The sequence below is a fragment of the Pseudoduganella buxea genome (genome assembly GCF_009720835.1).
Taxonomy (GTDB): domain Bacteria; phylum Pseudomonadota; class Gammaproteobacteria; order Burkholderiales; family Burkholderiaceae_D; genus Rugamonas; species Rugamonas buxea.
The window spans coordinates 1-56,321 of sequence record NZ_WNKZ01000002.1 but is presented as its reverse complement, the minus strand read 5'-3'; the positions used below and the strand labels follow the sequence as shown (position 1 = coordinate 56,321).

54 protein-coding genes (1 of these 54 running past the window's edge) are annotated in these 56,321 nt (G+C 63.6%); 17 read left to right on the top strand and 37 right to left on the bottom strand.

The genetic code is table 11. The annotated features are described in order from the left end of the window. Positions 1–104 carry the final stretch of a hypothetical protein gene (locus tag GM672_RS01190; RefSeq protein ID WP_155468704.1) on the top strand. 658 nt of this gene lie to the left of the window's left edge, so 104 of the gene's 762 nt are visible here — the last part of the coding sequence; its start codon lies off the left edge, out of view; the stop codon is at positions 102–104. 9 nt (positions 105–113) lie between these two features. On the opposite strand, the gene GM672_RS01185 is transcribed toward GM672_RS01190, so the two are convergent. Continuing rightward, positions 114–998: a LysR family transcriptional regulator gene (locus GM672_RS01185; RefSeq protein WP_155468703.1), complete on the bottom strand. Its 885-nt coding sequence runs from the start codon at positions 996–998 to the stop codon at positions 114–116. Between the two features lie 98 nt (positions 999–1,096). Between GM672_RS01185 and GM672_RS01180 the strand changes: the two genes are divergently transcribed. Both GM672_RS01180 and GM672_RS01175 read left to right on the top strand, forming a co-directional pair. Beyond that, the gene (locus tag GM672_RS01180; protein ID WP_155468702.1) at positions 1,097–1,720 is read left to right on the top strand and encodes a glutathione S-transferase family protein; all 624 of its coding nucleotides are present in this window, start codon (positions 1,097–1,099) and stop codon (positions 1,718–1,720) included. Further along, positions 1,713–2,045, top strand: coding sequence for a DMT family transporter (locus GM672_RS01175; protein ID WP_188916010.1), 333 nt, complete (start codon positions 1,713–1,715; stop codon positions 2,043–2,045). Before GM672_RS01180 ends, GM672_RS01175 begins: the two co-directional genes overlap by 8 nt. A 28-nt stretch (positions 2,046–2,073) precedes the next feature. Here GM672_RS01175 and GM672_RS01170 read toward each other — a convergent pair whose 3' ends face one another. Beyond that, a complete protein-coding gene (locus GM672_RS01170) occupies positions 2,074–3,690 on the bottom strand; it encodes an FAD-dependent oxidoreductase (protein ID WP_155468701.1) in 1,617 nt (538 codons plus the stop codon). Then, positions 3,690–5,210 carry a polyamine aminopropyltransferase gene (locus GM672_RS01165; protein WP_155468700.1) on the bottom strand — a complete coding sequence of 507 codons (1,521 nt, stop codon included), beginning with the start codon at positions 5,208–5,210 and terminating at the stop codon, positions 3,690–3,692. Before GM672_RS01165 ends, GM672_RS01170 begins: the two co-directional genes overlap by 1 nt. A 104-nt stretch (positions 5,211–5,314) precedes the next feature. Here GM672_RS01165 and GM672_RS29080 point away from each other — a divergent pair, with 104 nt between their 5' ends. The 6 genes from GM672_RS29080 to rsgA all read left to right on the top strand — a co-directional run bounded on the left by GM672_RS29080 (position 5,315) and on the right by rsgA (position 10,434). Further along, positions 5,315–5,701 carry a DUF350 domain-containing protein gene (locus GM672_RS29080; RefSeq protein ID WP_229427734.1) on the top strand — a complete coding sequence of 129 codons (387 nt, stop codon included), beginning with the start codon at positions 5,315–5,317 and terminating at the stop codon, positions 5,699–5,701. A 28-nt stretch (positions 5,702–5,729) separates the two neighbouring features. Then, positions 5,730–6,773, top strand: a complete 1,044-nt coding sequence (locus tag GM672_RS01155) for an SPFH domain-containing protein (protein ID WP_155468698.1) — start codon at positions 5,730–5,732, stop codon at positions 6,771–6,773. A 48-nt stretch (positions 6,774–6,821) separates the two neighbouring features. Beyond that, entirely contained in the window at positions 6,822–8,252 is a 1,431-nt protein-coding gene (locus GM672_RS01150) for a DUF4178 domain-containing protein (RefSeq protein ID WP_229427733.1), read from the top strand. A gap of 6 nt (positions 8,253–8,258) precedes the next feature. Further along, positions 8,259–8,429: a hypothetical protein gene (locus GM672_RS28205; protein WP_170299884.1), complete on the top strand. Its 171-nt coding sequence runs from the start codon at positions 8,259–8,261 to the stop codon at positions 8,427–8,429. Beyond that, positions 8,426–8,806: an adenosylmethionine decarboxylase gene (gene speD / locus GM672_RS01145; RefSeq protein WP_155468696.1), complete on the top strand. Its 381-nt coding sequence runs from the start codon at positions 8,426–8,428 to the stop codon at positions 8,804–8,806. The genes GM672_RS28205 and speD overlap by 4 nt, the downstream gene beginning before the upstream one ends. A gap of 572 nt (positions 8,807–9,378) precedes the next feature. After that, complete coding sequence (gene rsgA, locus GM672_RS01140; RefSeq protein WP_155468695.1) at positions 9,379–10,434, top strand: ribosome small subunit-dependent GTPase A; 1,056 nt, start codon at positions 9,379–9,381, stop codon at positions 10,432–10,434. Between the two features lie 135 nt (positions 10,435–10,569). Here the strand turns inward: rsgA and GM672_RS01135 are convergent, their stop codons facing one another. Further along, a complete protein-coding gene (locus GM672_RS01135; protein WP_155468694.1) occupies positions 10,570–10,959 on the bottom strand; it encodes a VOC family protein in 390 nt (129 codons plus the stop codon). 468 nt (positions 10,960–11,427) lie between these two features. Between GM672_RS01135 and GM672_RS01130 the strand changes: the two genes are divergently transcribed. Beyond that, positions 11,428–11,988, top strand: coding sequence for a hypothetical protein (locus GM672_RS01130; RefSeq protein ID WP_155468693.1), 561 nt, complete (start codon positions 11,428–11,430; stop codon positions 11,986–11,988). 67 nt (positions 11,989–12,055) lie between these two features. Here GM672_RS01130 and GM672_RS29515 read toward each other — a convergent pair whose 3' ends face one another. The 16 genes from GM672_RS29515 to GM672_RS01055 all read right to left on the bottom strand — a co-directional run bounded on the left by GM672_RS29515 (position 12,056) and on the right by GM672_RS01055 (position 26,232). Then, positions 12,056–12,181: a hypothetical protein gene (locus GM672_RS29515; protein ID WP_260099009.1), complete on the bottom strand. Its 126-nt coding sequence runs from the start codon at positions 12,179–12,181 to the stop codon at positions 12,056–12,058. A gap of 63 nt (positions 12,182–12,244) precedes the next feature. After that, the gene (locus GM672_RS01125) at positions 12,245–13,189 is read right to left on the bottom strand and encodes a hypothetical protein (protein WP_155468692.1); all 945 of its coding nucleotides are present in this window, start codon (positions 13,187–13,189) and stop codon (positions 12,245–12,247) included. A 74-nt stretch (positions 13,190–13,263) separates the two neighbouring features. Next, the gene (locus GM672_RS01120) at positions 13,264–13,689 is read right to left on the bottom strand and encodes a F0F1 ATP synthase subunit epsilon (RefSeq protein WP_155468691.1); all 426 of its coding nucleotides are present in this window, start codon (positions 13,687–13,689) and stop codon (positions 13,264–13,266) included. A gap of 48 nt (positions 13,690–13,737) precedes the next feature. Further along, complete coding sequence (gene atpD / locus GM672_RS01115) at positions 13,738–15,138, bottom strand: F0F1 ATP synthase subunit beta (RefSeq protein ID WP_155468690.1); 1,401 nt, start codon at positions 15,136–15,138, stop codon at positions 13,738–13,740. A 32-nt stretch (positions 15,139–15,170) separates the two neighbouring features. Next, the gene (gene atpG, locus GM672_RS01110) at positions 15,171–16,046 is read right to left on the bottom strand and encodes a F0F1 ATP synthase subunit gamma (protein WP_155468689.1); all 876 of its coding nucleotides are present in this window, start codon (positions 16,044–16,046) and stop codon (positions 15,171–15,173) included. 61 nt (positions 16,047–16,107) lie between these two features. Next, positions 16,108–17,649, bottom strand: coding sequence for a F0F1 ATP synthase subunit alpha (gene atpA / locus GM672_RS01105; protein ID WP_155468688.1), 1,542 nt, complete (start codon positions 17,647–17,649; stop codon positions 16,108–16,110). Positions 17,650–17,725: 76 nt separating this feature from the next. Then, on the bottom strand, positions 17,726–18,259 hold the full coding sequence (locus tag GM672_RS01100; protein WP_155468687.1) for a F0F1 ATP synthase subunit delta: 534 nt from the start codon (positions 18,257–18,259) through the stop codon (positions 17,726–17,728). A 2-nt stretch (positions 18,260–18,261) separates the two neighbouring features. After that, positions 18,262–18,732, bottom strand: coding sequence for a F0F1 ATP synthase subunit B (locus tag GM672_RS01095; RefSeq protein WP_155468686.1), 471 nt, complete (start codon positions 18,730–18,732; stop codon positions 18,262–18,264). 37 nt (positions 18,733–18,769) lie between these two features. Further along, entirely contained in the window at positions 18,770–19,051 is a 282-nt protein-coding gene (gene atpE / locus GM672_RS01090; RefSeq protein ID WP_155468685.1) for a F0F1 ATP synthase subunit C, read from the bottom strand. A 63-nt stretch (positions 19,052–19,114) separates the two neighbouring features. Continuing rightward, positions 19,115–19,912 (bottom strand): F0F1 ATP synthase subunit A, encoded by a 798-nt coding sequence (gene atpB, locus GM672_RS01085; RefSeq protein ID WP_155468684.1) that lies wholly within the window; start codon positions 19,910–19,912, stop codon positions 19,115–19,117. Positions 19,913–19,979: 67 nt separating this feature from the next. Continuing rightward, positions 19,980–20,348: an ATP synthase subunit I gene (locus GM672_RS01080; protein WP_170299883.1), complete on the bottom strand. Its 369-nt coding sequence runs from the start codon at positions 20,346–20,348 to the stop codon at positions 19,980–19,982. A gap of 396 nt (positions 20,349–20,744) precedes the next feature. Beyond that, positions 20,745–21,629, bottom strand: coding sequence for a ParB/RepB/Spo0J family partition protein (locus tag GM672_RS01075; protein WP_155468683.1), 885 nt, complete (start codon positions 21,627–21,629; stop codon positions 20,745–20,747). A gap of 173 nt (positions 21,630–21,802) precedes the next feature. Further along, on the bottom strand, positions 21,803–22,573 hold the full coding sequence (locus GM672_RS01070; protein ID WP_155468682.1) for a ParA family protein: 771 nt from the start codon (positions 22,571–22,573) through the stop codon (positions 21,803–21,805). Between the two features lie 106 nt (positions 22,574–22,679). Beyond that, a complete protein-coding gene (gene rsmG / locus GM672_RS01065; RefSeq protein WP_155468681.1) occupies positions 22,680–23,333 on the bottom strand; it encodes a 16S rRNA (guanine(527)-N(7))-methyltransferase RsmG in 654 nt (217 codons plus the stop codon). Further along, positions 23,333–25,261 (bottom strand): tRNA uridine-5-carboxymethylaminomethyl(34) synthesis enzyme MnmG, encoded by a 1,929-nt coding sequence (gene mnmG / locus GM672_RS01060; RefSeq protein WP_155468680.1) that lies wholly within the window; start codon positions 25,259–25,261, stop codon positions 23,333–23,335. Before mnmG ends, rsmG begins: the two co-directional genes overlap by 1 nt. Positions 25,262–25,467: 206 nt before the next feature. Then, a complete protein-coding gene (locus tag GM672_RS01055) occupies positions 25,468–26,232 on the bottom strand; it encodes a TSUP family transporter (protein WP_155468679.1) in 765 nt (254 codons plus the stop codon). A 102-nt stretch (positions 26,233–26,334) separates the two neighbouring features. Between GM672_RS01055 and GM672_RS01050 the strand changes: the two genes are divergently transcribed. Beyond that, on the top strand, positions 26,335–27,492 hold the full coding sequence (locus tag GM672_RS01050) for an iron-containing alcohol dehydrogenase (RefSeq protein ID WP_155468678.1): 1,158 nt from the start codon (positions 26,335–26,337) through the stop codon (positions 27,490–27,492). Positions 27,493–27,525: 33 nt separating this feature from the next. Here the strand turns inward: GM672_RS01050 and GM672_RS01045 are convergent, their stop codons facing one another. The 8 genes from GM672_RS01045 to GM672_RS01010 form a co-directional block, all read right to left on the bottom strand. Further along, on the bottom strand, positions 27,526–29,589 hold the full coding sequence (locus GM672_RS01045) for a 3-hydroxybutyrate oligomer hydrolase family protein (RefSeq protein ID WP_155468677.1): 2,064 nt from the start codon (positions 29,587–29,589) through the stop codon (positions 27,526–27,528). Between the two features lie 79 nt (positions 29,590–29,668). Continuing rightward, complete coding sequence (locus GM672_RS01040; RefSeq protein ID WP_155468676.1) at positions 29,669–30,643, bottom strand: branched-chain amino acid ABC transporter permease; 975 nt, start codon at positions 30,641–30,643, stop codon at positions 29,669–29,671. A 10-nt stretch (positions 30,644–30,653) separates the two neighbouring features. After that, entirely contained in the window at positions 30,654–31,538 is an 885-nt protein-coding gene (locus GM672_RS01035; protein ID WP_155468675.1) for a branched-chain amino acid ABC transporter permease, read from the bottom strand. 398 nt (positions 31,539–31,936) lie between these two features. Continuing rightward, entirely contained in the window at positions 31,937–33,145 is a 1,209-nt protein-coding gene (locus GM672_RS01030; RefSeq protein WP_155468674.1) for an ABC transporter substrate-binding protein, read from the bottom strand. Positions 33,146–33,313: 168 nt separating this feature from the next. Further along, positions 33,314–34,081 carry an ABC transporter ATP-binding protein gene (locus GM672_RS01025; RefSeq protein WP_155468673.1) on the bottom strand — a complete coding sequence of 256 codons (768 nt, stop codon included), beginning with the start codon at positions 34,079–34,081 and terminating at the stop codon, positions 33,314–33,316. Beyond that, the gene (locus tag GM672_RS01020) at positions 34,081–34,851 is read right to left on the bottom strand and encodes an ABC transporter ATP-binding protein (RefSeq protein WP_155468672.1); all 771 of its coding nucleotides are present in this window, start codon (positions 34,849–34,851) and stop codon (positions 34,081–34,083) included. Before GM672_RS01020 ends, GM672_RS01025 begins: the two co-directional genes overlap by 1 nt. A 197-nt stretch (positions 34,852–35,048) precedes the next feature. Beyond that, complete coding sequence (locus GM672_RS01015; protein ID WP_155468671.1) at positions 35,049–36,674, bottom strand: GMC family oxidoreductase; 1,626 nt, start codon at positions 36,672–36,674, stop codon at positions 35,049–35,051. 11 nt (positions 36,675–36,685) lie between these two features. Beyond that, positions 36,686–37,723, bottom strand: coding sequence for an NAD(P)H-dependent flavin oxidoreductase (locus tag GM672_RS01010; protein WP_155468670.1), 1,038 nt, complete (start codon positions 37,721–37,723; stop codon positions 36,686–36,688). A 790-nt stretch (positions 37,724–38,513) separates the two neighbouring features. On the opposite strand from GM672_RS01010, the gene GM672_RS01005 reads away from it, so the two are divergent. After that, positions 38,514–39,221 carry a 5'-methylthioadenosine/adenosylhomocysteine nucleosidase gene (locus GM672_RS01005; RefSeq protein ID WP_155468799.1) on the top strand — a complete coding sequence of 236 codons (708 nt, stop codon included), beginning with the start codon at positions 38,514–38,516 and terminating at the stop codon, positions 39,219–39,221. Positions 39,222–40,067: 846 nt separating this feature from the next. On the opposite strand, the gene putA is transcribed toward GM672_RS01005, so the two are convergent. Then, the gene (gene putA, locus GM672_RS01000) at positions 40,068–43,706 is read right to left on the bottom strand and encodes a trifunctional transcriptional regulator/proline dehydrogenase/L-glutamate gamma-semialdehyde dehydrogenase (protein ID WP_155468669.1); all 3,639 of its coding nucleotides are present in this window, start codon (positions 43,704–43,706) and stop codon (positions 40,068–40,070) included. Positions 43,707–43,914: 208 nt separating this feature from the next. Between putA and GM672_RS00995 the strand changes: the two genes are divergently transcribed. After that, positions 43,915–44,370: an Lrp/AsnC ligand binding domain-containing protein gene (locus GM672_RS00995; protein ID WP_155468668.1), complete on the top strand. Its 456-nt coding sequence runs from the start codon at positions 43,915–43,917 to the stop codon at positions 44,368–44,370. A gap of 52 nt (positions 44,371–44,422) precedes the next feature. Next, positions 44,423–45,964 carry a methyl-accepting chemotaxis protein gene (locus GM672_RS00990; protein WP_229417496.1) on the top strand — a complete coding sequence of 514 codons (1,542 nt, stop codon included), beginning with the start codon at positions 44,423–44,425 and terminating at the stop codon, positions 45,962–45,964. Between the two features lie 147 nt (positions 45,965–46,111). Here the strand turns inward: GM672_RS00990 and GM672_RS00985 are convergent, their stop codons facing one another. Beyond that, positions 46,112–47,080 (bottom strand): LysR family transcriptional regulator, encoded by a 969-nt coding sequence (locus tag GM672_RS00985; protein ID WP_155468666.1) that lies wholly within the window; start codon positions 47,078–47,080, stop codon positions 46,112–46,114. Positions 47,081–47,185: 105 nt separating this feature from the next. Between GM672_RS00985 and GM672_RS00980 the strand changes: the two genes are divergently transcribed. Further along, complete coding sequence (locus GM672_RS00980) at positions 47,186–47,476, top strand: hypothetical protein (protein WP_229417495.1); 291 nt, start codon at positions 47,186–47,188, stop codon at positions 47,474–47,476. Positions 47,477–47,510: 34 nt separating this feature from the next. Here the strand turns inward: GM672_RS00980 and GM672_RS00975 are convergent, their stop codons facing one another. From GM672_RS00975 to GM672_RS00955, 5 genes are all read right to left on the bottom strand, one after another. After that, a complete protein-coding gene (locus GM672_RS00975) occupies positions 47,511–48,101 on the bottom strand; it encodes a chalcone isomerase family protein (RefSeq protein WP_155468665.1) in 591 nt (196 codons plus the stop codon). A gap of 140 nt (positions 48,102–48,241) precedes the next feature. Beyond that, complete coding sequence (locus GM672_RS00970) at positions 48,242–48,499, bottom strand: YfhL family 4Fe-4S dicluster ferredoxin (RefSeq protein ID WP_155468664.1); 258 nt, start codon at positions 48,497–48,499, stop codon at positions 48,242–48,244. Positions 48,500–48,508: 9 nt separating this feature from the next. Continuing rightward, entirely contained in the window at positions 48,509–49,000 is a 492-nt protein-coding gene (coaD, locus tag GM672_RS00965) for a pantetheine-phosphate adenylyltransferase (protein WP_155468663.1), read from the bottom strand. Positions 49,001–49,091: 91 nt separating this feature from the next. Continuing rightward, entirely contained in the window at positions 49,092–49,742 is a 651-nt protein-coding gene (rsmD, locus tag GM672_RS00960) for a 16S rRNA (guanine(966)-N(2))-methyltransferase RsmD (protein ID WP_155468662.1), read from the bottom strand. A 120-nt stretch (positions 49,743–49,862) separates the two neighbouring features. Further along, the gene (locus tag GM672_RS00955) at positions 49,863–50,744 is read right to left on the bottom strand and encodes a DUF6279 family lipoprotein (protein ID WP_155468661.1); all 882 of its coding nucleotides are present in this window, start codon (positions 50,742–50,744) and stop codon (positions 49,863–49,865) included. A gap of 24 nt (positions 50,745–50,768) precedes the next feature. Here GM672_RS00955 and glmU point away from each other — a divergent pair, with 24 nt between their 5' ends. Next, positions 50,769–52,145, top strand: a complete 1,377-nt coding sequence (gene glmU, locus GM672_RS00950) for a bifunctional UDP-N-acetylglucosamine diphosphorylase/glucosamine-1-phosphate N-acetyltransferase GlmU (protein ID WP_155468660.1) — start codon at positions 50,769–50,771, stop codon at positions 52,143–52,145. Here the strand turns inward: glmU and GM672_RS00945 are convergent, their stop codons facing one another. Continuing rightward, positions 52,146–52,748 (bottom strand): acyl carrier protein phosphodiesterase, encoded by a 603-nt coding sequence (locus GM672_RS00945; protein WP_155468659.1) that lies wholly within the window; start codon positions 52,746–52,748, stop codon positions 52,146–52,148. 695 nt (positions 52,749–53,443) lie between these two features. Continuing rightward, on the bottom strand, positions 53,444–53,914 hold the full coding sequence (locus tag GM672_RS00940) for an Lrp/AsnC family transcriptional regulator (protein WP_155468658.1): 471 nt from the start codon (positions 53,912–53,914) through the stop codon (positions 53,444–53,446). Between the two features lie 143 nt (positions 53,915–54,057). On the opposite strand from GM672_RS00940, the gene glmS reads away from it, so the two are divergent. Next, on the top strand, positions 54,058–55,887 hold the full coding sequence (glmS, locus tag GM672_RS00935; protein ID WP_155468657.1) for a glutamine--fructose-6-phosphate transaminase (isomerizing): 1,830 nt from the start codon (positions 54,058–54,060) through the stop codon (positions 55,885–55,887). Positions 55,888–56,321 lie beyond the last annotated feature (434 nt).

The following is a 56,321-nucleotide window of genomic DNA, read 5'->3' as shown; positions in this document are numbered from 1 at the left end:
CGCAAGGCCTGCTGCTGAAGGACGCCACCCTGGAAGACATCGTGCGCCACCTGCACGCGCAAAATATCGAGCCGACGTTCCGGCATGTGCTCGTGCCGCGATAACGCTCACGCTCACGCCAACGGCCCCTGCCCGGCCAGGCGGGTGTACAGGAACTCCGTGAACGTGCGGATGCGGTTGACCCGGCGCAGGTCGGGATGGGTCAGGACCCACACGTCCGTGTCCAGCGCGGGCACGGGTGGCGCCAGTTGCACGAGATCGGGCCGGGTGTCCGCCAGCAGGCAAAGCAGCATGCCGGCGCCGAGGCCCGCCGCCACCGCAGCGGTCATGCCGACCAGCGAATCGACGCTCAAGGCCGTGCGTTCCGGTGGCACGTGCTCGCGCAGCCAGCGCGCCTGGGCCAGGTGGGCCAATGCATCGTCCGGCGCGACCCAGTCGTGCTTCGCCCAATCGCCACCGTGCGGGCCTCCGCCTTCGACCCTCTCCAGATAAGCCCTCGACGCATAGGGCGCCGTGCGCACGGTGCCCAGCTTGCGGCCCGCCAGCCGGTCCGGCGGCGTGTTCGACGGGCGGATGGCGACGTCCGCCTCGCGCCGCGTCAAATTCAAAAAACTGTTGTCGACCGTGACCTGCAGCGCGATGCCGGGATGGTGGCGCCGAAACTCGGCCAGCGCCGGCAGCAGCAGCGCTTCCAGCAAGGTGTCGGTGGTAGTGACGCGGATCGTGCCCTGCAGCGCGGCATTGCGACCGCTCATCTGCCGGGCGACGTCGTTCATGCCGTCGTCCAGCGGCGCCAGCAGCGCCAGCAGTTCGTCGCCGGCAGCCGTCAGCACGTAGCCGTTCTGGAAGCGCTCGAACAGCCGGGCGTCCAGCACGGTTTCCAGCTTGTCCAGCCGGCGCAGCACAGTGGAATGGCTCTGGCCCAGCCGGCGCGCGGCGGCCGACAGCGATCCGGTCGCGGCGACAGCAAGGAAATAGCGGTAATCGTCCCAGTTCATGGCTGTGCAAAAATGGACAAACGTTATGCGGCGACAGGGAATTGTTCGTCATTGTTGCACAGGCTACGCTGGACCCTTCTCAATGAAGGAGCTCACTCATGTACACCGCCTACCTTGCCGACACCCCCAATGGCCGGAAGATTCCCATCGCGCTCGAGGAGCTGGACCTGGAATACCGCATCCGCGCGGTCGACCTGGCGGCCGGCGAGCAGCACGCACCGGCTTTCCAGGGCCTGAACCCGAACGGCAAGATCCCCGTGCTGGTCGACGAGGCCAGCGGGTGCGCGCTGTTCGAATCGGGCGCCATCCTGTTCCACCTGGCCGAAGCGACGGGCCGGCTGATGCCCACCGATGCGCCAGGACGCGACACGGTGCTGCAATGGCTGTTCCTGCAGGCCGCCAGCGTGGGGCCCATGCTGGGACAACTGTGGTGGTTCCGGCATGCCACGCCCGAACGCGATGCCCTGGCGCTGGCCCGCTACACGCGCGAGACGCAGCGCCTCTACGGCGTCATCGACAGCCGGTTGGCCGCATCGCGCCATATCGCTGGCGACGGCTACACGGTGGCCGACATCGCCTTCTACCCGTGGCTCGCGACCCACGAAGAGCTGGGCATCGCCATCGGCGACTACCCCCGCGTGCAAGACTGGCTGCAACGGCTGGGCGCGCGCGAGGCAGTGCGGCGCGGCTTGCAGAAGACAACGGAGGCGACCCGTGTCTAGCCTGGCCGCGTGGGCGCTGGTGCTGGCGGCCGGCGTGCTGGAAATCGCCATGGCCTTTGCGTTGAAATCCTCCGACGGCTGGACCCGCCCCACACCCAGCGTGCTGGCGGTGCTGGCCGCCTTCGCCAGCATCTACCTGCTTGCCACGGCCGTGCGCGCGCTGCCCCTGGGCCTGGCCTATGCCGTGTGGACGGGCATCGGGGCCGTCGGCGTCACGCTGGTCGGCATCGTCTGCTTCGCCGAGCACGTGTCGGCGCCGCGCCTGCTGTTCATGGCCTTGATCTTTGTCGGCATCGTCGGGCTGAAGGCGTCGCCCGCGTCGTGAACCGGCGAGGCCGCCGTTACCGCCTTCGCTAGCCCATGGCCCGCAGCGCCGCCTGCACGCCCCACCACGACGCCTCCTCGAACACGGAAAAACCGGACAAGTCGGCATGCGCGAACAGGACCGGGCCATCGGCGTCGCGCAAGGCCGCCAGCCCGGCATTGGTGCGAAAGCCCGGCAGGGGGATCGCCATGGCGTGCGCGCGCAAGGTGATGTCGGCCCGCTCGATATGGCGGTCGATCCCGCTGCCGTAGGCAGCGTGCAGGTCGGCGCCGGCCAGCGCCAGCAGCTCGTCCGGACTGGCCGTCTGCAGCCAGCGGCGTCCGTCCAGCGGCGTGCGGTCGGACAGCGCCGCATACGTCGTGAAGACGGTGCGGGCGGGCGGGGCGACGCGGATGTCCTGGTGGGTCGAGACGACATAGCCCAGGTTCGGGCCGCCGCCGTCCCGGTAGACCATGTTGTCCCACGATAGGGGCGCTTCCGGCAGCTCGGCCGGGAAGCCCCGCAGCAGGTAGTTCGTCACCAGCCACGGCGCGGTCGCGGGCAGGTGGCTGGCCGGGTCGAAGCCGAAGCGGCCGATGTTCTCCACCACGCGGCTGGCGACGAAGAGGGGCATCGCGCAGATGACCTTGCGCGCCCGCACCAGAGTGCTGCGCGGCTTGCCGCCCTCCAGCGTGCAGCACAGCGCCTCGACCCGGTCGCCGACGGTGCGTACGGAGACGGCGGCGCCGGCCAGGCGGCGGGCCCGCGCCCGTTCCAGCAGGCCTTCGGCCAGCGGTTGCAGGCCGCCCGGCCACGTCAGCCAGGCGCCGTCGGCCGCATTCGCCGCCTCGCCGCCGCGCGCGCAGAAGTAATGCAGGCCGGCCCAGGCGGAAACCCGCTCCGCCGTGGCGCCGTAGTCGTCGCGGCAGCAGTAATCCACGTACCAGTACAAGGTGGGCGAGCGATAACCCTGCTGCCCGAGCCACTGGCGCATGGTCAGCGTGTCCAGCGCCAGCCAGGCCGGGTCGCGCGAGCACAGGCTGCTGGGCAAGGTGAACACGCGCCGGCCGTCGGCGCCGCGCAGGGTGCGCAGCTGCGCCATCTCGGCGAAGAAGCGCCGGTGCTCGGCCAGCTCCGGCGCCGGCACGCCTGCGTGCGGCACGATGCCCTCGTGCCAGCGGCCGTCGCGCAGCAGGCGTTCTTCCGGCGCGTGCAGGATGAAGCGCTCGTCGTAGGTGGGCCGCTCGCCGTGCGGATCGCGCAGCAGGATGCCCAGGTCGGCCAGGATGTCGCGCACGTGCGCGCAGTCGCGCGACGGCAACGGCAGGTAGTGCGCGCCGGTGGGGTAGGCCAGGTCGCCATGCCGGCCGCCGGCGGCATTGCCGAACGGTTCGGGGCCGTCCACCAGCAGGAAGTCGTCATGGCCGGCGCGGCGCAACTGCCATGCCGCCGTCAGCCCCGCCATGCCGGCGCCGAGGATGGCGATATCGGTCTCGATGATTTGTACCGGCGCCGGCACCAGGCTGCGGTCGCGCAGGTAGTGGCCCAGCTCCCGCCCCGGCGCGTGGATGGCGGGCGTGACTTCGTGCAGGTGGCGCCAGCCCGCCACGCTGGCGGCAGCGGCCGTGCCGGCGGCGGCGCCGAAGAGGAAGGTGCGGCGCTGCATCAGCGGATCGTGCGGCGCCAGTCCTGCTCGAACTCGTGCACCAGCGACTGGGTGTTCAGCCGGTTCGGCGCCATCGGCAGCGGCTGCATGTCCGGCGGGAAGACGAACATTTCGCGCGTGGTCTGCCCGTTCAGGAAGCGCAGCGGCAGCGGGTAGGACGCGGGCGGCTGGTAGTTCAGCTGCGGCGACGCGAGGATGAAACCCCACTCGCCGAACGACGGCACGTAGGCGTGGTAGGGCCAGGTGCGCATGCCCACATCGCGCAGGGTGGCGTTGACGGTCCAGTAGGCGTGCGGCGCAAAGAACGGCGACGTCGATTGCACCACGACGATGCCCTTGGCGGCCAGGTGTTTTTTCAATATGCCGTAGAACGGCACCGAGTACAGCTTGCCCAGCGCGAAGCTGGACGGGTCGGGGAAGTCGACGATGACGGCATCGAACATGGCGTCGGCCTGCTCCGGCTGCTGCAGCCAGATCGCCGCATCGGCATTGACGACCTTCACGCGCCGGTCGTGGAAGCTGTCGTGGTTCAGGCGGCGCAGTTCCTCGCGCTGGGTGAAGGCGGCCGTCATGGCCGGGTCCAGGTCGACGACAGTGACATGTTCGATATGGCGGTAGCGCAGCACTTCGCGCAGCGCCAGGCCATCGCCGCCGCCCAGCACCAGCACCCGCTTGGCCCACGGCAGCGCCGCCAGCGCCGGGTGCACCAGGGCCTCGTGGTAACGGTACTCGTCGCGCGAGGAGAACTGCAGGTTGCCGTTGATGTACAGGCGCAGGTCGTCCTTCCAGCGCGTGATGACGAGGCGCTGGTAGGGCGTGCTGGTGGCATACACGATCTCGTCGCCGAACAGGCCATGCTCGCCCCAGTGCGTCAGCCGGTCGGCGCCGGCGAAGCCGAACATCAATACCGCCAGCACGGCGCAGGCGCGCAAGGTGCGGCCGGTCAGTTCCGTCAGCTCGGCGCGGAAGACGTAGATGGTCCACAAGGCCACTCCGATATTGAGCATGCCGAACAGGAAGCCCGAACGCACCAGGCCCAGGTGCGGCGCCAGCACCAGCGGGAACAGCAGCGACACGGCCAGCGCGCCCAGGTAGTCGAAGGTCAGCACGCGGCTGACCAGTTCCGAGAACGCCGTCTGGCGCGCGTTCAGCGCCCGCATCACCAGCGGCACTTCCATGCCGACGCAGACGCCGACGAGGAAGACGATCACGTACAGCATCAGCCGGAATGGTGCGGCGGCCCAGGAGAAGGTGAGGAACAGCAGCGCGGCCGAGACGCCGCCGATCAGGCCGACGGCCAGTTCGATGTCGACGAAGCGCGACAGCACGTCTTCATCCTTCACGTACTGCGCCAGGTGGGCGCCGACGCCCATGGCGAACAGGTAGCAGCCGATAATGGTGGAGAACTGCAGGATCGAATCGCCCAGCAGGTAGCTGGCCAAGGCGCCGGCTATCAGTTCATAAGCCAGTCCGCACGATGCGACGACGAATACGGAGAGGATCAGAATCTTTTTGTTCATCGCGGGCTTTATCGCTTAATATCTTTCGCTTAATATGCTGCGTAATATCTTTTTACCGGCAAGCCAGCTACTATAATTCATTGCGAGATAAAAACGGGATCATCGTGTACGCCGTCGCCAATTACCTGATTCACCTGTTTCTGGCCGCCGCGCTGCTGGCCGTATTCTTTCGCGCCTACACGTGGATGACGCCGTACGATGAAGTGCTGCTGATCCGCCAGGGCAACCACGCGGCCATGCTGTCGCTGGGCGGCGCCCTGCTGGGCTTCTCGCTGACGATTGCGTCGAGCCTGCTGCACACCCGCAATTACCAGGAATTCTTCGCCTGGGCCTTCGGCGCCATGATCGTGCAGGCACTGGCCTATGCCATCGCTTCGCGCACCTTGAAAAATGCGAAGGACCAGATCGAATCCGGCAACAGCGCCTTCGGCGGCCTGCTCGGCGCCATCGCCCTGGCCATCGGCGGCATCAATGCCGCCTGCGTTTCATAAAACACCCCAATTCGTCCGGAGGCACCCCATGAGTATCGGCAGCTTTATCAAGAAGCAGTTTATCGACGTCCTGCAATGGAACGAGGACGAGGAAGGCGTGCTGGCCTGGCGCTACCCGATGCAGGACTTCGAGATCCAGAACGGCGGCGTGCTGGTGGTGCGTGAATCGCAGGTGGCCGTGTTCGTCAACGAAGGCCAGATCGCCGACGTGTTCGGCCCCGGCACCCACAAGCTGACGACGCAGACGCTGCCGGTGCTGACCAACCTGAAAAACTGGGACAAGCTGTTCGACGCGCCGTTCAAGTCCGACGTCTACTTCTTCAGCACGCGCGTGCAGACGGGCCGCAAGTGGGGTACGCCGCAGCCGATCACGATCCGCGACAAGGATTTCGACATGATCCGCGTGCGCGCCTTCGGCATGTATTCGTATCGCGTGGCCGACGCCCGCAAGTTCTTCACGGAGATCAGCGGCACGCGCGCGGCCTATACGCGCGACGAGGTCGAGGACCAGCTGCGCGGCATCCTGCTGGCGACGATGGCCAGCTCGCTGGGCGGCTCGAACGTGGCCTTCCTCGACATGGCGGCCAACCAGGCCCTGATGGCGCAGGAGGTCAAGGGCGACCTGGCCGACGCCTTCGCCCGCTACGGCATCGCGCTGGACGAATTCAACGTGGCCAGCGTCAGCCTGCCCGAGGAACTGCAGGCCGCGCTGGACGAGCGCATCGCCGCCGGCATGAAGGGCAGCCTGTCCTCGGACAAGATGACGGGCTTCACCCGCTACCAGACGGCGACGGCCATTCCGCTGGCGGCCCAGAACGAAGGCGGCATCGCCGGCATCGGCGCCGGCCTGGGCGCGGGCGTGACGATCGGCCAGGCCATGGGCCAGGCGGTCGGTGCTTCCCTGACGCCCGCCGCGCCGCAAGCCGCCGTGGCGCCAGTCGCTGCCGCGCCGGCCGAGGACTCGATCGAGGCACGCCTGGAAAAACTCAAGGGCCTGCTGGACAAGGGCCTGATCTCCGCGGCCGACTACGACGGCACCAAGGCCGAGCTGCTGAAAAAGCTGATCGGCTAAGACTGGCCTGATTTGCTGACCGTTTCCTGTCCCAGCTGCGGCGCCGGCGTGCGCTTTCGCTCCCACGCGTCCGTCATGGCCGTGTGCGAATTCTGCCGCACCGGCGTCGTCAAGGACCCGGCGGCCGTGCGCGAGCTGGGCAAGGTCGCCGAGGTGCTGGAGGATTACTCGCCGATCCAGCTGGGCACGAGCGGCACCTGGGGCCAGCGCGGCTTCACGGTTGTCGGCCGGCTGCAGCTGCGCTACGACGCCGGCATGTGGAACGAGTGGCATATCCTGTTCGACGACGGCAGCAGCGGCTGGCTGGCCGATGCGTCGGGCCAGTACACCGTCACGACGGCGCGCGACACCCCTGCCTCCCTGCCCGCCTTCGAGACCCTGCGCCCGGGCCAGGAATACCAGATCGGCACGGAGCGCTACACCGCCGCCGACGTGCGCACGGCCGAATGCGTCGGCGGCCAGGGCGAGCTGCCTTTCATCGTCGGTGCCGGCTGGCAGGCCCGCGTGGCCGACCTGCGCCAGGGCACGGCCTTCGTCACCCTGGACTACTCCGACGGCGCCGCGCCGCAACTGTATGGCGGCAAAGCCGCCACCCTGGAAGGCCTGAAGTGCCAGCTGCTGCGCGACGACGACACCATCCTGCAAACGGCGGGCCGTTACCGGGGCAAGCTTGCGGCGCTGTCCTGCCCATCGTGCGGCAACGCCATCCAGTATCTGCCCGGCCTGACGGCAAGCCTGGTCTGCAAGGCCTGCCGCGCCCAGCTCGATGCAGCCAGTCCCCAGGCCCAGGTGCTGCAGGCGGGCGAAAAGGTGAAGGCCGTTCGCACCACGCTGGAACTGGGTGCGGAGGGCAAGCTGGGCAACCAGAAGATCACCGTTATCGGCGTGATGCGCCGGATGGACGACGAGGGCTCGACGTGGACCGAGTACCTGCTGTACGGCGCGCGCGGCGGCTTCACGTGGCTGGAAGAGACGGACGACGGCTGGTTCAAGTCGCAGGTGATGGACGACTGGCCCCGCTGGCAGGGCGAGAAGGCGCAACTGGGCAGCGTGCGTTTCGAACAGCAGTACGACTACCGCGCCACGGTGACGTTCGCCGCCGGCGCCTTCAACTGGCGCGTGCAGGTGGGCGACGCCACGCGCATCGTCGAATTCGAGCGCAACGGCGTGCACCTGGCGGCCGAGCTGACGGCGCATGAGCTGACGTGGTCGAAGTCGACGCCGGTGGCCCATGACCAGGTGCAGGCGTGGTTCGATCCGAAGGCGAAGGCGAAGAAGGCGGCGCCCCGCACCAAGGGGGGCAACGCGCCGGACCGGACCTACCGCGACGTGGCCGTCATGTTCATCATCGGCATGTTGCTGATCAACGCCATTCCCCTGGTGTTCGGTTTCCGCGCCACTTACCTGTACACGGTGCTGGGGTCGGCGGCGGTGTACCTGCCCGCCCGTTTCCTCGACTGGCTGAACGAACGACGGTGAGCGACAATGAATAAATTCATGATGTACGCCTTCGCCGTCGCGGTGCTGTCGGCCATTGCCAGCTGGGCCAATCTCATCGACGGCTCGGGCGGCAGCAGCAGCCGCGGTGGCAGCAGCTGGTCGTCCAGCACCGGCAGCAGCGGCGGCAGCTGGGGCGGCGGCGGCGGCCACAAATGACGACGACCTCCTACCGCGCCGAAGGCACGCATTTGCTGGCCGACCTGTCCGGCATCGCGCCCGCCCTGCTGACCGACTGCGCCGCCATCGAGGCGTTGCTGCGCGCGGCGGCGCTGGCCGCCGGCGCCACCATCCTGCACAGCCACTTCCATGCCTTCGGCCCCGGCCAGGGCGTCACGGGCGTCGTGCTGCTGGCCGAATCACATATCTCGATCCACACGTGGCCGGAACAGCACTTCGCCGCCGCCGACGTCTTCATGTGCGGCGCATCGCAACCGGCGCTGGCGCTGGCCGTGCTGCAGGCGGCACTGGCGCCGGCACGCTGCGACGTGCGCACGGTGCGGCGGCAGGCCAGCGCCGACGCAGTACCGGCTTAAGCAAACAGCCGCGTTTTTATGGATGAGACTGTGTTCACCTTGGGGTCAGACCCCGACAAAGACACGAGCTCAACAGTCCTCCCGAATTTTACGGATGAGGCTGTGTCCATGTCGGGGTCTGACCCCACTGTTCACCTTGGGGTCAGACCCCGACAAAGACACGAGCTCAACAGTCCTCCCGAATTTTACGGATGAGGCTGTGTCCATGTCGGGGTCTGACCCCACGGTGGACACGGGCTCGACGGTTATGGGGGTGCGCGACGGGGCCTGTGCGGCCGGGCGTGCCGCTGCTTGTTGACGCATCGGCTACAAGGTGACACACTGGCCATCCCTTCACCGCTTACAGGAGAACCCCATGTCAATGCTGGATATTGCCCTCCTGTCGGCCGCGTGATCGTCTCGCACCACTACACCACGTAACTCCGCATACACATCGCGTTTCGCGGTACCGCGTCACCCTGGTGTTCCGCGCTCGCGCGCGCCGACTTCCGCCGACTGTCAACGTTGCCGCCACGCCCCGTGGCCGGCTGTGTTCGCGCGCCTGCGCGTTACGGATTTCGGAACCCCACACCATGATCGACTTCGATATCGAAGCATTACGCACCATCGGATTCAACCACAGCATCCACCAACATCTGGCCACCCAGCTGGCCGGCCTCGACCTGCGTTCGGACGACCGGCTGATGCGCGTCATTGCCGTCCAGCGCGAGCAATTGACCATCCATGACGGCCACGCGCAATACCTCGCGCGCGCCTTGCCCAAGCTCCATGACGGCGATCTGACCGTGGGCGACTGGGTGCTAGCCCAATTGCGGGAGCACGGCGAATGGTGGCTGACGCAGCGCCTGGCCCCTTTATCGCTGATCAGCCGCCGCGCCAATGACGGCCGACGCCAGATATTGGCCAGCAATATCGATACGGCCCTGCTGGTCATGGGACTGGACGACGATTTCAATCCGCGCCGGCTGGAACGGTATATTGCGCTGGTCCAGGCTGCCGGTATTACACCGGTGGTGGTATTGACCAAGGCCGATATCGGCCACGCCGTCGACGAAAGAATTTCCTTGTTACAGCATCGATTGCCGTCAGCCATTTTGATTCACGCCTTGAATGCCCTGTCGCCCGACGTTATCGACCTGTTGGCACCGACGCTGCAACCGGGACAGACCGCTTGCTTATTGGGCGCTTCCGGCACGGGAAAATCGACGTTGACGAATACGCTCACGCGCGCGCATCAGGATACGGGGGGCGTGCGCAAAAGCGATGGCCGCGGCATGCATACGACCACCGGGCGGTCGCTGCATTTCAGCCGTACCGGTGCCTGTATTATCGATACCCCCGGACTGCGCACGTGGCAGCCGGATGCCGATGAAACGACCCTGGCGGCCACTTTCGACGATATCGACGCGCTGGCAGCCCAGTGTCAATTTCGCGATTGCCGGCACCAAGGTGAACCGGGCTGCGCCGTGATTGCCCATGTCGATCCCGACCGGGTGGCCAATTTCCATAAGCTGCTGCGCGATGTGCGCCGTGGCGAACAAACGCCGTTGCAGCGCATCGCCGAGCGGGGCAAGTGGAAAACCATGCAGAAGGCCGCGAGCAGTCGCATCAAGGAGAAATATCGCTGACAAGGCAGACCCCGCCGTCCCGGTGATCATTCCATAACACAACCGGCCGATCGCGCCATGCCCTGGCGCGATCGTGCCGCTATATGGCACACAAAGAGCGTAAAGAAGCGCCTTACGGCGCTAGCAGGCACTTACTTAATCTTCGCGCAATGTGGCTTCGATATTATTGCCATCGAAATCGAGGAAATATGCGCTGTAGAAATTGGCATAGCTGACGCGAATGCCGGGCGGGCCGTGGTCTTCCGCTCCGGCCTCCATCGCGGCGCGATAAAACGCGTCGACGGCAGCGCGGTCCGGTGCGCAGAATGCCAGGTGCAAGGGCGCAGCGCCGGGCTGCTTTTCCGCGCTCCAGTAGGTGGGCACTTCGGAACCCAGCCATAAAAACGGGAATCCATTTTCGGGCGCGTAAATGGCCCAGTCCATATCCGTTTCGGTGCGGCGAATGCCCAGCGGCGCCAGGCAGGCATCGTACAACGCCTTGCTGCGCACGAAATCGGAAACCACAATACCCAGATGGTGAATCATGTGCACTCCTCGATTGTGGAGCTGACAGACTATCACCATCGACCGGGTACCGGCGCACGAGCGCCGTCAGAATGGACGAATATAACCCAGGGTAATGGCGCCGAAACGGCGACGTTCGTATTGAACGCCGGGGCGTCGTATCGCGCTCGGGCCTGGGCAAGTTCAACCAGGTATATTGCAGCGCTATCCGGCTGTCGTCGGCCAGGCGATATGCCAGCGCTGCACGCAATTGCCAGGAAAAACCGCTGTTGGAGGCAGGGTCAAAGCAGGCGCAGGTCGTACCGGGATTAATTGCGGCAAGCAACCCGCCCTACCGAATATGCGGCAATAGGGCAAGGCAGGACAAAGCCGCGCTCAGGCCGCTGCTGGCGTTACAGCGACGGCGCGCAACGGCTGGACAATGCCACTGTTGCAAGGCCGGGGTGTCAGGTAAACTGCCGGTTCCCCATCTTCCGAAACGACTTCACCATGCGCCGCTTCGCGCCCCTGACCGCCCTGCTCCCGCCCCTGCTGCTTGCTGCCTGCGGCAACGGCTACGAACCCGTCCAGCTGTACATGGCGAAGACGCCGGAGTGCCGCGACGCCGTCGAGACGTCCCGTTTCGACCTGCCCGACGGCATTACCATCACGGCCACCAGCCCTGTCACGTTGCCCGACGGCGGCGCCGAATTCGGTTTCGTCTATTTGCTGCCGCGCGGCACCAAGGCGCAGTTTGCCACGTTGACGTATCCCGTCACGCAACCGAAGGGCCCGCGCATCGCCCGCGCCGAAGTGGTGACGTTTTATTCGCGCGGCACCAACAGCCGGCCGGAGATCGTCGATTCCATCGAGGGGGTGCCGAAATTGCTGGTGGCGGTGGCCAATTCGGACGAAACCCAGTGGCGTGCCCGGCTTCGGGTGGCGTCGAAGCTGCCGCAGCGCTTCGACCTGACGCCGCCGGCCCTGGTCATCGACGGCGACCGCTACCCGGTGCGCACGTTTACCTATCGCTACTTCCCGGAGCGCAAGGCGTTCGGGCTGTGCCAATAGGACCCTGCGCAAGGTAGACAATGAAAAACGGGCTGCCGCGGCAGCCCGTTTGCCTGTGCGGCGTCGTTCAGCAGCAACCCAGCATGCGCAGGCAGCATTCGACGCTCAGGCAGCAATCCGTTGCGGCCAGCGCGGCAGCGGAGGCGGACAGCAGGCCGAGCGCCAGGGCAATCTTGATGGTTTTCGATGTCATGGGGTCCTCGGGGTGACTTGCAGGTAGAAAGATTCTACGCCGATCCGGCCTCGGGCGATACCGTCAGCGGGCTGCCCGCAGCTTGCGCACCGTCGCCGTCACCAGCGCGCGCACGGGTGCGCAGCCCAGCTTGGCAAGCTGGTGGAGATCCTGCGTCTTGGCCGCCTCCTGCGCCACCAGGTAGCCCAGGTAATAGCCGCGCCGTTGCGGCAGAGTCCGGTCGCGGCTGCTCATGCTGAACAGGCTGGCGCTCACCTGTGGATCGGTGCTGTCCAGCACCTGTTCCAGCTGGGCCCAGGCAGCGGGCAGCACGGCCCGGGTTTTTACGGCGGCCCCGCTGGGAAAGTCCAGCAGCAGGTCCTTCTCCGATGCGTCCGGATGCATCTGCTGCGACGCGTATGTGGCGAGGCCTTCCGTCCACAGGTTCTTCCACACGACGTCGCCGGCACAGTCGCGCAGCGCCGGCTCATGGTAGGTGTGGAACAGTTCATGATGGAAGAACGGCGCGTCGTCGCCCGTGGCGTGGTAACGAGCCAGGCCGTCGGCACCGAAGACGAGGTAGTTGCGGCCGGACAGCTCGCGCGTGCCGCCGTCCATCTCGCCCAGCGAGTGCACCAGCCAGATTTCGTGTTCGTTGCGGTAGTCCGGGAAGCGGACCTGGAATTGCGTCACGTAGTCCGACAGCTGCTTACCGAAACCGCGCGCCTTGCGCAGGTAGACCTCGCGCATGGCGGGGTACTTGACGATGGCCGCGCCAGTGCGCTCGTCCTGGTCGGCATGGGAAAACTCGATCCGTTCGTCGCCGTAAAACTGGGGAAAGCGCGCGCCCACGCTGCGGCGAAATTCCTCGATGCGGGCCGGCAGCGGCAGGAATTCGGTACGCTGGTAGAACTCGTCGAAGGCCAGGCTCAGGTCCTGCACCTTCGGGGCGCCCGCAGGGGCGGCAGCCTGCGCGGCGCCAGAGGACACGGCCAGCGCGGCAAGGAAGGACAGCAGGAACGGACGCATCTTCTTTCCTTATTGATAACAGTCAAATGCGAAAAAAGGCAGCCGAAGCTGCCTTTCCAGGGGGTGCTGCCAGATCAGTGCTTGGCCTGGCGCAGCTTGGCGATCGCTGCCAGCTGGCCGATGGCCGCTGCCAGTTCCGCCTGGGCTTTCGCGTAGTCGATACCGGTCTTGTTGTTCGCCAGGTTTTCTTCCGCCAGTTTCTTGGCAGATTGGGCCTTGGCTTCGTCCAGGTCGTGACCACGGATCGCGGTGTCGGCCAGTACCGTCACGGCGTTCGGCTGCACTTCCAGCAGGCCACCGGCGACGAAGACGAACTCTTCTTCCGATTTGCCGGCAACCTGGATGCGGACCGCGCCTGGACGGATACGGGTGATCAGCGGCGTGTGCTTCGGATAAATCCCCAGCTCGCCCTGCTCGCCCGGCAACGCGACGAACGTGGCTTCGCCGGAGAAGATCAGCTCTTCTGCCGAGACCACGTCGACGTGAATAGTATTTGCCATTTTCAATCCTAAGGTTGAACGGCCCCGGCACTGCCGGGGCCATTTCGATTAGCCCAGCTTCTTGGCTTTTTCGATGGCTTCTTCGATCGTGCCGACCATGTAGAACGCCTGCTCCGGCAGGTGATCCAGTTCGCCCGACGCGATCATCTTGAAGCCCTTGATCGTGTCTTTCAGCGAAACGTATTTACCTGGCGAACCGGTGAACACTTCAGCGACGTGGAACGGCTGCGACAGGAAACGCTGCATCTTACGGGCGCGAGCCACCAGCAGCTTGTCTTCCGGTGCCAGTTCGTCCATGCCCAGAATGGCGATAATGTCGCGCAGTTCCTTGTAGCGCTGCAGCGTGCCCTGGACGGCGCGGGCCGTGTCGTAGTGCTCTTGACCGACGACCAGCGGGTCCAGCTGGCGCGAGGTCGAGTCCAGTGGATCGACGGCCGGGTAGATACCCAGCGAGGCGATGTCACGCGACAGAACGACGGTGGAGTCCAGGTGACCGAAGGTCGTCGCTGGCGACGGGTCGGTCAAGTCATCCGCAGGGACGTAGACGGCCTGGATCGACGTGATCGAACCGGTTTTCGTCGACGTGATGCGTTCCTGCAGGCGGCCCATTTCTTCGGCCAAGGTCGGCTGGTAGCCCACGGCGGAAGGCATACGGCCCAGCAGTGCGGACACTTCGGTACCGGCCAGGGTGAAGCGGTAGATGTTGTCCACGAAGAACAGAACGTCCTTGCCTTCGTCACGGAACGATTCGGCGATCGTCAGGCCCGTCAGCGCGACGCGCAGACGGTTGCCCGGCGGCTCGTTCATCTGGCCGTAGACCATGGCAACCTTGGAGTTGCCCAGGTTTTCCAGGTCGACGACCTTGGCATCGGCCATCTCGTGGTAGAAGTCGTTACCTTCACGGGTACGCTCACCCACGCCGGCGAACACGGACAGACCCGAGTGCGCCTTGGCGATGTTGTTGATCAGTTCCATCATGTTCACGGTCTTGCCGACGCCGGCGCCACCGAACAGACCGACCTTACCACCCTTGGCGAACGGGCAGACCAGGTCGATAACCTTGATGCCCGTTTCCAGCAGGTCCTGCGACGGCGACAGCTCGTCGTAGGCCGGGGCCAGGCGGTGGATCGATGCGGTCTGCTCTTGCGAGACAGGGCCACGTTCGTCGATCGGGTTGCCCAGCACGTCCATGATGCGACCCAGCGTACCTTTACCGACCGGTACCATGATCGGCTTGCCCGTGTTCTGGATGGTCATGCCGCGACGCAGGCCGTCGGAAGAACCCAGAGCAATGGTACGGACAACGCCGTCACCCAGCTGCTGTTGAACTTCCAGGGTCAGCTCGGAGCCTTCCATTTTCAGCGCGTCAAAAACCTTAGGCATCGCGTTGCGCGGGAACTCAACGTCCACCACAGCGCCGATACACTGAACGATTTTGCCATCAGCCATGTTCGTTCCTTCAAATATAGTTAAATTCGTTTTTAAACCGCGGCCGCACCGGACACGATTTCAGAGAGTTCTTTGGTAATTGCTGCCTGGCGGGTCTTGTTGTAGACCAGTTTCAGCTCGCCGATGACGCTGCCGGCGTTGTCGCTGGCGGCCTTCATTGCGACCATGCGCGCCGATTGCTCGGACGCCAGGTTTTCCGCCACGGACTGGTACACCAGGGCTTCCACGTAACGTTCCAGCAGTTCGTCGATGACGGTCGCTGCATCCGGTTCGTAGATGTAATCCCACTGGTGGCCGCTCTTGTCGGCGGCACGCTTGTCCGCCGTCAACGGCAGCAGCTGCTCGACCATCGGTTCCTGCTTCATCGTGTTGATGAACTTCGTGTAGCAGATATAAACCGCGTCGAGCTTACCTTCCTGGAACTTCTCCAGCATGACTTTGACCGGGCCGATCAGCTTGTCCAGGTGCGGCGTATCGCCGATCTGGGTTGCCTGTGCCACCACGGGCACGCCGACACGGTTCAGGAAGCCCAAACCCTTGTTACCGATTGCCACGGCTTCGATGCGATTGCCGGCAGCTTCCAGTTCACGGGTCTTGTTCGTCACCATGCGCAGCACGTTGGTGTTCAGGCCACCGCACAGACCCTTGTCGGTCGTGACGATGATGAACCCCACCGCTTTTGCCTGCGTGCCCTGGTCTTCGGCCAGGAACGGGTGCGTGTATTCCGGATTGGCGCTTGCCAGGTTGGTCGCGATATTACGAATCTTGTCCGCGTAGGGACGGGCGGCGCGCATGCGATCCTGCGCCTTGCGCATTTTCGATGCGGCGACCATTTCCATCGCCTTGGTGATCTTCTTCGTATTTTCTACGCTCTTGATCTTGCCACGTATCTCTTTGCCTACTGCCATGAGTCCTTACTCCTTTGCGCTTGGTGGCGGCTGCCGGTACACCGGGCAGCCGCCGTGCTGCTTAGAATGCGCCGGATTTCTTGAAATCAGCAATGGCGGCCGTCAGTGCTGCTTCGGCGTCCTTGTCCAGTTGCTTGGTTTCTTCGATCTTGGCCAGCAGAGCAGCTTGCTTGGTCTTCAGGTATGCGTGCAGGCCGGCTTCGAACGGCAGCACGGACTTGACTGGGATGTCGTCCATGAAGCCCTTGTTGACGGCGAACAGCGATGCACCCATCAGCGAGATCGACAGCGGCGAGTACTGCGCCTGCTTCAGCAGTTCCGTCACGCGGGCACCGCGGTCCAGCTGCTTGCGGGTCGATTCGTCCAGGTCGGAAGCGAACTGCGCGAACGCAGCCAGTTCACGGTACTGGGCCAGGTCGGTACGGATACCGCCGGACAGGTTTTTGATGACCTTGGTCTGGGCAGCACCACCGACGCGCGACACGGAAATACCGGCGTTAATGGCGGGACGAATACCGGCATTGAACAGCGAGGTTTCCAGGAAGATCTGGCCGTCGGTAATCGAGATGACGTTGGTCGGCACGAAGGCCGAGACGTCGCCTGCCTGCGTTTCGATGATCGGCAGTGCCGTCAGCGAACCGGTCTTGCCGGTGACGGCGCCGTTGGTGAAGGCGGACACGTAGTCGGCGTTCACGCGGGCTGCGCGTTCCAGCAGGCGGCTGTGCAGGTAGAACACGTCGCCTGGATACGCTTCGCGGCCTGGTGGGCGGCGCAGCAGCAGGGAGATCTGACGGTAGGCAACAGCTTGCTTGGACAGATCGTCGTACACGATCAGGGCGTCTTCGCCGCGGTCGCGGAAGTATTCGCCCATCGTGCAGCCGGAGTAGGCCGAGATGTACTGCATGGCGGCCGATTCCGAAGCGGAGGCGGCAACCACGATGGTGTATTCCATCGCGCCGTGCTGTTCCAGCGAACGCACGATGTTCTTGATGGTCGATGCCTTCTGGCCGATGGCGACGTAGATACACGTCATGCCCTGGCCCTTCTGGTTGATGATGGCGTCGACTGCGACAGCCGATTTACCGGTCTGGCGGTCACCAATGATCAGCTCGCGCTGGCCACGGCCGATCGGCACCATCGCGTCGATCGACTTCAGGCCCGTCTGCATTGGCTGCGACACGGACTCACGGGCGATGACGCCCGGTGCGATCTTCTCGATTGGCGACGTCATCTTGGCATCGACGGGACCCTTGCCGTCGATCGGCTGGCCCAGCGCATTGACCACACGGCCGCGCAGTTCCGGACCGACCGGCACTTCCAGGATGCGGCCGGTGCACTTGACCGTGTCGCCTTCGGAGATGTGCTCGTAGGCACCCAGGATGACGGAACCGACGGAGTCGCGCTCCAGGTTCATGGCCAGGCCGAAGGTGTTGCCGGGGAATTCCAGCATCTCGCCTTGCATCACATCGGACAGACCGTGGATGCGGCAGATACCGTCGGCAACCGAGATAACGGTGCCTTGATTGCGCACTTCAGCGCCGCTGTCAATGCCTTGGATCCGGCTCTTGATCAGCTCGCTGATTTCAGATGGGTTGAGTTGCATACTAACTCCTAATTGTTTTCTCTCAGCTTGCGCGAGGGTATAAGGGTCTGCCGCAGCGATAGACGATGGAGTGCGCTTACGACGTCAGCGCAACACGCATCTGTTGCAGCCGGGCGCGTACCGAAGTGTCCAGCACTTCGTCGCCGACCACCACGCGAACGCCACCGATCAGCGATGGATCGATCGTGACGCTTGGGTTGAGCTTGCGGCCGAATTTCTTTTCCAGCGTCGCGACCAGGCCTGCCGTCTGGGCAGCGTCCAGCTCGAATGCACTGGTGATATCGGCATCCGCCGCGCCTTCCACGCTGTTTTTCAGCTCGTGGAATTGCACGCCGATTTCCGGCAGCAGCTCGATGCGGCCGTTTTCGACCAGCATCGAGAGGAAGTTGTTCGCTTCCGCGTTGAGCGGCGATTTCAGCAAGGCGGCAATGGCGGCAGCCACATCGCTGTCCGACACTTTAGGGTTGCGGGCATATGCCAGCACCTCGGGATGAGCGCCGATCTGGGCCAGTTCGGACACCAGATCGGACCACTGCGCGAGGTTGCCAGCCTGGGCTACGCGGAAGAGGGCTTCCGCGTAAGGACGGGCGACGGTTGCGAGTTCGGCCATGATTACAGCTCGGTCGCAAGGCGGTTCAGCAGGTCGGCGTGGGCCGACGCGTTGACTTCGCGCTTCAGGATTTGCTCGGCGCCCTTGACGGCCAGGTCGGCGACCTGGGCACGCAGTTGCTCGCGGGCCTGGGTGACTTGCTGGTCGGCTTCAGCCTTGGCGGTCGCGATGATGCGGTCCGCTTCGGCCTTGGCGTTGGCCTTGATTTCTTCAGCGATCAGCTGAGCACGCTTTTCAGCGTCCGCGACGCGCTGGGCAGCTTCGTCACGGGCGGACGTCAGGGCTTCGGCAGCGCGCTTTTCAGCGGCCGCCATCGAAGCCTGACCCTGGTCGGCCGCAGCCAGACCATCCGCAATACGCTTGGCACGCTCATCCAGCGCGTTGTTCAGCGCCGGGAAGACGAATTTCATCGAGAACCAGACGAGCACCGCGAAGGTGATCATCTGACCGATGAGAGACGCATTGATGTTCATACCTTGCTCCTAAAAAGTTTCCCCGGTTGGAGCGTTATTACTGAGCTACGGCGGTCGTCAGGGCGGTCAGGAATGGGTTGTTGAACGTGAACAGCAGAGCAACACCGACGCCGATCATCGAGATAGCATCCAGCAGACCAGCGATAACGAACAGTTTGGTTTGCAGTTGTGGCATCAGTTCAGGCTGGCGTGCCGAAGCTTCCAGGAACTTGCCGCCCAGAATAGCGAAGCCGAGTGCGGTACCGATGGCGCCCAGGCCGATGATGATAGCGACTGCCAGAACGGTCATGCTTTGTACTTGTGCGATCAGAGCTTGCATTGAGATTTCTCCTAAGATTTAAAAAAAACTACAGATACCGAAAAATGAAAACTATCTACGAAATTAGTGCTTCTCAACCGCAAGGCTAAGGTACACGACCGTCAGGGCCATAAAGACGAAGGCCTGCAGCGTCACAATCAGGATGTGGAAGATTGCCCATGGACCACCCAGCAGCCACTGTGCCCACCATGGCAGCAGCGCGATCAGGATGAAAATCAGTTCGCCGGCATACATGTTGCCGAACAGTCGCAGCGACAGCGAGATTGGCTTGGCCAGCAGTTCCAGCATCTGGAACAGGAAGTTCACCGGTGCCAGCACGATGGCCATCACGCCGTGTGCATGGAACGGCGTGGTCAGCAGTTCTTTGCCCCAGCCGCCGACGCCCTTGGCCTTGATCGAGAAGCCGATAATGCACAGCAGCACGCCGATGGACATGCCGAAGGTGTGGTTGACGTCGGCGGTCGGGACGACGCGCAGCTTGTAGACGCCGAAGAACTCCAGCGCTTTCGGCAGCAGGTCGACCGGCAGGAAGTCCATTGCGTTCATCAGCCAGACCCATACGAAGATCGTGATGGCCAGCGGGGCGATGACGTTGCTCTTGGCGTGGAAGGCGCTGTTGACGGTGTCGTTGACCAGTTCCATGATCCATTCGACGAAGTTCTGCAGCTTGCCCGGCACGCCCGACGTGGCGCGCTTGGACGCCATGTAGAACACGCCCAGGAAGACAAAGCCCAGCACGGCCGAGACCCAGAACGTGTCCAGGTTGAAGGTGCCGTCATGGTTCTGCAGGTGCGAAAGGTGGTGCTGGATGTACTCGGTGGCGTTTGCCGGGGCTGCGTGGCCCCCGTGTTCAGTGGTCATAATAAGTTGATATTGAATTTAGAATTGTTGTCCGAACCCGTCGTTGACGAAGGGTCTAAACCGGCGATTAAACTGCGAGCAGTGAGAACCAGTACGCCAAGGTCGCCACTGCAAAACCCAAGATCAGCCATAACCAGGAGGCCGACGGAAACAGCACCAGCGCGACAATGAACAGCGCTGCTGTAATGAAAACTTTCACCATCTCGGCGCGAAAATGCCGCCGCATGGCCGCTTTGGCGTCGTTCTCGCCGCCTGCCACGATCAGCGCGTACACCCCGCTGCCGATCACTGCAACCGCACCGCCCATGGCGGCAGACCAGCCTTTCTCCACGCCGGCGAAAAACGCGACGAGAGCGGAGAAAAGGACGGCGATTGTGAATTGCAGGGCAACGATTCGGTACACCGGCCGGGCGATACTTTGTGCAGAATCACTCACTTACCGACCTTCGCAACGTTGCTTATAGACCCAAAGACACGGGATTATAGGGCGCTTACGTGAGCGGCGTCAAACATGCTGCACCGCATCAGAGCAAAGGGGGCAACATTGCAACAGTTGCAGAAACCCTATGCACCAACTCGGTGCGGTCCTGGCCTGCATAATCGCCTTAACGGAGGCTTAAGTACCGTTTTCGCTCGGAAAACTCCGCAAGCCTACCGGAATCGCCGGGGACTGTCCCCGAATTTTCCGGGTCCACGCAGAAAATTCAGGGACCGCCCCGGCCTTTTCCGGGTCTTGTCAGCCGTTTCAGGCGCCCCGACAGGATATCGGGACAGGTGCGGCACGGACAATGGCAGAACTTCACGGCAACTGGCCTGTTTTTAGAGTAAACCCTCAGCCGCGCAAGCGGGCCAATACGCCGTCCAGGATGTCCAGGTCGGCGAAGTCGATGATCATCTGGCCCCGGCCCTTGGCGCCGATCTTGAACACGACGGGCGTGGCCAGCCGGTCCGACAGTTCTTCCTCCAGGCGCTGGATGTCACCCGACTTCTCGCGCACCTTCGCTTCCGGCCTGATGCTTTGTTCCTCCGCCGTGCGGGTGACGAGCTTTTCCGTCTCGCGCACGGACAGACGTTTCGCTATGACAACATTGGCCAAGGTAATCTGCGTGGCCGCATCGACGGCCAGCAAGGCGCGGGCGTGGCCCATGTCGATATCGCCGGCCATCAGCATCGTCTGCACGGGCGCGGCCAGGTTCATCAACCGCAGCAGGTTCGACACGGCGCTGCGCGAGCGGCCCACGGCATGGGCGGCCTGCTCGTGCGTGAAGCTGAAGTCCGTGATCAGGCGGTGGATACCCTGTGCCTCTTCCAGGGGATTGAGGTCCTCGCGCTGGATGTTCTCGATCAGCGCCATCGCGGCGGCGGCCGTGTCGTCGACATCGCGCACCAGCACCGGCACGTTGTCCAGCCCGGCAATCTGCGCGGCCCGGAAGCGCCGTTCGCCGGCAATGATCTCGTACGTCGTCGCGCCATTGCTGCCCGTGCCGACGGGCCGCACGAGGATGGGTTGCATGATGCCCTGCGTCTTGATCGACGCGGCCAGCTCGTTCAGGCTGCCTTCGTCCATGCGCGTGCGGGGCTGGTATTTGCCGGGCTGCAGCTGACTCAGCGGCAGTTCCGACGGCGTACCCTGTTCAGCGGCCGGCGCGACATCATCGCCGCCACCGAGCAGCGCATCGAGTCCCCGGCCGAGGCCTTTCAGTTTTTTGGTTGCCATAATATAAAAGTTACGTTTGAGAACAAATTCAATGCGATGCCGGCGACGAGTCGGTGTCGGACACCAATCGCTGAAACACCTATCTCCGGTGATTCGCGAAACTGGCCGGGTCGCCGCGGCGGCCACACACCCGTTTTGGAGCAGCACCGGTCTTCGGGCAATGCCGTCTGCTGTTACATCGTCTTGATGCGCCGAACCATTTCCGCGCCGAAGGCGATATAGGCCTGGGCGCCCTTCGAGCTGGGGTCGAACGTGACGCCGGGGATGCCGTAGGACGGCGCTTCGGCCAGGCGCACGTTGCGCGGGATGATGGTGTCGAACACCTTGTCGCCGAAATGCTGCTCCAGCTGGGCCGAGACCTGCTGCGACAGGGTCATGCGCGGATCGAACATCACGCGCAACAGGCCGATGATCTTCAGGTCCGGGTTCAGGTTGGCATGCACCTTCTTGATCGTGTTGACCAGGTCCGACAGGCCTTCGAGCGCATAGTACTCGCACTGCATCGGGATGATGACGCCATGGGCGGCGCACAGGCCGTTCAGGGTCAGCATCGACAGTGCCGGCGGGCAGTCGATCAGGATGAAGTCGTAGTCGGCATCGACCAGGGCCAGCGCATCCTTCAGTCGCGTTTCGCGCCGTTCCAGTTCCACCATCTCCACTTCGGCGCCGGCCAGCTCCCGGTTCGACGGCAGAACGTCGAAGCGCCCTGCTTCCGAGCGCAGCCGGGCCGTCGCGACATCCGAGGTACCCAGCATGACCTCATAGGTGGATGCCTCCAGTCCGGCCTTGTTGATGCCGGCCCCCATCGTTGCATTGCCCTGCGGGTCCAGGTCGACCAGCAGCACACGCTGGTTCAGCTTGGCCAGGCCGGCCGACAGGTTGACCGTCGTGGTGGTCTTGCCGACGCCGCCTTTTTGGTTTGCTACGCAGAAGATTTTTGCCATGTATGTTCTTTTTGGACTAAACAGTTTATTTGATTTATATCATTTATACAGTTTATTTGATTTATACCGTATAAACTATTTATACTGTTTATTTGGTTTATATCGTTTATACCGTTTCTGCACGTTGCACGAAAACCAGGTGCCGCTCCGCTTCCAGCCCCGGTACCCGCAAAGGCTGTAAATCCTGCACTTTCCAGTCGCCCGGCAGTCGCTCGCGTTCGTCCTGCGGCGCCGTGCCCTTCAAGGCGATAAAGCGCCCGTCTTCGGCCAGCAGGTGTTGCGACCACTCGATGAAGTCGGACAGGTCGGCAAAGGCGCGCGACGTGATGACGTCGAACGGCTGCTTCACCTGCAGGTCCTGCACTTTTTTCGTGTAGACCGTCACATTGGCCAGCCCCAGCTCCACCTTCACCTGGGTCAGGAAAGCGGTTTTCTTGTGCACCGTGTCGATCATCGACACTTTCATGTCGGGCCGGGCAATGGCCAGCACGATGCCGGGCAGGCCGCCGCCGGCGCCCACGTCCAGCACATTGGTGGCGCCGACAAACGCCGGTACGGCGGCCAGCGAATCGAGCAGGTGCAGGGTAATCATCTGCATCGGGTCGCGCACGGACGTCAGGTTGTACACATTGTTCCACTTGTGCAGCAGTGCCAGGTAGTCCAGCAACTGGTCTTGCTGGGCCTGGGTCAGCTGCAACTGCAGCGCGTCGGCGCCCTGCTGCAATACTTGCCCCAGTGCGATGCGTTCGAACAGGGCCATCAGGCAGCCTCGTCTTTCAGGGTGACGAAGCCGCCGAAGCCGGCCTTCTTCAGGTGCACCAGCAGCAGCGAAATGGCCGCCGGCGTCACGCCGGAGATGCGCGAGGCCTGGCCCAGGGTTTCCGGCTGGTGCTTCGCCAGCTTCTGGCGCACTTCCACCGACAGGGCGGCGATCTCCAGGTAATTGAAGCCTTCCGGCAGCTTCAGGTTTTCGTAGTGCTCATGGCGCTCCACTTCCTTCAGCTGGCGCTCGATATAGCCGGAATACTTCAGCTGGATTTCCACCTGTTCCTGCACGGCCGGGTCCGTCACGCCGGGACCGCCCAGGTCCTGCCCTTCGATGCCCGTCAAGGTGACCAGCTTGTCGTAGTCGACACCGGGACGGCGCAGCAGGTCCGCCAGCGAATACTCGCGCTCGATGGCCTGGCCGATGACGCGCTCGGACTCGGCGGCGGCCAGGATGCGGGGATTGACCCATGTGGCCTTCAGGCGTTCCAGTTCGCGGGCCACGGCTTCGCGCTTGCGGTCGAATGCTTCCCACTGGGCGTCGCCAACGACGCCGAGCTTGCGGCCGATTTCCGTCAGGCGCATGTCGGCATTGTCCTCGCGCAGCGACAGGCGGTATTCGGCCCGGCTGGTAAACATGCGGTACGGCTCCTGCACGCCCTGCGTCACCAGATCGTCCACCAGCACGCCCAGGTAGGCCTCGGAACGGCCCGGCGTCCACGCCTCCTTGTCCTGGGTTTGCAGCGCCGCATTGATACCGGCCAGCATGCCCTGGGCAGCCGCTTCCTCGTAGCCCGTCGTGCCGTTGATCTGGCCGGCGAAGTACAGGCCGGCGATGGCCTTGGTTTCCAGTGACGCCTTCAGGCCGCGCGGATCGAAGTAATCGTATTCGATGGCGTAGCCGGGGCGCAGGATGTGGGCGTTTTCCATGCCCTTCATCGAGCGCACCAGGGCGATCTGCACGTCGAACGGCAGGCTGGTCGAGATGCCGTTCGGGTAGAACTCGTGCGTCGTCAGGCCTTCCGGCTCCAGGAAGATCTGGTGCGACTCCTTGCTGGCGAAGCGGTGGATCTTGTCTTCGATGGAGGGGCAGTAACGGGGGCCGACACCCTCGATGACGCCCGTGTACATGGGGCTGCGATCCAGCCCGCCGCGAATGATGTCGTGGGTCTGCTGGTTCGTGTGCGTGACCCAGCATGGCAGCTGCTTCGGGTGCATGGCGGTCGTGCCCATGACGGAAAACACGGGCACGGGATCGAGGTCGCCGGGCTGTTCCGTCATCTGCGAAAAGTCGATGCTGCGTCCGTCGATGCGGGGTGGCGTACCCGTTTTCAGGCGGCCTTGCGGCAGCTTCAGTTCCTTCAATCGTGTCGACAGCGACAGGGCCGGTGGATCGCCGGCGCGGCCAGCCGAGTAGTTCTGCAGGCCGACGTGGATCTTACCGTCGAGGAAAGTGCCAGCCGTCAGCACGACGGCGTGGGCCAGGAACTTCAGGCCGATCTGCGTGACGGCGCCGACCACGCGGTCGCCCTCCACCATCAGGTCATCCACGGCTTGCTGGAACAGCCACAGGTTCGGCTGGTTTTCCAGGCGCGACCGAATGGCCTGCTTGTACAGGATACGGTCGGCCTGGGCGCGGGTGGCGCGCACAGCCGGGCCCTTGGAGGAATTCAGGATACGGAACTGGATGCCGGCTTCGTCGGTGGCAATCGCCATGGCGCCGCCCATCGCGTCCACTTCCTTGACGAGGTGGCCTTTGCCGATGCCGCCAATCGAAGGGTTGCAGGACATCTGGCCCAGGGTTTCGATGTTATGCGTCAGCAGGAGAGTCTTCTGGCCCATGCGGGCCGACGCCAGTGCGGCTTCGGTGCCGGCATGGCCGCCGCCAACGACGATGACGTCGAATTCAGTAGGAAATAACATGGTGTGGGAACGTTCGAAGGGATTGAACCAAGATTATAGAGTTTTTTGACGGCTGCGAATTTTTTAGGCAGAAAAATTCCGTCGAGTCCGTCGGGATTGTTTCACGTGGAACGTCATCATGCGCTGCGGTTTGGTTTCACGTGGAACAAAAAAATCCCGGCGCAGGGCCGGGAACTCAGAACGTCTTCGTTGTTCCACGTGGAACATCACCACCGCTGCCAGGCGTCCCAGCTCGTCTTGACGATCAGGATCGACACGACAACGAGAAACACGCGCCGGACGAAACCACTGCCATGCTGCATCGCCAGCTTCGTGCCGATCAGCGACCCAGCCACCTGGCACACGGCCATCATCAGCCCCAGCTGCCACAGCAGATGACCGCTGTAGCCGAACCACAACAGCGCCGACAGGTTGCAGGCGACATTGACAACCTTCGCTACGGCCGACGCGCCCAGGAAGTCGAAGCCGAAACAACGCACGAACAAAAACACGAGGAAGCTGCCCGTACCTGGGCCGAAGAAGCCATCGTAGAAACCGATGGCTGCACCGATCAGCACGGCGAACGCCTGTTCGCGCCGGCCCGTGTGCAGCGGCGCATGCACACTGCCCAGGTCCTTGCGGCGGAACGTATAGATGGCCACGGCAATGAGGACGATGGGCAGCAAGGTACGCATGAAGTCGGCCGGAATGCGCGTGACGGTAAAGGCGCCGAAGAAGGCAAACGTGAAGGCGGCCACGGCTGCCGGTGCGGCCGTGGACCAGGCGATCGACACACGCTTGGCATAATTGACGGCGGCCGCGGCCGTGCCGAAGATGCCGGCCAGCTTGCTCGTGCCCAGCAAGGTGGCCGGCGCCGTGTTGCCGAACACGGAGAACAGCACGGGAATCTGGATCAGGCCCCCTCCCCCTACGACGGCATCCACCAGGCCGGCCGCAAAAGCCGCCACTCCCAACATCGCGTAATCGAGCATCGATCCTCCTATGACAAGCTCATCATTGTACGGACAATGGGAAGAAGAAGCGGAAGGCCCATTCTGGTAAGCTGGACATTCATCTTCCGCCAAGGAGACTGCATGAACGACTTCGTCTTCAGCACGGTCAGCCAGATCGTGTCCGCCCTCGGTGCCGCCGGCCAGCTGGGCCAGCACCTGCGCCCGCGCTTCCCCGATGCCCGCCGTGCCTTGCTCGTCACCGACCCCGGCTTTCTCGCCACGGGCCTGACGACAGCGCCCATTGCCAGCCTGGAAGCGGCCGGTTTTCACGTGACTACCTATTCCGACGTCATCGCCGATCCGCCCGAGAACGTCGTGCTGGCGGCGGCCGACATGGCACGCGCCCAGGGCACGGACATCGTCGTCGGCCTCGGTGGCGGCAGTTCGATGGACGTCGCCAAGCTGATTGCCGTGCTGGCGGGGGGCACCCAGCCGCTGGCCGACATGTACGGTATCGGTAATGTACGGGGAAGCCGGCTGCCGCTGGTGCAGGTGCCGACGACAGCGGGCACCGGTTCCGAAGTCACCAATATCGCCATCGTCACGACGGGCGCAACGACAAAAATGGGCGTGGTGGCGCCACAGCTGTACGCGGACATGGCCGTCCTGGATGCGACCTTGACGGTGGGCCTGCCGCCCCACGTGTCCGCCGCGACCGGCATCGACGCGATGGTGCACGCGATCGAAGCCTATACAAGCCGCCACAAGAAAAACCCCCTGTCCGACAGTCTGGCGCGGCAAGCTTTGAAATTACTGTCAGTCAATCTTCCCATCGTCTGCGCGGACGGGGGCAATCTGCCGGCGCGCCAGGCCATGCTGCTGGGCGCCCTGCTGGCCGGCCAGGCGTTTTCCGATGCACCCGTCGCCGCCGTCCACGCATTGGCTTACCCCATCGGCGGCGTGTTCCACGTGCCACATGGGCTGTCGAACGCCCTCGTGTTGCCGCATGTGCTGCGCTTCAATGCGCCGGCGGCGATGCATCTGTATGCGGAACTGGCAGGGATTGTCGCGCCCGGCAGCACGGGCAGCGAAGGGGCCCGGGCCAACGCCCTGGTGGTGGCAATGGAGGCATTGGCGCACCGCACGGGCATCGCACGAACATTACGGGAAGTGGGCATTGTGGAGAGCGACCTGGACCGCCTGGCCGACGAGGCCATGTTGCAGACCAGGCTGCTGGGGAACAACCCGCGCGACGTAACGCGGGCCGATGCGCGGGCCATCTACGCGGCCGCGCTGTAGACAAAAGGAAAGGGCGCCGTAGCGCCCTGCCCGTTACTCCGGTACCGTCACCGTCGTGCCGCTGACGGTGATGGCGTTGCTGCCCGGCGCCGCCGAAATGAGCGGCACGTTCTGCACCGTGATGGCCACGCTGGCGTCGCCCCGCGTCTGCGTGCGCACTAGCTGCGAAGGCGGCAACGCGGTCGCGCTGTTCTTCAAATTGGCATACACGGCATCGAGCGCGCGGAACAGGTAGATGTGCAGCGGCACGACCAGCGTCGGCAGTGCGTTCGCAAACGAGTCGAAGTGATTGGCATTGGTTACTTCGATATAGCGCAGCTTGCTGTTGGCGCCCTCCACCGACGCGTTCAAGCCGACATACGCGCGCGACGCATGGTTGACGGGAATCAAGGCGTCGGACCGGCCGGACACGATCACGGCCGGCTTGCCGCGCAGGTTGCCCGTGGCCAGCACTTCCGCCATGCCGGCGCGCACGCGGGCACTTTGCGTGGCCAGGTCGCCGGACAGTGCGCCGCCCGTGACGGCATCGACGCCCGTCGCCAGCGAACGCAGGCACAGGAAACCGTCCAGCGCCTGGTCGTTGATGCCCGTCGACGGCGACACGCCGAGGCTGTAGGCCTTGGCACCGCCGACGGAATCCTCGTAGATCGGCGTGCCGACAATGCCGTTCTGGGTGGCGAAGCTGGCCGCCTTCTGCGCCGCCGTGAAGGCCAGCGGATCGCCGGTGGTGGCGTCGGTGGGGCCCCAGTTGAAGCCGCATACCTTGTCCGTCACGGAGAACTTGCCGTAGGCATTCACGTACGTGACGGCCACCAGCACGTTCGTCAGCGCGTGGGCCGCCTGCAGCGGCTCCGCATCCGCCGTCCAGCCATACGCCTTCAGGCGGGCCTTGGCGTTGTTCTGACGTGCCACCAGATCCGTGCCGGACAGCAGGCCCTTCTGCACCAGCGACGCGCACCGTCCGGCGCTGCCGGCGATGCACGGCTGGTACAGCGCCGCATAGCTGGAATAGTCCAGCAGCGCCTTGCCCTGCGCCGGCACGTCGACCGCGCCCTGGCGGATGGTGTAGCCGGTGGCCTTGTTCGGCTGGATCTGCGGCTCCGTGGCGGCCACGGCGTCGATCAGGCCACGGGTATCCTGCTCGGCCGCCAGCAGGGCCGAGCCGGCACCATTCGAGATACTGGAGGCGATCGTCAGGGTATTGGCCGGGGTCAGGCGCACGGTGCGGGCGCTGCCGTCGCCCGTCTGCACACCGTAGCGTTCGTTCAGCACGTAGAAGGCGAATTCCACTGCCTGCAACGTGACCTTGCCCCAGTCCTTTTCCGGATTCTGCTGCGAGTGGGCGTGCTTGAACGCGACCCGTCCGGGGTATTGCTGGGCGAACGCCGTCCGCTGCGCATCCGTCAATTCGGGGGCAAACTGGGCATTGCGTGCGGCCGCCGTCCGCGTCGCCCGGACGCCGTTCTGGCCGTTGACGCTGTCGTCGTCGAAGGTGTACAGGCCCGTGCCGCTGCCCTTGTCCGCGTACGCGACGGCGCAATTGTTCTTCAGGCCCCACTCGCCGGCACTGCCGATGGCGCCATAAATACCCCGCGAACCGCTGGACGTGCCTGTGACGATACACGGATTGGCCGGATCGAAGCTGGCGGGCACCTGCACCATCAACGTGACATTCTGACGGCCATTGCCGTCGTCCGCGTATGCCAGGTATTCCGTGCCCGCCACCATGCCGGTGCCGTTCGTGGGGGCGCCGGCCGCGTTGACGTTCGGTCCGTACAGGGTGCCGTAGCCGCTGTTGGCAGCGATATCGAGCACGGCGCGGTAGTTGGCGTAAATGGCGTTGCGGCGCAGCTCACGGGCGGTGGGATTGGCCGGGTCGTTGTAGGCCGGCGTCGCGGCGGCCGCCAGGCCCGTCACGCCCAGGCCCGCCGTCAGCAAATCATCGGTCGTGCCGTCGTAGGTGGTGCTGGTGACGGTGCCCAGGTAAGCGGGCTTCTGGTTGACGGCAGCCGGGCTGTCGTCGCGGTCATGGTCGCCGCAGGCGGCCAAGGTCATGGCCACGGCCAATGCCATGGCGGTCCTGGTAGGTGTATTCATGTCATCCTCATTTTTTATTGGGGGAGCTTGCCCGATGCAAGCCCGTGAAAAAAAACGCCGGCGGTGCCGGCGTCATTTGTCAGGCCGGCTTGCGCCTGCCGAAGCGGTCCACGATCTCGCCGACGATGCCCTTGCGGAACAACAGCACGCAGGCCACGAAGATCAGCCCCGTCACCATGCTCACGGCCTCGCCCAGGGTGTTGAACCATTCGATGCCCGTGCCGCCGGCCAGCATCGTACCGAAGTCGCCCAGCTTGTTCTCCAGCGCGATGATGACGACGGCGCCCAGCAGCGGGCCGGCCAGGGTGCCCATGCCCCCCACCAGGGTCATCAGGATGACGAGGCCGGACATGGTCCAGTGCAGGTCCGTCAGGGTTTCGAAACCCAGCACGACCGTTTTGAGGGCACCGGCCAGGCCGGCCAGCGCGGCCGACAGCACGAAGGCGACCAGCTTGTAGCGGTCGACGTCGTAGCCCAGCGAAATGGCGCGGGGCTCGTTTTCCTTGATGGCCTTTAATACCTGGCCGAACGGCGAGTGCACCGTGCGCACGATCAGCGCGAAGGCGGCCACGGCGATGGCGAGCACGACGAAGTACAGGGTCAGGTCGTTGCCCAGGTCGATCACGCCCAGCAGCTTGCCGCGCGGGACGCCCTGCAGGCCGTCCTCGCCGCCCGTGAAGTCCGTGAAGCGCAGCCCGCCGAAATACACCATCTGGGCCAGGGCCAGGGTAATCATCGAGAAGTAGATGCCGGCCCGGCGAATGGCCAATGCGCCCATCACGAGGCCGACGACGGCCGCTCCCGCCACGCCGGCCAGGATCGCCAGCTCGACCGGCAAGCCCCAGTTCTTCAGCGCATTGCCCGCCACATAGCCGGAGGCGCCGAAGAAGGCCGCATGGCCGAAGGACAGCAGGCCCGTGTAGCCGATCAGCAGGTTGAACGCGCAGGCGAACAGGGCGAAGCACAGCAGCTTCATCAGGAAGACGGGGTAGCCGACGAAGGGGGCGGCCAGGGCCACCGCCAGCGCCAGTGCATAACCGATTTGTTTGTTCATGGGTAACCTCTTATTTTTCCTTGCCGAACAGGCCGGCGGGACGCAGCAGCAGCACGATGACCATCACGAGGAACACCACCGTCGACGAGAACTCGGGATAGAACACCCGGGTCAGGCCTTCGATGACGCCCAGCGCCAGCCCGGTCACGATGGAGCCGAGGATCGAGCCCATGCCGCCGATCACGACGACGGCGAACACGACGATGATCAGGTTCGAACCCATCAGGGGCGACACCTGGATGATGGGCGCCGCCAGCACGCCGGCAAAGCCGGCCAGCGCCACGCCAAAGCCATAGGTCAAGGTGACCATCAGCGGCACGTTGACGCCGAAGGCTTCCACCAGTTTCGGGTTTTCCGTGCCGGCGCGCAGATAGGCGCCCAGCTTGGTTTTCTCGATGACGAACCACGTGCTCAGGCACACCAGCAGCGACGCGGCCACCACCCACAGGCGGTAGTTCGGCAGCATCATGAAGCCCAGGTCGGTGGCGCCCGTCAGCAGCTCGGGCGTCTCGAACGGCTGGCCGGAGACGCCGTAGAACGAGCGGAACACGCCTTCCACCAGCAAGGTGATGCCAAAGGTCAGCAGCAGGCCGTACAGGTGATCCAGCTTGTACAACCAGCGCAGCATGGTTTTCTCGATCAAGATGCCCAAGGCACCGACGACGATGGGCGCCAGCAGCAACATCGCCCAGTACGACAGGCCCAGGTAGGTCATGCCCATCCACGCCACGAAGGCGCCCATCATGTACATGGCGCCGTGCGAGAAATTAATGACGTTGAGCAGGCCGAAAATAACCGCCAGCCCGAGCGACAGCATGGCGTAGAAGGAGCCGTTGACGAGACCCAGCGCCAGCTGGCTCATCACCATGGGCAGGGGATAACCGAATATTTCCATAGCTGCGATTTTTCGAGAAAGACAGTAAGTGAACGCCCAGGCACGGGCGCGGCTTCGGACAGAACGCCGCGCGAACGCGACGTGGACAGCAGACCAACAGCAAACCAAGCCAAAGCGGACGGCGGACATCGCCTGCCGCACACGCGGCGCACACCTTGCGGCCAATCGCCGGACCCGGGCCGCACGTCCGTGGACCGGCAATCGCGTCCAGGCCCTGCAACGGCGCTGTCCGCGCCCGACATCGTCCAGCCACGCATCGAACGTCCACCGCACACGGGGGGCACACGAATGGACAAGCACTACGCGGGGGCAAACGCCGGACACCCCCGGACCGACGCGCGGGGAACGTCCTGTGGACGTCCGCCCCGCCCGCTGCCCGGTATCGGCCTAGCTTGCCCTTACTTCCACAACGCGCACTTGGTTTCAGCCTTCTTCATGTACGCCTGCTCGCCCGGGATCGTGGCCACGAGCTTGTAGTAATCCCATGGGTATTTCGATTCCGACGGCTTTTTCACTTCCATCAGGTACATATCGTGCACCATGCGGCCGTCCGGACGGATTACGCCGTTCTTCGTGAACATGTCGTTGATGGGCGTCTTTTTCAGGTATTCCATCACCTTGTCGGAATCGTCCGTGCCGACGGCCTTGACGGCTTTCAGGTAGTTCGACGCGGCCGAATAATCTGCCGCCTGCAGCATCGACGGCTCCTTCTTCATCTTGGCGAAGTAGCGCTTCGACCAGGCCCGGGTTTCCGGATTGGCGTCCCAATACCAGCCATCGGTCAGGTACATGCCCTGCGTCGCGTTCAGGCCCAGGGAGTGGATATCATTGATAAATATCAACAGGCCAGCCAGTTTCATTTTCTTCGTGATGCCGAATTCGTTGGCCGCCTTGATCGCGTTGATGGCGTCGCCGCCGGCATTGGCCAGGCCCAGAATCTGCGCCTTCGAGCCCTGCGCCTGCAGCAGGAACGACGAAAAATCCGATGCCGACAGCGGGTGCTTGACGGCGCCCAGCACGCGCCCGCCACCGGCCTTGACGACATCGGCCGTGTCCTTTTCCAGCGAGTGGCCGAAAGCATAGTCGGCCGTCATGAAGTACCAGTCCTTGCCGCCCTGCTTGACGATGGCGCCGCCCGTGCCGCGTGCCAGCGCCACGGTGTCATAGGCGTAATGCACGGTGTACGGCGTGCACTCCTCGTTGGTCAGGCGCGAGGAGCCGGCGCCGATCGAAATGAAGATTTTCTTCTTGTCCGCCGCCACCTTGGCCATGGCCAGGTTGGCGCCGGAATTGGTGCCGCCGATCAGCATGTCGACGCCCTGCTGGTCGAACCATTCACGTGCCTTGGAGGCGGCGATGTCGGCCTTGTTCTGGTGGTCGGCGGAAATGAATTCCACCTTCTTGCCGACGATGACGACCCCCGCATCGGCGATGGCCATCTTGATCGCTTCGGCGCCGCCGGCACCGTCGATATCGGTGTATAGCCCGTTCATATCGGTGATGAAGCCGATCTTGATGGTGTCGCCCGATACCTGGGCCTGTGCTGCGAAGGAGACGCCCATTGCGCAGATGGCAAGGGCGGCAGTGGCGATAGCTGTGCGTTTCATTGAAAAGTCTCCATTGGGTGAGACAGCGCCCCCTGCCCGTTCCAGCACGGACGATACGCCGACGTGGCGTGCCGCTGCCTGCTGGTGCTGGCGAAGTTGGCGCTGTCCTAAAGCTGTCAAAACGCAGCCGCCGGTGGCTGCGTCCGCTTTTCTGTTGTTATTGCCTGCTCAAACGCCAAGAAGCTCGGTCAGCACCGGCATCTTGTCTTCCAGCTCGGATGCAGCAAAGGTCTCGACGATCTGACCGTGCTCCATCACGTAAAACCGGTCCGCCAGCGGCGCGGCGAAACGGAAATTCTGTTCGACCATGACGATCGTGTAGCCCTTCGCCTTCAGGGTCTTGATCATGCGCGCCAGGCCCTGCACGATGACGGGCGCCAGGCCCTCGGAGATTTCATCGAGCAGCAGCAGGCGCGCGCCCGTGCGCAGGATGCGGGCCACGGCCAGCATCTGCTGCTCGCCACCGGACAGGCGTGTGCCCTGGCTGTTGCGGCGCTCCTTCAGGTTGGGGAACATGTCGTAGATTTCGTCGATGCTCATGCCTTTCGCATCGCCCTTCAGCACGGGCGGCAGCATCAGGTTTTCCTCGGTCGACAGCGACGAGAAAATGCCGCGCTCCTCGGGGCAGTAGCCGATGCCCAGGTGGGCCACCTGGTGCGTGGGCAGGCCCAGCGCTTCCTTGCCGTTGACCTTGATGGAGCCGGTGCGGTTGCCCGTCAGGCCCATGATGGCGCGCAGGGTGGTCGTGCGGCCGGCGCCGTTGCGGCCCAGCAGTGTGACGACTTCGCCCTGCCGCACCGAGATATTCACATTGTGCAGGATATGCGATTCGCCGTACCAGGCCTGCAGGTCGCGGATTTCCAGCGCCGTGCCGGCCGCCGGCTGCACGACCGGCTGGTCCGTGGCGATGGGAGCGGAGTGGATGGTGGCCGTCATCAGTGTGCTCCCGCCAGTTCGACCGCTTCCGTGCCCATGTACGCCTCCATCACCTGCGGATTTTTCGACACCTCGGCATAGCTGCCTTCGGCCAGCATGGCGCCCCGCTGCAGCACGGAGATCTTGTCGCAGATACCGGACACCACGCTCATATTGTGTTCCACCATCAGGATCGTGCGTCCGGCGGACACCTTGCGGATCAGCTCCGTCACGCGGTGGACGTCCTCGTGACCCATGCCCTGGGTGGGTTCGTCCAGCAGCATCAGCTCCGGTTCCATCGCAAGGGTCGTGGCGATTTCCAGCGCGCGCTTGCGGCCATACGGCATGTCGGCCGTGATGGTGTCCGCGAACCCGCTCAGGTCGACTTCGGCCAGCAGCTGCATGGCGCGGTCATTGAGCTTGTCGAGCGACTTTTCGCTGCGCCAGAAGTGGAATGTCGTGCCCAGCTGGCGCTGCAGGCCGATGCGCACGTTCTGCAACACCGTCAGGTGCGGGAACACGGCGGAAATCTGGAACGAGCGGATGATGCCCATGCGCGCGATCTGCGCCGGGCGGGCTGCCGTGATGTCGATGCCGTTGAAGCGGATCTGGCCGGACGTCGGCACGAGGAACTTCGTCAGCAGGTTGAAGCAGGTGGTCTTGCCGGCCCCGTTCGGGCCGATCAGCGCATGGATATGCCCGCGCTGGACTTGCAGGTTCACGTCGCTAACGGCCGTGAAGCCCTTGAAATCCTTGGTCAAGTGACTTGTTTCCAAGATGAAATCCGACATCGTGTCTCCCCGATATTCTCTGGAACCGCGCACCCGCGCTGACGGTGGACGGCGATTTTCCTTTACATCTTGCTAAATTTTTTTTTGATCATACACAGAACAATTTTTCGTCACAATACCGTATAACTACCATAAACTTTTGACTTTTTGCTATGTAGCGACGCAATGTTGCGGTTCCGGACAGAGGGGTAATCCGCTCAGCGGCGCGCCGCCTGCAACAGCTGCGCGGCCCGCTCGGCAATCATGATGACAGGCGCATTCGTATTCCCGGACGTGATCGTCGGCATCACGGACGCGTCCACCACACGCAGGCCCGCCACGCCGCGTACCCGCAATTGGCTGTCCAGAACGGCCAGCGGATCGTCCGGCTTGCCCATCTTGCAGGTGCCGACCGGGTGGAAAATCGTCGTGCCGATCGACCCGGCAGCCTCGGCCAGTTCCTCGTCCGTGCGGAAGTGCACGCCCGGCTTGTACTCCTCCGGCCGATAGTGCGCCAGGGCGGGCGCGGCGGCGATGCGGCGCGTCAGGCCCAGTGCGGCGCAGGCCACGGCACGGTCTTCGGCCGTATTCAGGTACATCGGCGTGATGCGGGGCGGCGCGTAGGCGTCGCCCGAGCCGATGCGCACATGGCCGCGCGACGTCGGCCGCAGGTTGCACACGCTGGCCGTGAAGGCGGGAAAGGTGTGCAGCGGTTCGCCGAAGCGTTCCAGCGACAGCGGCTGCACGTGGTATTGCAGGTTCGGCGTGGGCTGGTCCGCGTGGGAACGGGCGAACGCCCCCAGCTGCGACGGCGCCATCGACATGGGCCCGCTCTGGAACATCGCATACTCCAGACCAATGCGCAGCTTGCCCAGCCAGTGGTTCGTCATCGTGTTCAGGGTTTTGGCGCCCTGCACCTTGAAGATCATGCGCAGTTGCAGGTGGTCCTGCAGGTTTTCGCCCACGCCGGGCAGGTCCGCGACGGGGGTGACGCCGGCCCGCTGCAAATCGGCGGCCGGGCCGATGCCGGACAGTTGCAGGATCTGGGGCGAGCCGATGGCGCCCGCGCACAATAAGGTTTCGCCAGTAGCCTCGGCCGTCCAGCGCGTGCCGCCGCCCGTGAACTGCACGCCGCGGCAGACGGCACCGCCCTCGCCCGCCGCCACCAGCAGGCGTTCCACGTGGCAGCCCGTCATCAGGGTCAAGTTCGGGCGCCGCGCGGCGGGCCGCAGAAACGCCTTGGCCGTGCTCCAGCGGATGCCCCGCTTCTGGTTCACCTCGAAATAACCGCAACCCAGGTTGTCGCCCTGGTTGAAATCCTCCGTGGCCGGAATACCCGTCTGCGCGGCCGCTTCGCGGAAGGCGTTCAGGATATCCCACGACAGGCGTTGTTTTTCCACCCGCCATTCGCCGCCCGCACCGTGAAACGGCGTCGCACCCCGGTAGTGATCTTCGCTATGGCGAAACAGTGGCAGCACCTCGTCCCAGCGCCAGCCAGGGTCGCCCGTCAGCTCGGCCCAGCCGTCGTAATCGCGGGCCTGGCCGCGCATATAAATCATGCCGTTGATGGAGGAACTGCCGCCCAGCACCTTGCCGCGGGGGTAGATCAGGCTGCGCCCGCCCAGGCCGGCATCCGGTTCCGTGCGAAACAGCCAGTCCGTGCGGGGATTGTCGATGCAGTGCAGGTAGCCGACGGGAATATGAATCCAAACATAATCGTCGCGTCCGCCCGCCTCGATCAGCAGCACGTCCACGTCCGGGTCCTGCGTCAGCCGGTTGGCCAGCACGCACCCGGCCGTGCCGCCACCGACAATGATGTAGTCAAACTGTCCGGCAGATTCCAAGACGGCTCCTTTCAGGACTGGGCCATTTCCGCGACGAGCGTCTCCACCAGCTTGGCGGCGGGCATGCGCCGGGCCCGGGCCACGCCGGTGCCGCACCACAGGGACATCAACTCCGAATCGCCCCGCTTTGCTGCCTCGAAACGGATTGGCCCCGTCAACGCGTTCTGCACGGGATACGGCGGAAACTGGTCTTCCACTGCCGCCATCTGCTGCATGAAACGGTTTTCCAGGCCGCGCGCGTAGCGACCGGAAAATGCCCGCGTCAAGCGCGTCGGGGCATTCCCCGCATGCAGCAGCCGGTGTTTATAGGCGGGATGGGCGCCCGATTCTTCCGTGACGAGAAACGCCGTACCCATCTGCACCGCCGCCGCACCCAGCGCCAGCCGATCCCGGATATCGGCGCCCGTCATGATATTGCCGGCTGAAATCACGGGCATCCGGACGGCCGCGACCACCGCCTGCAGCAGGTCCACGGCGCCCAGGGTCGCGTCGCGTTGGTCACCGATAAACGTGCCGCGGTGGCCCCCCGCTTCGACCCCGGACGCAATCACGGCGTCCGCCCCCACCTCCTGCCAAGCCAGGGCTTCGTCGACCCGCGTGGCCGTGCCGATGACGAAAATGCCGGCCGCGTGCAAGCGGGCCACGTGCTGGGCGCTCAATAGATCGAAGGTAAAGCTGACGACGGGCGGCTTCACGGCCAACAGGGTTTCGAACTGTGCATTGAAATCCTCGCACCAGCGAAACGGCAGTGCCAGGTCGGGCCAGCCCAGCGACGACCAGACGGGTCTGAGCAGTTCGACAGCATGGGCCACTGCCTCTTTCGATGGCTGGGGAGGTTGCTGAACAAACAAATTGACGCAAAACGGCCGGTTCGTCAGCGCCCGGATCTCGGCGACCTGGTGCGCCAGCTTGTCCGGCGCAAGCAGGGAGCCGGCCAGCGCCCCCAGACCACCGGCATTGGACACGGCAGCGACCAATGCGGGAGTACTGGCGCCGCCGGCCATCGGACCCTGAATGATGGGATGAGGAAACAAACACCGCAAATCCATGACATCTCCTGTGGATTGGCCCTGTGGATAAGCCATTGGATATCCACAGGCACCGTTTGTGCGTAAACCAGTTGCCGGCAGGACAGCGTTTTTTTGTCCCAAAACCGTTCCGGAGCCATACAAGGTTTACGCGCCGGGTTGTGCAGCTTGTAAGCGCTTGATTCTAATCCAGATGAGATGGTTATCCACAGAAAAGTGCATCTGTTAACAACTACCACTATTTGTATACAGACTTATTCTTGTAAACCGACGACGCGAAGTTCTGGACTTTTTTTTTGAAAAACCGACCTTGGCGGAATTTCGTCGTTACGGCGTTTTGTTCGAGTGTCGTCCAGACGAACAGTTCAGTGTTGCCGTGTGACGCACCGCATCCTGTAGACGATTTTTTTTGAAACGACGAGATGCGGCGTTCGGTGGAGGTAAGTGAAGGGAAAACGTTGCTGGTATGGAAGAAACCAGGCAGGAAATGCCTGTTTTGCAAGGCGGCTGTGGATAAGGTGATGCATATCCACAGGATCGAATGTGCGTAAACGGCCACTTCGCCTGCAACAGGATTTTTTGTTCAGAACTCATCCTGCCCGGATACAATGCTTGTTCAGCAGGTTTGATTGACCGTAAACTGCTGATTTTGTGGATGTTAACAGCTTTATCCACAGGACAGGCGGCGTTTACTATCTACTACCAGTTTATATAAATACTTTAATCTAATGTAAACCCGGAAACGGAAACCTTGGAAAACCCGCCGCGAACACACCAAAACCCCATGAATTCGACCAATTCGAGCAAAAAAATGCGCCTGGGAATCATTTCAGCCTTGGCGGAGGAGCAACATGGCCTGATCGACGCTATGCAGGACGCGATAAAAGTGACGCATGGCATGCGTGACTACACGACGGGAACGTTGTGGAACATCGATGCCGTGGCTGTGCTGTCGCGGATCGGCAAGGTCGCTGCCGCGATGACGGCCGCGACACTTGTGGAAAAGTTCGGTGTTACCCACATCATCTTCACGGGCGTGGCCGGCAGTGCAGACTTTGCCGTGCGGGTAGGCGATGTGGTCGTGGCCGAATCGCTGGTCCAACACGATATGGATGCGTCGCCCCTGTTCCCCCGCTTCGAAGTTCCGCTGACGGGGCTGACCCGCCTGCCCACGGACCTGGAACTGTCGCGCCAGCTGGCTGGCGCTGCCCGCCGCTTTCTGGACAACGAAGAAAACGTCGTGCAACTGCACCGTGGCATGATCGGCAGCGGCGACCAGTTCATCAACGACGGCGTGCGCCTGGCGGCGCTGAAGGATGGGTTGCCGGATTTATTGGCGGTAGAAATGGAAGGTGCCGCCGTGGCCCAGGTCTGTTTCGAGTTGAATATTCCGTTTGCCGTCATCCGGACGATTTCCGACAACGCCAACGAAAGCGCCGCCACGGACTTCATGCACTTTGTCCAAACGGTGGCGTCGCGCTACGCCTTCGGCATCCTGCGCAATTTCTGCCAGGGCTAGCGGCAGGACCTGTGGAGAACCGGCCTGGTTATCCCCAGTCACGTTCGCCATACCCTGTCCCGCCCCATAAAACGTCACCCAACGCATTCACAGCCCTGCTACGCGGCGCAAACGGCCGAGTTCGTGTCCACCGTGGGGTCAGACCCCGACATGGACACAGGCTCATCTGGACCGTTCCTAGTCAACTGACTGCCGAGGCTGTGCCGACTTCGGTGCCTGACCCCAATGTCGACACAGGCTCAGCCTATGAAACCTCTTTCGGAAGCGTCCAGAGCACCCATACGGCACGCAAATGGCCGAGTTCGTGTCCATGTCGGGGTCTGACCCCAAAGTGGACACAGGCTCATCTGGAGCGTCCTGGGATGTCGACAGCCGGTTCGTGTCGACTTTGGTGCCTGACCCCGATGTCGACACAGGCTCAGCCTATGAAACCCCTGGCGGAAGCGTCCAGAGCGCCCGTACGGCACGCAAATGGCCGAGTTCGTGTCCATGTCGGGGTCTGACCCCAAAGTGGACACAGGCTCATCTCGAGCGTCCAGGGGTACCCAGTCGGGTTCGTGTCGACTTTGGTGCCTGACCCCGATGTCGACACGGCCTTAGCCTATGAAACCCCTCAGGGAAGCGCCCAGAGGGCCCGCACGGCACGCAAATGGCCGAGTTCGTGTCCATGTCGGGGTCTGACCCCAAGGTGGACACAGGCTCATCTGGAGCTTCCTGGGGTGCCTAGCCGGGTTCGTGTCGACTTTGGTGCCTGACCCCGATGTCGACACGGGCTGATCGGTAGGGACGAAAAAAATGGCGCGAAATTCGCGCCATTCGGTGTTGCAGAGGTTGCGGACGAAATGCTTATGCGCCCAAGGTCATCAGGCTGGCATTGCCGCCTGCGGCTGTCGTGTTGACGCACAGGGCGCGCTCGGCGATCAGGCGCCACAGGGGGATCGCGCCTTCCGCCGTCGTGTCGATGACGCTGATCAGGGCGCCGTCACGGTCAGCCAGTGGCACGCGCAGCTGCGGCGCCAGGCTTGACTCCACCAGGGCGATCTGGAAACCGTCCTTCAGGGCGTCCAGGCTGCCCACCACTTGCAGGCGGTCACGCACGGCCAGGGGCAGGTCGGCCGGTACCAGGCTGCTGGACTGGGCCACGACGATGGCGCGGTTGCCGGTTGCCAACACGGCCGCCAGCTGGTTCAGTAAACCATCCGGGCTGGCCGCGAAGCAGGCGACTGTACCCCGGGCTTCGTAGCGCAAGGTGTTACGTTCGCCTGTGGGGCCTGGCAGCACGATTTCCGTCGCCAGGGGCGTCGTGTGCACGTATTGCTCGGCCAGGGCCGCCAGCCGGGCTTTGCCCTGGTTGTTGGCCCACACGACGAGGGCATCGATGCACGGCGACGACTGGCGCGCGTGCGTTTCCACCGGTGGCGCGGCCCGTTGCAGGCGCTTCAGATACAGGGGACCGCCCGCCTTCGGGCCCGTGCCGGACTTGCCTTCGCCACCGAAGGGCTGCACGCCGACGACAGCGCCGACGATATTGCGGTTCACGTAGATATTGCCGACATGGGCACGCGACGTGATGTAGTCGATCGTCTCGTCGATGCGCGAATGCACGCCCAGGGTCAGGCCGAAGCCGCTGGCGTTGATCGAAGCCACTACTTTCGGCAGCTCGTCGCGGCGGTAACGGATCACGTGCATGACGGGACCGAACACTTCCTTCGTCAGCTCGTCCAGCGAACGGATCTCCAGCACGGTAGGCGGCACGAAGGTGCCGGCGGCACCGGCCGGAATGCCCAGCGAGAAATGGGCCACGGCCGAGCGCTTGGTTTTTTCGATATGGGCCAGCAGGTTCTGCTGCGCTTCCGTGTCGATGACGGGGCCGATGTCCGTTACCAGGCGGTCCGGGCTGCCGATATTGAGCTCGGCCATCGCGCCCTTCAGCATCGTGATGGTTTTATCGGCAATGTCTTCCTGCAGGAACAGCACGCGCAGCGCCGAGCAGCGCTGGCCGGCACTGTCGAAGGCGGACGACATCGCGTCCTGCACCACCTGCTCGGGCAGCGACGAGGAATCGACGATCATCGCGTTCTGGCCGCCCGTTTCGGCGATCAGGGGAATATCGCACTGCTCGGCCACGGCGCGCTTGGCCAGGGTGCGGTTGATCAACTGGGCCACTTCGGTCGAGCCCGTGAAGATGACGCCCTTGACGCGGGCGTCGTTGCACAGGCCAGCGCCGACGACATCGCCCTGGCCCGGCAGGAATTGCAGGGCCGCACGGGGAATGCCGGCTTCGTGCAGCAACTGCACGGCGCGGTGGGCGATCAGCGGCGTCTGCTCGGCCGGCTTGGCCAGTACGACGTTGCCGGCGGCCAGTGCGGCCGCCACCTGGCCCGTGAAGATGGCCAGCGGGAAGTTCCATGGACTGATGCACGTCACGGGGCCCAGCGCCAGCACGTTGGTCTGGTGCCGGATTTCCTCCGCGTAGTAACGCAGGAAATCGACCGCCTCGCGGATTTCGGCAATCGCGTTCGGCAACGACTTACCCGCCTCGCGGATGGCCAGGGCCATCAATTCGAGCTGGTGAACTTCGTACAGGTCCGCCGCGCGCAGCAAGGCATCGGCCCGCTCGGACGGTGCCACGGTCTGCCAATCCATCGCGAACGCTGCCGCGCCAGCCAGTGCCCGCTCGACATCGGCGGCGGTCGCTTCCGTCACGTGGCCAACGATATCGCCATGCTGGGCTGGATTGCGTACGGGTTGGGCAATGGCTGCGGCATCGCTGGTCTCAACCAGCAGGGGCGCAGCCGTCCACGTCCGCGCTTGGGCCAAGGTGGCGGACACCTGACGCAACACGTCCTCGTTGGACAGGTCGATGCCGGCCGAGTTCCGTCGTGCAGGTCCGAACATGTCCAGCGGCAGCGCGATGGCCGGATGGGGCGCACCCTGCAGCGCGCGCGCGACGTCCAGCGGGTTGACGATCAGCTCGTCGACAGGGATGCTTTCGTCGACGATCTGGCTGACGAACGAGGAATTGGCGCCGTTTTCCAGCAGGCGGCGCACCAGGTAGGCCAGCAGCGTCTCGTGCGTGCCGACGGGGGCATAGATGCGGCAGGCCTTGCCCAGATTGGCGTCGCCCACCACCTGGTCGTACAAGGTCTCGCCCATGCCGTGCAGGCACTGGAATTCATAGTCCTCGATGCCGTCCTGCTTGGCCCACGTGTAGATGGTCGACAGGGTCTGGGCGTTGTGCGTGGCAAACTGGGGATAGATGACGTCCGTCGCCGCCAGCAGGCGCTGGGCGCAGGCCAGGTAGGACACGTCCGTGTACACCTTGCGCGTGTAGACGGGATAGCCGGGCATGCCTTCCACCTGGGCGCGCTTGATTTCCGCATCCCAATAGGCGCCCTTGACGAGGCGTACCATAAACTTGCGGCCCGAGCGTCGCGCCAGGTCGACCAGGTAGTCGATCGCGAACGGGCAGCGCTTCTGGTAGGCCTGGACGACAAAGCCGATGCCGTCGAAGCCGGCCAGGTCGGCATCGAAGGCCATCGCTTCCATCAGGTCCAGTGACAGTTCCAGGCGGTCGGCCTCTTCCGCGTCGATGTTCAGGCCGATGTTGTACTGCTTGGCCAGCAGCACGAGTGAGCGCAGGCGCGGCAGCAGTTCCGTCATCACGCGGTCACGCTGGGCCCGGCTGTAGCGGGGATGCAGGGCCGACAGCTTGACGGAAATGCCGGGGCCGTTGCGGATGCCGCGGCCGTTCGACGCCTTGCCGATGGCGTGAATGGCCGTCTCATACGATTTGTAGTAGTTGGCCGCGTCCGCTTCCGTCAGCGCCGCTTCGCCCAACATGTCGTAGGAATAGCGGTAGCCGCGCGCTTCGTTGTCGCGGCCGTTGCGGATGGCTTCATCGATGGTCTGGCCCGTCACGAACTGGTTGCCCAGCATGCGCATGGCCAGGTCGACGCCCTTGCGGATCAGCGGTTCGCCGCCCTTGGCGATCAGGCGCGTGATGGCCGAGCCCAGTTTTTCCTCGCTGCTCGAGCCCACCAGCTTGCCCGTGACGAGCAGGCCCCACGTGGCCGCGTTGACGAACAGCGACGGCGATTCGCCCAGGTGCTTGCGCCAGTCGCCCTTGCTGATCTTGTCGGCGATGAGGCGGTCGGCCGTGGCGCTGTCGGGAATGCGCAGCAACGCTTCGGCCAGGCACATCAGTGCCACGCCTTCGTCCGACGACAGCGAGAACTGGTGCATCAGCGCATCGACGCCGGATGCGCGCGTGCGTTTTTCCCGCACGGCCGTCACCAGGCGGCGTGCCAGCGCCTGGGCCTGGCCTGTCGTGGCGGGGCCGCCGTCGCGGATCTGGCCCAGCAGCCACTGCACGGCCGTGGCTTCGTCACGGCGGTAGGCGGCCGTGACGGCGGCGCGCAGCGGGCTGGGGTCGCGCAGGATTTCGTCCTGCAGGGCGGCAAAGGGGGCGGCGAGAGCGTTCATCGTGGATTTGTGCAAAAAATAATTGTGTTGGGCGTACGTAACAAAACACGCCCGGCAAACAGGGTTTGCGGAGCGTGTCAGGCGTAAAACGCGAATGATTCGATTGTATCGGGGAATCTTCTGGATTAATTCTGGTATTGCTGGGGGCTAGCAATACATAGTTTTTGGTGAGAGAATTTAACCAAATAAAATTAATTAGGGGATTTGAATGCTGGACAAGATTAGTAAAAAGATCCTGATGGAGCTGCAAAGCGACGGCCGCATCAGCAATGTGGAGCTGGCCGCACGGGTCAACCTGTCGCCGGCGGCGTGCCTGGAACGGGTACGCAAGCTGCACGAATCGGGCTACATCATGGGCTACACGGCCCAGCTGAACCCGCAGCTGCTGGATGTGTCGCTGCTGGTGTTCATCGAGGTGGTACTGGACCGCACCACGCCGGAAGTCTTCTATGCCTTCAAGCATAGCGTACAAGTGATTCCCGAGGTGCTCGAATGCCATATGGTGGCGGGCGGTTTCGACTACCTCGTCAAGGCACGCGTGAAGGACATGGCGGCCTACCGCGAGTTCCTGGGCAAGACTTTATTGCAAAAAGGCGTGCGCGAAACCCATACTTATGCTGTGATGGAAGAAGTAAAGAACACAAGCAAGTTGCCGATCAAATAGACGAGTCCGCTCCGGCCGGCTCGCAAGGGGTTAGGACATGAAGCGGGTGGACATGAAGCGCATTCGAGCCTTGCGGCAAGGCGGCTGGATCCTGGCGGCCACGGTGGCCGGTGTCGCACCGGCGTGGCTGATCGGCGGCACCGCGGCAGTGTTGCCGGCGGCCGTGGCGGCCCTGATGGCCGCCGGTGTCGCCGGCGCGGCGATGCGCCCCCGGCGCGACAGCGGCGTGCACCGCTTTGCCCGCACGGTGGGCGAGGAAATCGACGCCATCATGATCGGCGCGGCCGAAACCTCGTATTTCGTCGATTCCGTCAAGACCAAGATCGGCCAGGATGTCGAAACGGCCAGCGGCATCGTCGCCAGTTCCGCCCAAAACGCCCGCACCACCGTGCAGGTGGCGGCCAATGCCGAGCGCGCGTCCCTGGTGGCCCACCGCGTGCGCGAAGAAACGGTGGCGGGCCGGGCCGAGGTGGACAGGGGCTTGCGGCGCATTTCCGGCGCCAGCAGCGATGCCCAGGTGGCCGCGAACATGATGGCGGACCTGCAGCAGAAGGCCAGCCGCATTGCCGGGTTCACGGAGGCCATTTCCGAGATTTCCGCCCGCACCAATCTGCTGGCGCTGAACGCTGCCATCGAAGCGGCCCGGGCCGGCGAACAGGGCCGCGGCTTTGCCGTCGTCGCCGGCGAAGTGCGCCAGCTGGCCCAGCGCACCCAGGCCGCCACCGATGAAATCAGCCAGATGGTGCGGGCGATTAACGAGCAGGCGCAAACGGCCAGTAGCGGCATGGCGTCGTTGGCGGCTGCCGTCACGGACGCGGCCAGCAATGTGCAGACGGTGCACGGCTTGCTGGACAATATCGCCCGGTCGTCGGCGGAATCGGAGAAGGAAATCGACGCCATCGCCCACGCCTCGCGCGAGCACGTCGCCACGGCCCAGGTGATTGCTGACGCCATTACGAGGATTCGTGACAGCATGCTGTCGACGGACGGCGAATTGCCCCGTGTGGCGAGCTCGGCGATGGCATTGGCGGAACGGGCGGAAATCATTGCCGGCGCGCTGGCCGAAGCGGACGTGGCCACGCCGCACGACGCCATCCGCGACGCCGCCATGGGGGCCGCCCGCGACGTTGGCGCCCTGTTCGAAAAGGCGATCGCCTCAGGGCGGATCAGCCGGGAAGCACTGTTCGACCGGCGCTACCGGCCCATTCCCGGCACCGACCCCGTCAAGTACAACACACTGTTCGACGCTTTCACGGACGACGTGCTGCCGTCCCTGCAGGAAACGTTACTGGCGGCCATGCCGCAGCTGGCCTACGCGGGTGCCGTCGATGACCAGGGCTATTTCCCCACCCATAACAAGAAGTTTTCGCAGCCGCTGACGGGCAATTACCAGGTCGACATCGTCAACAATCGCACCAAGCGCCTGTTCAGCGACCGCACGGGCAAGCGCTGCGGCAGCAACACCCTCCCTTTCCTGCTGCAAACCTACAAGCGCGACACGGGGGAAGTCATGCACGACCTGTCCGCCCCCATCTACGTCAACGGCAAGCACTGGGGCGGCTTCCGCATCGGTTACAAATCCGGCCACCACTGACACGGTCGCGGCCGTGGTCAGTAGGTATCGTTCTTCTGTCGACATCGGGGGCAGACCCGGATGTGGACACGAACCCGGCTGTTACTGCAGACGAGCTCGTGTCTATGTCGGGGTCTGACCCCACGGTGGACACGAACCCGGCCGTGATCAGTAGGTATCGTTCTTCGGTGACGTGCCCGGGGCCGTGCGCTGCACGACCGAGTTCATGCCTTCGAGGTGGCCGCGCAGCCATTTGTGGGCGGGGCTGCGGGCGTCGCGTTCGTGCCACAGCATGTCCAGGTGGACGGCCGGCAGCTGGAACGGCAAGTCCTTGTAAATCAGCGCGTCCGTCATGCCGGTGGAGGCGATCAGGTGCTTCGGCAGTACCGTGATCAGGTCCGAGTTGGCGACGACGCGGCCGGCCGTGAAGAACTGGTTGACCGTCAAGAGGATGCGGCGCTCGCGCTGGATCTGGGCCAGTGCTTCGTCCACCAGGCCGTGGGCGCGGCCGGAAAAACTGACCAGCAGGTGGTTGGCGGCGCAATAATTGTCCAGAGTCAATTCCTGCTGGGCCAGCGGGTGGGTGCGGCGCATCACACAGACATAGGTGCCCGAATACAGCCGCTCGTGGCGGATCGGCGTCGCCGTTTCATACGACAGCTGGGCCGCCACGCCGGGGAAGAAGCCGACGGCCAGGTCGATATCGCCCCGCAGCAGCATCGGGCGGGGCTCGCGCGTCGTCAGCGGCATCATCCGCACATTGATGCCCGGCGCATCCCGTTCGATCGAGCGCATCAGCGAAGGCAGCCACATGGCCGCCGTCGCGTCCGCCATGGCGAGGCGGAAGGTGGCGTGGGCCTTCGACACATCGAAGGTGCCGGGCGCCACAGCCGCTTCCAGCGACGCCAGCGCGCTGCGCACGGCCGGCCACAGCGCTTCGGCCCGGGGCGTCGGCTTGACGCCGTAGGCCGTGCGGATCAGCAGCTCGTCACCCAGGCTTTCGCGCAGGCGCTTGATGGCGTTCGACACGGCCGGTTGCGTCATGGCCAGATGGCCGGCCGCCCGCGTCAGGTTCTGTTCCGTCATCACGGCATCGAATACGCGCAGCAGGTTCAAGTCCAGCGTCAGAAAGCTCATGGTGTGTTATTCAGAGTAGTGATGATTAATATTGGGAAACAGAATTGGAATGATATGTTGCGCTGCACTATAGTAGCGTCAGATTCTAAACGCAACCTGAAAAGCATGTCCAATTTCATTTCCGCAGCACAATTCCTCACCACGTTTTCGCTGGTCGAGGCGCTGCAATTCCTGTCCGTTGCCGTGTTGGTAGTGGGTTTTGTCGTCCTGTTCCGGCCCCTGCTGCGCGGACTGGCGCTGGCCGCCTTGCTGGCCATCAAACCACGTCGCACGAAGGAACAGCGCCTGCAGCGTCGCCAGATGCGCGATGCCACGTTGCTCAAGGGCCTGATGAACGCCGCCGACGGCTCGCCCAGCAACGCTGCCGAACTGCGCGCCATGGCGTCCCGCGGCTAAGCTGCAGCCGTCCACGCGGCATGGCCGCGTCTGCTTATTTTCCGCCCAGGAGTTTCGGCTTCAGGGCTTCGTCGGCCGGGTGCTCACCCAGCCAGATGCGCACGATGGCGTTGTAGAACGCCACCTCCTGCACCGTTTCCCCGATCTTCTTGCCGTTCAAGGTGCACACCGTGCCCGTGCCCGGCACCCAATCCACCAGCAGCGTATCGCCCTTCTTCAGGCCGGGAATGGACGCGAACATCTCGCCGAAGGCCTTGGTTTGCGGCAGCAGGCGGATGCGCTCGGCCTGGTCCGTGTTGGCGTTCAGGCCCTTCATGAAGGCGTCGCCGAATTCTTCCGACGTCAGGTCGCGCAGCAGGGCGATGTGCAGGCGGCGCGCACCGTGAACGGCTTGCACGTCGGCCAGGCTGGTTTTCTTTTCCGCCAGGTACAGCCCCAGCGCATAGACCTTGAAGATCACCTTGGTGCGTACGCCTACCCCGTTCAGCTTCAATACCTGGCCGCCGACGGTGGCGGTTTCCTCGAATTTGATGCCGGCGACATCGACGGCGGCAAATGCCGGCGCGGCGGCCATGGCCAGCAGCACGGCGGCGGCGGAAAGCAGTTTTCTACGGGTGAAGGACATACGGTCTCCGGAACGGGTAATCAAGTTGCGTTGGGCAATGCCATCGCAATATACCACCCAACCGGGCCGGTGTTGCAGTGCTGCCTTTTGCGCCGGCGGGCTGGGCGAAAAAGGTGCAAGTGAAGGGTAAGTGACGGGTATCAGGCGGCCTTGGCGGCCTGCAGGCGTTCGTACTTGACGCGCAGCTCGTCTTCGCTCTCGCGCCAGGCGGGATTGAACGGAATGCAGGCGACGGGGCACACCTGCTGGCACTGCGGTTCGTTGAAGTGGCCCACGCACTCGGTGCATTTGTCCGGGTCGATTTCGTAAATTTCCGGACCCATGTAGATCGCGTCGTTCGGGCACTCGGGCTCGCACACGTCGCAATTGATGCAGTCGTCGGTAATCATCAAAGCCATGGCATTACTCTATGCAGTCTTGTTGGCCGCGATTTTCTTCTGCAGCCAGCGGTCCACCGAAGGGAACACGAATTTCGATACGTCGCCACCCAGCTGGGCAATCTCGCGCACGATGGTGCCGGAGATGAACTGGTACTGGTCGGATGGCGTCAGGAACAGCGTTTCGACATCGGGCAGCAGGTAGCGGTTCATGCCCGCCATCTGGAACTCGTATTCGAAGTCGGACACGGCGCGCAGGCCGCGCACGATCACGCGCGCATCATGCTGGCGCACGAAATCCTTCAACAAGCCGGAAAAGCCTTCCACCTTGACGTTCGGATAGTGTCCCAGCACTTCATTGGCGATTTCCAGGCGTTCCTCGAGCGAGAAGAACGGGTGTTTGTTCTGGCTGTCGGCCACGCCCACGACCAGCCTGTCGAACAGGCCCGATGCGCGGCGCACCAGATCCTCGTGACCACGGGTCAGCGGATCGAACGTTCCCGGATAAACAGCTACAACCATTGCGGCTCCCCTGCGTTATGCACCAATCAGACGCGCATTATGCCCTAAATCCAGGCACCGCTTCGAGGACCCCGGATTTGCCGGGTGGGGATCAGGCGCCTTTGGCGCGCAGGCGCAACAGGTGGAAATGCACCAGGCCAGCCTTGTCGAAGCGCACCACTTCCCACGGGGCCAGCCAGTCCGGCGCCTCGCCGCCCCCGCCTTCTTCTTCCTCGCCCATCAGCGGCGCTTCCGCCTCGGCGTAGACCAGGCCACCCTCCTTCACGAGCGCCTGGCACAGCGGCAGCGAACGCTCCAGCAGGTTCAGGCCATACGGCGGGTCGAGGAAGATGACGTCGAAACGCTGGCCACGCAGCGCCAGCGATTGCGCCGCCGCCAGCGCATCGGCCCGCAGCACCGTCACGTTGGCGGCCTTCAGTTTTTCCTTGATGGCATCGAGCTGGCGCACCACGCCCGTGTTGGCATCGATCATCGTCACGGCGCCAGCGCCGCGGCTGGCCGCCTCGAAGCCCAGCGCGCCGCTGCCGGCGAACAGATCGAGCACCTGGGATTGAGACCAGTTGTCCAGCAAATGGTTCAGCCAGTTGAAGACGGTTTCGCGCACCCGGTCCGGCGTCGGACGCAGGCCCAGCGCGTCCAGCACGGGCAGCGGCGTGCGCTTCCAGCTGCCGCCGATAATGCGCACCTGTTTGCTGTGCTGGGGACCGTGGACGGGAACTTTGGCGGGCTTTTTCTTCTGCATGGCGAGGTCGGACAAATAGGACGCGGCACTATATCATGCGCGCCGCCGCCCGAATGTTTCCCGAAAACCGGTGTCCGACCGCTGCGGCGGACCGACCGTTTTCCAGCAACGTTGCAGTCCTTATTTCACCTCGGCCGCCAGGGTCGTGAAATCGTTGATCCAGCCCTGCATGCGCTTGTGCGCATGGGCTTTCTGTTCCGGCGTGGCGATGCGGATCACCGTGTGGACCAGCTCGATCGTGCTGTTCGTGTAGGCGTCGAAGAAGGGCTTGCGCTCGGAATTGTCCAGGCGCGTGAACGATTCCCGGATCAGCGCTTGGATCTGGGCGGTGGCCTGCTCGCGGCTGGGCTTTTCCTGCACGATGCGGCGGGCCAGCGCCAGCACGTTGCGCTGGCGGCGCATGCGTTCATCCAGCCAGATGTTGTTGTCGAGGGGACGGGCGTCCGAGGCGGCGCGAATCGTGTTTTCCTGCTCGTTGGTGAAATTGCCGAACCACAGTTCGAATTGTTCCATCGATTTCTTGTAGCGGTACTTGTTCTGGTCGGCCTTGTCGCCCTTCATGTTCTTCTTGCGGAAATCCGCGTTATTCTTGGCGAACTTCTTTTCCATCTGCTCCAGCTGTTCGGGCTTCAGCGACAGGGCCAGGTCGGCGATGTCCGGGGCTGCCTTCAGCAACAGCGCCTGGGTGCGGGCGCGCACGTCGTTGTAGTCGGCCAGCAGCTCGGCCTGGGTGGGATTGCCCTGCAACTGCTTCTGCGCCTTCTGCAGCACGTGGATATAGTCCTGCAGCTGGGTCTTGCGGTGCCAGCGGAACAGATTATCGATATCCTTCTTGACCTCGCCCCGCTGGCCGTCCTCGAAATCGACATAATTGTCGAGCCACCAATACAGCAGGGTATCGCCATTGTTATATGCCAGTTTCAGCGAACTGCAGGCGGCCACCAGCACCACGGCGGCCAGGATGCACCACGTGCGGAAAGACTGCGTGCTAAACTTTTGCATATTTATAACTTTCGAATCGTCCATATGAACGTTGTCATTCTTGCTGCCGGCATGGGCAAACGCATGCAATCCACTTTGCCCAAGGTCTTGCATCCCCTGGCCGGCAAGCCCTTGTTGTCGCACGTGATCGATACCGCGCGGACCCTTGCTCCGGCCAAATTATGCGTGATATACGGGCACGGCGGCGCCGCGGTGCTGGGCGCGCTGGAACAGCACAAGGCGCGGGGCGGCATCGCCATCTCCGCCGCGCTGCAGGAACCGCAGCTGGGCACGGGTCACGCCGTCATGCAGGGGCTGCCGGAACTGGACGACGCCGTGCCGACCCTGGTGCTGTACGGCGACGTGCCGCTGACGACGAGCGCGTCGCTGCAGCGACTGGTGGAAGCGGCCGGGCAGGACAAGCTGGGCATTCTCACCGTCGTGCAGGCCGATCCGTACGGCCTGGGCCGCATCGTCCGTGAAAACGGGCGCATCGTGCGCATCGTCGAGGAAAAGGATGCCAGCGCCGAGGAGCGCCGCATCCAGGAAATCAATTCCGGCATCATGTGCGTGCCGACGGCGCGCTTGAAGCAATGGCTGGGCAAGCTGCAGAACAATAACGCCCAGGGCGAGTACTACCTGACCGATATCGTCGCCCAGGCCGTGGCCGACGGCGTCGAAGTGGTGTCGGCCCACCCGTCCGCCGAATGGGAAGTGCTGGGCGTCAACAGCAAGGTGCAGCTGGCCCAGCTGGAACGCATCCACCAGAACAACCAGGCGCTGGCGCTGCTGGAACGGGGTGTGACGGTAATGGATCCGGCCCGCATCGATATTCGCGGCGAGCTGGTGTGCGGGCGCGACGTGACGATCGACGTTGGTTGTGTGTTCGAAGGCAAGGTCGAACTGGCCGATGGCGTCACGATCGGCGCGCACAGCGTGCTGGTCAATGCGAAAATCGCTGCCGGTGCCCAGATCAAGCCGTTCTGCCATATCGAACAGGCCATTGTCGGCCCCGCCTCCATCATCGGGCCGTATGCGCGCCTGCGCCCCGGTACCGAGCTGGGCGAGGACGTCCATGTCGGCAACTTCGTCGAAATTAAGAACAGCCAGGTGGCCGCGCACAGCAAGGCCAACCACCTTGCCTACGTGGGCGACACGACGGTGGGCTCGCGCGTCAATATCGGCGCCGGCGTCATCACGTGCAACTACGATGGTGCCAACAAGTTCCGCACCGTTATCGAGGACGACGCCTTTATCGGCAGCGACAGCCAGCTGGTGGCCCCCGTTACCGTCGGTGCTGGCGCCACCATCGGTGCCGGCACGACCCTGACGAAAGATGCCCCGGCCGGGAAGCTGACGATTTCCCGTCCGAAGCAGCTGACCGTCGACAGCTGGGTCCGCCCCGTCAAGACCAAGAAGTAATCAAGATTCGGCCATCATCAGTTCTTCCCGCCGCGCCGCGGCAAACGCGATCAGCTGCGGGAAGAATCGGTCGAACCCCTGCGTGATGGCATCCTGGTGCGCGACCAGGTCCTGCACACCGTCACGCAGCAGCTCGCCATTGCGGCTCAGGCGGCGCGACACCCGCGCCACTGTCTCCACCACGCCGTCGAATTCCATGTATCCCCCCAGCCAGTCCTGCCGCACCAGGTAAGGCAGCATGTCGCGCAGCCGCGCCGGCAGCACCGCCTCGTGCGCCATCAAGGCCCGGTAGAAGCGCGCAATCAATTCCTCGCGGGGCACGGCGCAATAGCGCCCCCAGTCCTGGCTCAGCACATGGTCATAGAACACGTCGAGCACGATGCCGGCATAGCGCCGCCGCCCTGCGCCGAACAGTTCCCGGGCCGATACGACAATGGAGTGGCTGTCCGTGTACGTATCGACATGGCGGTGCAGCATGATCTCGCGTGCGATCTCCGGCGGGTAGCTGGCCATGTCGCCGGCCTTGACGAAGTCGCCCAGCATGGCGCCGACCATGGCCGCGTCGCTGTGCCGCGCCAGGTAGATATGGGCAAGATAATTCATGCGTCATTCTAGCCGCCCCGCGCCCGAGCTGCTTGTGGAGAACTTTGTGGGTAAGCCCCGGAACAAGCGGTGTGTAAACAGTGCAGAACTGCAATGTGGAGCTGGACTGCTTTGGCGCTGGATGCTCTCTGGAAAAGTGGGGATAACTTTGTGGGCAAGCCGGTGAACAAGAGTTGGAAAAGCTGTGGGCAGCACTGTATCGTGGGTTTCTGCCACAAAAACAGGCACGGCGACTGGTGTATAACCGTGTGGACAAGCAGTCGATAAGTTGTTGATAGGAAGCTTGTCAATACGCGCGGCTGCGGTGCTGATTGCGCTGTGGGCAGGTCCGGCGCGCCTTGGGCCTTTTTGTGCCTCCGGGGTGCGCGCAGCGCAACTTTCTATATGATTGACGGGCACGAGAAATCGGCACCTGCAAAAACGTTGTTGTTCACAGCCATCCCGATGTTGCCGCCTTGTTCGGCAGCCGGGCGCCAGGCCGCTTCCAGCCTGGCGGTGCTGGGCCCGCGGCTGTGGGCAACCCTGTGGGCAGCGGTCGAATAAGGCTGTGTAAAGCTGTGTGTAACTATCCCAAAGCAGTGGATGACCCTGTGGAAGACACTGTGGGCAAGCCGGTAGCAAGATGTTGACAAGCACCGTATAAGGCTGTGGGCAGGCTGTGTGCAGCCGGTGAACAAGTTGGGATAACCCGGTTGCTACAGGGCGATGCGCGTTTCGAACTTGCTGCGGAAGGTCGAAAAATACGTCTTCACATTGCGCACATTGGCGTGGCTGGTGAACAGCCGGTGCGCCAGCGCGTGGTAGGCCGGCATGTCCGCCACCTGCACGATCAGCACGAAATCCGGCCCGGGCGAGACCCGGTAGCACTGCAACACGGCCGGCTCCTGCGCCACATGCCCCTCGAACTCGGCCATGCGGTCGGCCGCCTGCACGTCCAGGGTGATGTCGACGATGGCCGTCAGCTGCGTGCCCACTTTTTCCGGCGCCACGATGGCCACCTGGCGGGCAATGACACCGTGATCGCGCAATTGCTTGACGCGGCGCAGGCAGGTGGGTGCCGACACGTGCACCAGTTGCGCCAGCTCAGTATTGGTCAAGGCGGCGTCCGATTGCAGGGCATTCAGGATGCGGCGGTCGACATCGTCCAGCTCAAATGGCGTATTCATAAAATTTTTGAATAAAAATGAAAGATAATTTCGTAACGAAAGTGACATGAAATATTCTTTCATATATGTGTACATTAAGAAAGCTTATTTCGAGCGCACTCTACTACGATAGCGCCATTCCATCTTTCATTGCAGAGGTCACCATGTGCGGCATCGTCGGCGCAGTAGCGCAACGTAATATCACCCCAGTCCTGATCGAAGGCCTGAAGCGCCTCGAATACCGCGGCTACGACTCCTGTGGCGTCGCCCTGCATGTGGACGGCAAGCTGCAGCGTTCGCGCAGCACGTCGCGTGTGGCGGACCTGGAAAAGCAGATGGACGAAGTGGCCCTGCAGGGCTTCACCGGTATCGCCCACACCCGCTGGGCCACGCACGGCGCGCCGGCGTCGCACAACGCCCACCCGCACTTCTCGCCCAGTGACGAGAACGCTCGCATCGCCCTGGTTCATAACGGTATCATCGAAAACCACGACGAACTGCGCGCCGAGCTGCAGCAGCTGGGGTATGTGTTCCAGAGCCAGACGGATACCGAAGTGATTGCCCACCTGGTCGAACACATGTACACCGGCGACCTGTTCGAGACCGTCCAGCAGGCCGTCAAGCGCCTGCACGGGGCCTACGCCATTGCCGTGTTCAGCCGCGAAGAGCCGCACCGCGTTGTCGCCGCCCGCCAAGGTTCGCCGCTGATCGTCGGCCTCGGTAAAGGCGAGAACTTCGTCGCCTCCGACGCCATGGCCCTGGCCGGCACGACCGACCAGATCATCTACCTGGAAGAAGGCGACGTCGTCGACCTGCAACTGGGCCGCACGTGGATCGTCGATGTCGACGGCCGCCCGGTCGAGCGTGAAGTAAAAACCGTGCACGCCCACACGGGCGCGGCCGAACTGGGCCCGTACCGCCACTTCATGCAGAAGGAAATCTTCGAGCAGCCGCGCGTGGTGGGCGACACCCTGGAAGGCGTCACGGGCATCATGCCGGAACTGTTCGGCGACGAAGCCTATAAGGTCTTCAAGCAGATCGACCGCGTGCTGATCATCGCCTGCGGCACCAGCTACTACGCCGGTCTGACGGCCAAGTACTGGATCGAATCGATCGCCAAGGTGCCCGTCAGCGTGGAAATCGCCAGCGAATACCGCTACCGCGACAGCGTGCCGCACCCGGACACCCTTGTGGTGACGATTTCCCAGTCCGGCGAAACGGCCGACACCATTGCCGCGCTGAAGCATGCCCGTTCGCTGGGCATGGAGCACACCTTGACGATCTGCAACGTCTCCACCAGCGCAATGGTGCGCGAGTGCAAGCTGGCCTACATCACCCGCGCCGGTGTCGAAGTGGGCGTCGCCTCGACCAAGGCCTTTACCACCCAGCTGGCCGCGCTGTTCCTGCTGACCCTGTCGCTGGCCCAGGTCAATGGCCGCCTGACGGACGAAGAAGAATCCGCCCACATGAAGGCCATGCGCCACCTGCCGTCGGCCATCACCGCCGTGCTGGCGCTGGAACCGCAGATCATTGCCTGGGCCGAGGAGTTCGCCCGCAAGGAAAACGCCCTGTTCCTGGGCCGCGGCATGCACTACCCGATCGCGCTGGAAGGCGCGCTGAAGCTGAAGGAAATCTCGTACATCCACGCGGAAGCCTATCCGGCAGGCGAACTGAAGCACGGCCCCCTGGCCCTGGTGACGGAGGAAATGCCGGTCGTCACGATCGCCCCGAACGATGCGCTGATCGAAAAGCTGAAGTCGAACATGCAGGAAGTGCGCGCCCGCGGCGGCCAGCTGTACGTCTTCGCCGACGTCGACTCGCGCATCACGTCGGGCGACGGCGTCCACGTCATCCGCCTGCCGGAACACTACGGCTGCCTGTCGCCGATCCTGCACGTCGTCGCCCTGCAACTGCTGGCGTACCACACGGCCCTGGCCCGTGGCACGGATGTGGACAAGCCGCGCAATCTGGCGAAGTCGGTGACGGTGGAGTGATGGCTTCGGCTGGGTAACGAGCTTGTGATGAGGCTAAATTATGTTTGTCAATCGCAGATTATGTGTGTCAGCTACAATCTACGTTTGTCAAACTAGACTGAATAAACAGCATAAGACAGTCACAAGAATTAGCAGCCCATGTGTGCCATGATCTGGACGCATGGGCTTTTTCTTAGCGCTTTGCTCTGGACAGAGCTTAACTGCCAAATGTTGTAGGAAATTTCGACAGTGATCGCGGAATTTTGCTGTCGATGAACAACTATTGCGTTGAACCCTCTCAGCGATACATGTGCGTGGATTGACCCACTGAATCGCCACGACTATCGTAGACACTCCTGAGCCATAATGTCGGGCACAAGGAGAAGATATGAGCGGTAAGCGGTACACAGAGGAATTCAAGATTGCAGCGATCAAGCAGGTGGCGCAGGGCGGTC

Excerpts from the sequence above, each read along its gene's own strand:
- GM672_RS01185 (WP_155468703.1), bottom strand. The coding sequence starts at position 998 with ATGAACTGGGACGATTACCGCTATTTCCTTGCTGTCGCCGCGACCGGA.
- GM672_RS01180 (WP_155468702.1), top strand. The coding sequence starts at position 1,097 with ATGTACACCGCCTACCTTGCCGACACCCCCAATGGCCGGAAGATTCCC.
- GM672_RS01170 (WP_155468701.1), bottom strand. The coding sequence starts at position 3,690 with ATGCAGCGCCGCACCTTCCTCTTCGGCGCCGCCGCCGGCACGGCCGCT.
- GM672_RS01165 (WP_155468700.1), bottom strand. The coding sequence starts at position 5,210 with ATGAACAAAAAGATTCTGATCCTCTCCGTATTCGTCGTCGCATCGTGC.
- GM672_RS01155 (WP_155468698.1), top strand. The coding sequence starts at position 5,730 with ATGAGTATCGGCAGCTTTATCAAGAAGCAGTTTATCGACGTCCTGCAA.
- GM672_RS28205 (WP_170299884.1), top strand. The coding sequence starts at position 8,259 with ATGAATAAATTCATGATGTACGCCTTCGCCGTCGCGGTGCTGTCGGCC.
- speD (WP_155468696.1), top strand. The coding sequence starts at position 8,426 with ATGACGACGACCTCCTACCGCGCCGAAGGCACGCATTTGCTGGCCGAC.
- rsgA (WP_155468695.1), top strand. The coding sequence starts at position 9,379 with ATGATCGACTTCGATATCGAAGCATTACGCACCATCGGATTCAACCAC.
- GM672_RS01135 (WP_155468694.1), bottom strand. The coding sequence starts at position 10,959 with ATGATTCACCATCTGGGTATTGTGGTTTCCGATTTCGTGCGCAGCAAG.
- GM672_RS01130 (WP_155468693.1), top strand. The coding sequence starts at position 11,428 with ATGCGCCGCTTCGCGCCCCTGACCGCCCTGCTCCCGCCCCTGCTGCTT.
- GM672_RS29515 (WP_260099009.1), bottom strand. The coding sequence starts at position 12,181 with ATGACATCGAAAACCATCAAGATTGCCCTGGCGCTCGGCCTGCTGTCC.
- GM672_RS01125 (WP_155468692.1), bottom strand. The coding sequence starts at position 13,189 with ATGCGTCCGTTCCTGCTGTCCTTCCTTGCCGCGCTGGCCGTGTCCTCT.
- GM672_RS01120 (WP_155468691.1), bottom strand. The coding sequence starts at position 13,689 with ATGGCAAATACTATTCACGTCGACGTGGTCTCGGCAGAAGAGCTGATC.
- atpD (WP_155468690.1), bottom strand. The coding sequence starts at position 15,138 with ATGGCTGATGGCAAAATCGTTCAGTGTATCGGCGCTGTGGTGGACGTT.
- atpG (WP_155468689.1), bottom strand. The coding sequence starts at position 16,046 with ATGGCAGTAGGCAAAGAGATACGTGGCAAGATCAAGAGCGTAGAAAAT.
- atpA (WP_155468688.1), bottom strand. The coding sequence starts at position 17,649 with ATGCAACTCAACCCATCTGAAATCAGCGAGCTGATCAAGAGCCGGATC.
- GM672_RS01100 (WP_155468687.1), bottom strand. The coding sequence starts at position 18,259 with ATGGCCGAACTCGCAACCGTCGCCCGTCCTTACGCGGAAGCCCTCTTC.
- GM672_RS01095 (WP_155468686.1), bottom strand. The coding sequence starts at position 18,732 with ATGAACATCAATGCGTCTCTCATCGGTCAGATGATCACCTTCGCGGTG.
- atpE (WP_155468685.1), bottom strand. The coding sequence starts at position 19,051 with ATGCAAGCTCTGATCGCACAAGTACAAAGCATGACCGTTCTGGCAGTC.
- atpB (WP_155468684.1), bottom strand. The coding sequence starts at position 19,912 with ATGACCACTGAACACGGGGGCCACGCAGCCCCGGCAAACGCCACCGAG.
- GM672_RS01075 (WP_155468683.1), bottom strand. The coding sequence starts at position 21,629 with ATGGCAACCAAAAAACTGAAAGGCCTCGGCCGGGGACTCGATGCGCTG.
- GM672_RS01070 (WP_155468682.1), bottom strand. The coding sequence starts at position 22,573 with ATGGCAAAAATCTTCTGCGTAGCAAACCAAAAAGGCGGCGTCGGCAAG.
- rsmG (WP_155468681.1), bottom strand. The coding sequence starts at position 23,333 with ATGGCCCTGTTCGAACGCATCGCACTGGGGCAAGTATTGCAGCAGGGC.
- mnmG (WP_155468680.1), bottom strand. The coding sequence starts at position 25,261 with ATGTTATTTCCTACTGAATTCGACGTCATCGTCGTTGGCGGCGGCCAT.
- GM672_RS01055 (WP_155468679.1), bottom strand. The coding sequence starts at position 26,232 with ATGCTCGATTACGCGATGTTGGGAGTGGCGGCTTTTGCGGCCGGCCTG.
- GM672_RS01050 (WP_155468678.1), top strand. The coding sequence starts at position 26,335 with ATGAACGACTTCGTCTTCAGCACGGTCAGCCAGATCGTGTCCGCCCTC.
- GM672_RS01045 (WP_155468677.1), bottom strand. The coding sequence starts at position 29,589 with ATGAATACACCTACCAGGACCGCCATGGCATTGGCCGTGGCCATGACC.
- GM672_RS01040 (WP_155468676.1), bottom strand. The coding sequence starts at position 30,643 with ATGAACAAACAAATCGGTTATGCACTGGCGCTGGCGGTGGCCCTGGCC.
- GM672_RS01035 (WP_155468675.1), bottom strand. The coding sequence starts at position 31,538 with ATGGAAATATTCGGTTATCCCCTGCCCATGGTGATGAGCCAGCTGGCG.
- GM672_RS01030 (WP_155468674.1), bottom strand. The coding sequence starts at position 33,145 with ATGAAACGCACAGCTATCGCCACTGCCGCCCTTGCCATCTGCGCAATG.
- GM672_RS01025 (WP_155468673.1), bottom strand. The coding sequence starts at position 34,081 with ATGACGGCCACCATCCACTCCGCTCCCATCGCCACGGACCAGCCGGTC.
- GM672_RS01020 (WP_155468672.1), bottom strand. The coding sequence starts at position 34,851 with ATGTCGGATTTCATCTTGGAAACAAGTCACTTGACCAAGGATTTCAAG.
- GM672_RS01010 (WP_155468670.1), bottom strand. The coding sequence starts at position 37,723 with ATGGATTTGCGGTGTTTGTTTCCTCATCCCATCATTCAGGGTCCGATG.
- GM672_RS01005 (WP_155468799.1), top strand. The coding sequence starts at position 38,514 with ATGCGCCTGGGAATCATTTCAGCCTTGGCGGAGGAGCAACATGGCCTG.
- putA (WP_155468669.1), bottom strand. The coding sequence starts at position 43,706 with ATGAACGCTCTCGCCGCCCCCTTTGCCGCCCTGCAGGACGAAATCCTG.
- GM672_RS00995 (WP_155468668.1), top strand. The coding sequence starts at position 43,915 with ATGCTGGACAAGATTAGTAAAAAGATCCTGATGGAGCTGCAAAGCGAC.
- GM672_RS00990 (WP_229417496.1), top strand. The coding sequence starts at position 44,423 with ATGAAGCGCATTCGAGCCTTGCGGCAAGGCGGCTGGATCCTGGCGGCC.
- GM672_RS00985 (WP_155468666.1), bottom strand. The coding sequence starts at position 47,080 with ATGAGCTTTCTGACGCTGGACTTGAACCTGCTGCGCGTATTCGATGCC.
- GM672_RS00980 (WP_229417495.1), top strand. The coding sequence starts at position 47,186 with ATGTCCAATTTCATTTCCGCAGCACAATTCCTCACCACGTTTTCGCTG.
- GM672_RS00975 (WP_155468665.1), bottom strand. The coding sequence starts at position 48,101 with ATGTCCTTCACCCGTAGAAAACTGCTTTCCGCCGCCGCCGTGCTGCTG.
- GM672_RS00970 (WP_155468664.1), bottom strand. The coding sequence starts at position 48,499 with ATGGCTTTGATGATTACCGACGACTGCATCAATTGCGACGTGTGCGAG.
- coaD (WP_155468663.1), bottom strand. The coding sequence starts at position 49,000 with ATGGTTGTAGCTGTTTATCCGGGAACGTTCGATCCGCTGACCCGTGGT.
- rsmD (WP_155468662.1), bottom strand. The coding sequence starts at position 49,742 with ATGCAGAAGAAAAAGCCCGCCAAAGTTCCCGTCCACGGTCCCCAGCAC.
- GM672_RS00955 (WP_155468661.1), bottom strand. The coding sequence starts at position 50,744 with ATGCAAAAGTTTAGCACGCAGTCTTTCCGCACGTGGTGCATCCTGGCC.
- glmU (WP_155468660.1), top strand. The coding sequence starts at position 50,769 with ATGAACGTTGTCATTCTTGCTGCCGGCATGGGCAAACGCATGCAATCC.
- GM672_RS00945 (WP_155468659.1), bottom strand. The coding sequence starts at position 52,748 with ATGAATTATCTTGCCCATATCTACCTGGCGCGGCACAGCGACGCGGCC.
- GM672_RS00940 (WP_155468658.1), bottom strand. The coding sequence starts at position 53,914 with ATGAATACGCCATTTGAGCTGGACGATGTCGACCGCCGCATCCTGAAT.
- glmS (WP_155468657.1), top strand. The coding sequence starts at position 54,058 with ATGTGCGGCATCGTCGGCGCAGTAGCGCAACGTAATATCACCCCAGTC.